A 56,311-nucleotide genomic window follows, 5' to 3' on the forward strand; every position below is an offset into this window, starting at 1 on the left:
CGGCCGAATCCCTCACATCCTGGGGGGTCAGACGTCGATGCGCTCGCGGTCGAAGCCCGGGGCGTTCACGATGAACTCCTTGCGCGGGGCGACCTCGTTGCCCATGAGCAGCTCGAAGACGCGCATGGCCTCGTCGGCGGACTCCGTGTCGCTGATCGTCACGCGGCGCAGCGTGCGCTTCGTGCGGTCCATCGTCGTCTCCGCGAGCTGGTCGACGTCCATCTCGCCGAGGCCCTTGTAGCGCTGCGGCTTGTCGAACGTGCGTCCCTGCTTCGCCAGTCGCGCCTGCAGCGCCGAGTTCTCGGCATCGGAGTACGTGTAGACGACCTCGCCGGGCTTGCGCCCCTGCGCCTTCACGACGGTGCGGTGCAGCGGCGGCACGGCGGCGTAGACACGGCCGCCCTCGATGAGCGGGCGGGCGTAGCGATGCAGCAGCGTCAGCAGCAGCGTGCGGATGTGCGCCCCGTCGACGTCGGCGTCGGACAGGATGATGATCTTGCCGTAGCGCGCCGCGTCGAGGTCGAACGTGCGACCCGACCCGGCCCCGATCACCTGCAGGATCGCCGCGCACTCCGCATTCGCGAGCATGTCGGCGACCGAGGCCTTCTGCACGTTGAGGATCTTGCCCCGGATGGGCAGGATCGCCTGGTACTCGCTGTCGCGCGCAGGCTTCGCGGTGCCGAGCGCCGAGTCGCCCTCGACGATGAACAGCTCGTTCTGCGTCGTGTCCGACGAGCGGCAGTCGGCGAGCTTCGGCGGCAGCGTCGAGGACTCGAGCGCCGACTTGCGGCGCTGCGTCTCCTTGAGCTGACGCGCAGACAGCCGCGCCTTCATCTCGCTCACGACCTTCTCGAGCACGAGGCCCGACTGGGTCTTGTCGTCGCGCTTCGTCGAGGTGAACCGCTCGAGGAGTCCCTGGGTGAGCACCTTCGACACGACCTGGCGCACGGCGGGCGTGCCGAGCACCTCCTTGGTCTGGCCCTCGAACTGCGGCTCGGGCAGGCGCACCGTGACGACGGCGGTGAGGCCCGCGACGATGTCGTCCTTCTCGAGCTTGTCGTTGCCCGCCTTGAGCCTGCGGGCGTTCTGCGCGACCTGGTCGCGCAGCACCTTCGTGAGCGCCTGGTCGAAGCCCGTCTGGTGCGTGCCGCCCTTCGGCGTCGCGATGATGTTGACGTACGACTGCACGACGGTCTCGTACCCGGTGCCCCACCGCATGGCGATGTCGACCTCGCACGTGCGCTGCACCTCGCGCGAGACCATGTGGCCCGTCTGCTCGTCCAGCACGGGCACGGTCTCGGCGAACCCGCCGGAGCCCGTGATGCGCCAGGTCTGGGTCAGCGCCGCGTCGGGCGCGAGGAAGTCGACGAACTCGCCGATGCCCCCGTCGTAGCGGAACGTCTGGACGCGGGGTGCGGCGTCGTCGCCCTCCGCCTCGGGGGTGCGGTCGTCGGCGATCTCGAGCTCGAGGCCCGGCACGAGGAACGCGGTCTGCCTCGCACGGCGCACGAGCGGCTCGAGCTGGAAGGCGGCGTCGCGCGTGAAGATCTGCGGGTCCGCCCAGTAGCGCACGCGCGTGCCGGTGGTGCCCTTCGCGACGCGGCGCACCTTGCGCAGCCGAGATCCGTCGACGAACGGCACGAACGTCGCGGTCGGCGACGGCCCGTCGGCGCCGTCGAGGAACTCGCCGGGCTCGCCGCGATGGAAGCTCATCGCCCACGTCGCCCCGTCGCGGTCGACCTCGACGTCGAGCCGCTCCGAGAGCGCGTTCACGACCGAGGCTCCGACGCCGTGGAGGCCGCCGGACGACGCGTACGCGCCGCCGCCGAACTTGCCGCCCGCGTGGAGCTTCGTGAAGATGACCTCGACGCCCGTGAGCCCCGTGCGTGGCTCGATGTCGGTCGGCAGGCCGCGGGCGGTGTCGCGCACCTCGACGCTGCCGTCGGCGTGCAGCTGCACCTCGATGCGCGTGCCGTAGCCGCCGAGCGCCTCGTCGACGGAGTTGTCGATGATCTCCCACAGGCAATGCATGAGGCCGCGCGAGTCGGTCGAGCCGATGTACATGCCCGGCCGCTTGCGCACCGCCTCGAGTCCCTCGAGGACCGACAGGTGCCTGGCGGTGTAGTCGTTCGACGCCACGATGCTCCTTCTGCTTCCGACATCCAGCCTACGGAGCGGCGACGAACCCCAGGTGCAGGCACGCGGCGTACGCCGCGCGCGAAACGACCCGAGATGTCACGCGGATGCAACACCCGGCGTGGCAGAGTTGGGGAACGTCAGGAGAAGGAGGCACGACGTGAACGACACCATCTCGACCATCGACGATGAGGCCACGGCACCGCTCACCGGGCTCGACCGCTGCGACAGCTGCGGCGCGCAGGCATACGTGCGAGCGACCATGGAGTCCGGCGTCCTCCTCTTCTGCGCCCACCACGCGACGAAGCACCGCGAGAAGCTCGCGCCGCTCGCCCTGGTGTGGCACGACGAGAGCCAGCGACTGCTGCAGGACTGACCTCCTCCCGCACGACGAAGGGCCCGCCGCGAGGCGGGCCCTTCGTCGTGCGTGCCGCATCGCGGCGCGGCGGGTCTAGCCGAGCGGGTCGGTGAGCCTGCGCAGGAAGCGCTGGAGCCGCTCGGAGCGCGGGTCGTCGAACAGCTGCTCTGGCGAGCCCTGCTCGACGACGACGCCGGCGTCGAAGAACGTGACGGTGTCGGCGACGGCTCGCGCGAACGCGAGCTCGTGCGTGACGATCGCCATCGTCCATCCGTCGTCGGCGAGCTCGCCCACGACGCGCAGCACCTCGCCGACGAGCTCGGGGTCGAGGGCGCTCGTGGGCTCGTCGAACAGCAGCATCTGCGGTCGCATGGCCAGTGCGCGCACGATGCCGACGCGCTGCTGCTGTCCCCCGGAGAGCTCCGAGGGGCGAGCGTCGGCCTTCTCGGCGAGCCCCACCCGCGCGAGCAGGGTCATGGCGCGCTCCGTCGCCTCGGCGCGCGAGACGCGCTGCACGACCGTCGGCCCGACGGTCACGTTCTCGAGCACCGACAGGTGCGGGAAGAGATGGTGCTGCTGGAAGACCATCGACGACAGCGCCGCGAGGCGCGTGCGGTCGCGCTTGCCGAGACCGGCGGCGAGGTCGATCGACCAGTCGGGCGTCGTGAGCGTGCCGGCCTCGGCGGTCTCGAGGCCGTTGAGCGAGCGCAGCACCGTCGTCTTGCCGGAGCCCGACGGACCGATGAGCGCGTGGACCTGCCCGGGGAACAGGTCGAGGTCGACGCCGTGCAGCACCGTGAGGTCGCCGAACGACTTCGTGAGGCCGCGCACGGCGAGCAGCGGCTCGGTGGCGACGGGGACGGGCTCAGACGGCATGGCGCTCGAGCCTCCTCTCGAGGACGTCCTGCCCGACGGCGAGGATGGTGCACAGCACCCAGTACACGACGGCGGCGACGCCGTAGATCACCAGGAACTCTCCCGACGGCGCCGCGATCTGCTGCGCCGTGCGGAAGAGCTCGGTGACGAGGATCGTCGAGCACAGCGAGGTGTCCTTGACGAGGGAGATGAAGGTGTTCGACAGCGGCGGCACCGACACGCGCGAGGCCTGCGGCAGGATGATGCGCACGAGCGCCTGCCCGCGCGTCATGCCGAGCATCGACGACGCCTCCCACTGGCCTCGCGGGATCGAGAGGATCGCCGCGCGCACCACCTCCGCCGCGTAGCCGGCGACGTTGAGCGAGAGCGCGATGATCGCGCTCGGCCACGGGTCGATCGTGAGCCCGATCGACGGCAGGCCGAAGAACACGATGAAGAGCTGCACGAGCAGCGGCGTGCCGCGGATCAGGGAGATGTAGATGCGGGCGATGCCCGAGAGCACCGCGACGCCCGAGATGCGCATGAGCGCGAGTCCCACGGCGAGCACGAGACCGATCGCGAACGACACGAGCGTCAGCGGGATCGTCGCGGTGAGCCCACCGAGCGCGATCGGCCCGATCGACTCGAGGACGAGGTCCCAGTCCATGGCGGAAGCCTACGGCTGGGAGGTCACGCCTCCGGGACGGAGACGTCCTCGCCGAAGTAGCGCTCGGAGATCTCGGCGAGCGTGCCGTCGGCCGTGAGCGTCGCGATGGCCTCGTCGACGGCGGCGACGAGGTCGTCGCTGCCCTGACGGAACGTGACGGCGCTCTCGGAGACCTCCTCGGTCTCGTCGACGATGTCGACGCCGATGTCGCCGCCGCCCTGGGCGGTCTGGTAGTCGAGGAAGGTGAGACGGTCGTTGATGGTCGCGTCGACCCGACCGGTGCGCAGCAGCTCGACGGCCTGGGCGAAGCCCTCGACGCCCTCGACCGTCGCGCCGTTCTCCTCTGCGACCTCAGCCCAGTTCGACGTCAGCGACTGCGCGCTCGTGGCGCCCTCGAGGTCACCGAAGGTCGCGATGTCGCTGTCGGTCGGCACGATGAGCACGCCGGGCGAGTACGTGTACGGCGTCGAGAAGGCGTAGCGCTCCTCGCGCTCGGGGTTGATCGAGACCTGGTTCGCGATGACGTCCCAGCGACCGGAGTCCAGGCCCGCGAAGATCGCGTCCCACTGGGTCTCCTCGAACTCGACGTCGACGCCGAGCTCGTCGGCGATGGCGGTGATGACCTCGACGTCGTACCCGGTGAGCTCGCCCGTGCCGCCGTCGGCGTGGAACGAGAACGGCGAGTACGTGCCCTCGGTGCCGACGACGAGCACGCCGGCCTCCTGCACGTCTGCGAGCGTCAGGCCGCCGGCCTCCTCGGACGCCTCGGGAGCGGAGTCGGACGAGCAGCCCGCGAGGGCGAGGGAGGCGACGGCGGCGGTGACGGCTGCGATGCGCAGCGACTTCGAGCGGAGCATGGGTATCGGCATTCCTTCTTGGGGGTAGAAGGAGATCATACGACGAAGGGGCGCCACCCGCTGACGGGTGACGCCCCACGACGTGCGCGTGCTCGCGGTCGGCCTACTCGAGGTAGTCGCGCAGCGCCTGCGATCGCGACGGGTGGCGCAGCTTCGCCATCGTCTTCGACTCGATCTGACGGATGCGCTCGCGCGTGACGCCGAACGTGTCGCCGATCTGGTCGAGCGTCTTCGGCATGCCGTCGCCGAGGCCGAAGCGCATCTTGATGACGCCCGCCTCGCGCTCCGAGAGGGAGTCGAGCAGCGACTCGAGCTGGCGCTGCAGCATCGTGAAGCCGACGGCGTCGGCGGGCACGACGGCCTCGGTGTCCTCGATGAGGTCGCCGAACTCGCTGTCGCCGTCCTCGCCGAGCGGCGTGTGCAGCGAGATGGGCTCACGCCCGTACTTCTGCACCTCGACGACCTTCTCCGGCGTCATGTCGAGCTCGCGTGCGAGCTCCTCTGGCGTGGGCTCGCGACCCAGGTCCTGCAGCATCTGCCGCTGCACGCGGGCGAGCTTGTTGATGACCTCGACCATGTGCACGGGGATGCGGATCGTGCGCGCCTGGTCGGCCATGGCACGCGTGATGGCCTGACGGATCCACCACGTCGCGTAGGTCGAGAACTTGAAGCCCTTCGTGTAGTCGAACTTCTCGACGGCACGGATGAGGCCCAGGTTGCCCTCCTGGATGAGGTCGAGGAACTGCATGCCTCGGCCCGTGTAGCGCTTCGCGAGCGACACGACCAGGCGCAGGTTCGCGCCCAGCAGGTGGCTCTTGGCGCGCTTGCCGTCGCGAGCGATCGACCGCAGCTCGCGCGTGAGCTTCGGGGCGAGCTTCTCCTCCGTCGCGAGGCGCTCCTCGGCGAACAGGCCCGCCTCGATGCGCATGGCGAGGTCGACCTCCTCGGCGGCGTTGAGGAGCGGCACCTTGCCGATCTGCTTCAGGTAGTCCTTGACGGGGTCGGCCGTCGCGCCCGTGATCGTCGTCGAGTAGACGGGGACCTCGTCCTCGTCGGCCGTCGACAGGATGAGGGCGCCCGTGGGGAGCTTCTCGTCGAAGTCCGACTTCTGGCCGGGCCGGCGGACCGCGCCTCCGTCGTCGTCATCGTCGTCGGCGGCAGCCGCGCTCTGCGCGTCCTCGGCCGCAGCCTCGGCGGCGACCTCGTCGACGGGGTTCACGGACTTCGCCCGCGGCTTGCCCTTGGTCTTCGGGGTCGCTGCGGCCGTGGCCGCCTTCGCCGCCGTCGCCTTCTTCGCCGCCGCGGTCTTCGCGGTCGTCGACGTCGTCTTCTTGGCGGCCGTCGTGGACTTCGTCGCCGTGGTCTTCGCGGCCGTCGTCTTGGCTGCGGTGGTCTTCGTCGTTGCGGCCGGCGTGGTCGCAGCGGTGTCGGTCGCGTCGGCGTCTGCCTTCGCTCGCGTGCTGGTTCGGGTCGCCATGGCGCCTCCTGGAGGTCGGCGGGCAAGGATGCGGCAGCCCGTCGGTCGCGCCGGGATCGATCTCGATCGACCCTGTTGCGCTCGACGGGCGGATGTGTACCATTATAGCGCCGCGGGGCGCTGCGGCATTCCCTCGCGTCGTCAGCGGCGCCGGATGGCCGCCAGCAGCGCCGACCAGAGCGGCGCGACCGTCACACCATCATCCTCCTGCATGCGCCTGCGCGTGCGGTGCCTGGCGTGCAGCAGCATGGCCGAGCCGAGGCCGAGCGCCACGAACTGGATCGACAGCGCGACGCGGAACGCCTCCCAGTCGTACAGGCCAGCCTGCTCCCCCGCGTCGAGCCGGACGTGGTGGATGACGTCGAGCACGATGCCGATGATCGCCATGAGGCAGAACGACGCCGTGAACCCGCCGACGTTGACGAAGCCGTTCGCGGATCCGAGCGAGCGCACGGGGTTGAAGGTGCGGGCGAAGTCGAAGCCGATGAGCGACCCCGGCCCGCCGATGCCGATCGCGACGAGCATCCACACGACGATGCCCGTTGGCGGGAGCCCGGGCCACAGCAGCACGACCGCCCACGCGATGGCCATGTGCGCGACGATCGCGAGCACGAGATTCGACCGGCGAGCGGGGAATCGTGCCGTCAGCAGGCCCAGCAGCGGCCCGCTGACGATGCCGGTGAGCACGATGACGACGACGAGCGCCGACGCCTCGCCGCGCGTGTAGCCGAGGCCGGAGACGAGGATGGGGAAGCCCCACAGCAGCGAGAAGACCGTGCCGGGCGACTGCGTGGTGAAGTGCGCCCAGAAGCCCAGCTGCGTGCCGGGCAGCGCGATCGCCGAGCGCAGCTTGCGCCACCACGACGCCGGCAGCTGGATGCTGTCGGTGCGGGGCGCCTCGACGCCGGGCGGCGCGCTGCGCACGACGACGAGCACGAGCACGGCGACGGCGGCTCCCACGGCGGCGATCGAGAGGAACGACGGCGTCCAGCCGAGGTGCTGCAGCATCCACACGAACGGCACGGCCGACAGCAGCTGCCCCAGCTGGCCGATGTTGCCCGTCCACTGCGACAGCTGCGGCAGCCTCGGCCCCGAGAACCACGACGGCAGCAGGCGCAGCACCGAGATGAACGTCGCGGCGTCGCCTGCGCCCACGAGGATGCGCGCGGCGATCGCGACCGGCACGAGGTCGGTCACCGCGAGCAGCGCCTGGCCGGATGCCATGAGCAGCCCGCCGATGGCGATGAGGGTGCGCGGGCCGAAGCGGTCGACGAGCACGCCGACGGGGATCTGCAGCGCCGCGTACACGACGAGCTGCACGACGGCGAGGCTCGACAGCTGCGCGGCCGTCGCGTCGAAGCGGGCGATCGCGTCGGGCGCGGCGGCCCCGAGCGACGAGCGGTGCAGCGTCGAGACGAGGTACGCCGCGAGGCACACCACCCACGTGATCCAGGCCATCCGTCCGTTCACGAACGCACGCCGATCACTGCTGCGGCGGGTCGGCGCGCCTCCGCGCCAAGTAGCGCTCGAGCTCGGCCGCGATCTCGTCGGCCGTCGGCAGCGACCCGTCCTCGTCGGTCAGCGGCGACCGCACCCCCGCGTTCTCCATGTACGCGTCGTAGCGGGCCTCGAGCGTCGACACGAGGCGCCGCAGCTCCTCGTTCGACTCCATCTGCTGGCTCACGAGCGACTGGAACTCCCGCTCGGTCGCACGCAGCTCCTCGGTGCGGAACACGAGCCCGGTCGCGTTCGTGACGCCGTCGAGGGCCGCGAGGGCCGGGCCTGCCGTGCCCGACTCGCCCACGTAGTGCGGCACGAGCACGACGAACGACGACACGGGCATCTCGGGAGCGAGGCGGTGCTCGAGCAGGTGCATGACGGAGGCGGGCACCGTCGAGGTGGGCTTCCAGACCGAGAAGGCCTCGACGAGGTCCTTGCGGTTGCCGGAGACCGTGACGCCCAGCGGCCGCGTGTGCGGCACGGGCATGGGGATCGACAGCACGATCGTGGTGCGCTGCACGCGCAGCCGTTCCGCGATCATGCGCACGGCGTCGGCGAAGCGCTCCCACATCCAGTCGGGCTCGGGACCCGACAGCAGCAGGAACGGCTTGCCTGCGTCGTCCTCGCACAGCGACACCGTGAGCGCGTGCGGCACGTACTCCGCGATGTGGTCCTCGTCGAACAGCACGTGGGGCCTGCGCGAGCGATGGTCGATGAGCAGGTCGGTGTCGAGCTCGACGACCGACTGGTGCGGCAGCGTGGACACGATCGTCGCGGCGGCGAGCTCGGCGGCGGCGCCCGCATCGGCGAAGCCGTGCATCGCGATGACGAGGTCGAGCCCCTCCGGCACGCCCTCCTCGTCGGAGAACGCGATGAGATCCTCGGGCCTGACCATGCCTCCAGCGTAGCCAGCACCGCAGCGACGCGACGTCGCCCGCGCGCTCTCACGGCGTCCTAGGCTCGAAGCCATGCCCATCCCTGCGCTCTCGCTCATCGCCGCACCGGCCGACGCCACCGCGGACGTCCTCGTGCACGGCGTCCTCGCCGCCGACTCCCCCGCCGTCGCGGGCATCGACCCCTCGCTGCTGGTCGACCTCGGCGTGACCGGGCGTGCGGAGCAGGTCGTGCGGGCCGTCGTCGACGGCCGCAAGGTCGCCTTCGTCGGCATCGGCGCCGCACCCACGACGCGGGCGCTGCGCGACGCGGCCGGCGCAGCGACGCGCGCGCTCGCGGGCACGCCGACCGTCGCGATCGCCTTCCCCGTCGCCGACGCCGACGACGTCGCCGCCGTGCTCGAGGGCGCCGCGCTCGGCGCGTACCGCTTCGACCGCTACAAGGCGGCGGACGACGCCGCCGCGCCGCCCGCCGAGGTCGCCGTCGTCGTCGGCGACGTGCACGTCACGGATGCGGTCGTGCGCTCGGCCCGCATCGTCGCGGAGGCCGTGCACCGCACCCGCGACCTGTCGAACACGCCCCCTCGAGACCTGAGCCCCGCGATCTTCGCCGACCTCGTGCGCGGCGAGGCCGAGGAGTCCGGCCTCGCCGTCACGGTGCGCGACGAGGTCGCGCTCGCGCAGGAGGGCTTCGGCGGGATCCTCGGCGTCGGCCAGGGATCCTCGCGGCCGCCGAGGCTCGTGACGGTCGAGTGGGCGCCGGCCGGCGCGGAGCGCCACGTCGCGCTCGTCGGCAAGGGCATCACCTTCGACACCGGCGGGCTCTCGCTCAAGCCTGCAGACGCCATGATCCACATGAAGTTCGACATGACGGGCGCCGCGACCGTCTACGCCGTCGTGGCCGCTGCGGCCGCGTTGCAGCTGCCCGTGCGCGTCACCGCCTACCTGTGCCTCGCCGAGAACATGCCCTCCGGCACCGCGATCCGGCCCGACGACGTGCTCACGATCCGCGGCGGTCGCACGGTCGAGGTCACGAACACCGACGCGGAGGGGCGTCTGGTCATGGCCGACGCCATCGCGCTCGCGAGCGAGACGCAGCCCGACGCCATCGTCGACGTCGCGACGCTCACGGGTGCGCAGGTCGTCGCCCTCGGCAACCGGTACTCGGGCCTCATGGGCAACGACGACGCGCTCGTCGAGGCGATCCGTGGCGCGTGCGGCGCCGTCGACGAGGACGTGTGGCCCATGCCGCTGCCCGAGGAGCTGCTCGAGGTGCTCGAGTCGCCCGTCGCCGACATCGCCAACGCGAAGGTCGGCAACCGCGCAGCAGGCATGCTCGTGGCCGGCGTCTTCCTGTCGACGTTCGTCGGCGAGCGCGACGGGCGCCCCATCCCGTGGGCGCACCTCGACATCGCGGGTCCGGCGACGAACACGGGTGGCGCGAAGGGCACGGTGCCGACGGGCGCGACGGGCGTCGCGGTGCGCGGACTGCTCCGATCGCTCACAGCGCTCTCCGGAGCGACGCGCCAGGGGGACGTCAGCAGGTAGGGTTGGGAGACGGCGGCGGCGACGCGCCGACGCCCGCTGACGAGACATCCAGGGAGTGCGTGACGTGGCCGAGAAGTTCGACATCGTCGTGCTGGGAGGTGGCAGCGCCGGCTACGCCGTCGCGCTGCGCGCCATCCAGCTCGGAAAGACCGCCGCGATCATCGAGAAGGACAAGCTCGGTGGCACGTGCCTGCACCGTGGCTGCATCCCGACGAAGGCGATGCTCCACTCGTCCGAGGTGGCCGACGTCGTGCGCGACGCAGGGCACGCCGGCGTGCAGGCGGAGCTCAAGGGCATCGACATCGAGGCCGTGAAGGGCTTCCGCGAGGAGATCGTCGCGAAGAAGTTCAAGGGGCTCCAGGGACTCATCAAGTCCAAGGGCGTCACCGTCTTCGAGGGTGCCGGCCGTCTCACGTCGCCCACGACCGTGCAGGTCGGCGACCAGACGATCGAGGCCGGCAACGTCGTGCTCGCGACCGGCTCGTTCTCGAAGTCGCTCCCGGGTCTCGCGATCGAGGGCCGCGTCATCACGAGCGAGCAGGCGCTGCAGCTCGACTGGATCCCCCGCCACGTCATCGTGCTCGGCGGCGGCGTCATCGGCGTCGAGTTCGCGAGCGTCTGGCGCGGCTTCGGCTCAGAGGTCACGATCATCGAGGGCCTCCCCCACCTCGTGCCCAACGAGGAGGAGTCGATCTCGAAGCAGCTCGAGCGGCAGTACAAGAAGCGCGGCATCCAGTTCAAGCTGGGCGCGCGCTTCTCGGGCGTCACGCAGGACGACTCGGGCGTGCACGTCTCGCTCGAGTCCGGCGAGACGATCGACGCCGACCTCATGCTCGTCGCCGTCGGCCGCGGTCCCGTCACGCAGGACATCGGACTCGAGGAGGTCGGCGTCGCGACCGACCGCGGCTTCGTGACCGTCGACGACCGCCTCCAGACCTCCGTGCCCGGCGTCTACGCCATCGGCGACATCACGCCCGGCCTGCAGCTCGCGCACCGCAGCTACCAGCACGGGATCTTCGTCGCCGAGGAGATCGCGGGCCTCGAGCCGCGCGTCGTCGAGGACGTCAACATCCCGAAGGTCACCTACAGCGACCCCGAGATCTCCTCCGTCGGCTACACCGAGGCGAAGGCCAAGGAGAAGTTCGGCGACGACCAGATCGAGACCTACGAGTACTCGCTGGGCGGCAACGCCAAGAGCGAGATCGTCGGCACGAGCGGCTCCGTGAAGGCGGTGCGCGTCAAGGACGGCGCCGTCGTGGGCATGCACATGATCGGCCGCCGCGTGAGCGAGCTCGTCGGCGAGGCCCAGCTCATCGTGAACTGGGAGGCATACCCCGAGGACGTCGCATCGCTGCTGCACGCCCACCCGACCCAGGGCGAGTCGCTCGGCGAGACGATGCTGAAGCTCGCCGGCAAGCCGCTCCACGCCATCTAGGAGACTGACGCATGGCTGACATCACCCTGCCCGCGCTCGGCGAGAGCGTCACCGAAGGCACGATCACGCGCTGGCTCAAGCAGGTCGGCGACACGATCGAGGTCGACGAGCCGCTCGTCGAGATCTCGACCGACAAGGTCGACACCGAGGTGCCCTCGCCCGTCGCGGGCACGATCTCGGAGCTGCTGGCGAACGAGGACGACACCGTCGACGTCGGCGCGGTCATCGCGCGCGTCGGTGGCTCGGCAGGCGGCTCGGCTCCCGCCGAGGCACCTGCAGACGAGGCACCTGCGGAGGAGCCGAAGCAGGAGGAGCCGAAGCAGGAGGCGAAGCCCGCAGAGGCACCCGCCCCCGTGCAGGAGGCTCCCCCGGCGCCGTCGGCGCCCTCGGCACCGTCTGCGCCCACGCAGGAGGAGCCCAAGCAGGAGGAGCCCAAGCAGGAGCAGCCCAAGCAGGAGCAGCCGAAGCAGCAGGAGTCCGCTCCCGCCGCGCCGGCGACCTCGAGCGCCTCGGTCTACGTGACGCCCATCGTGCGCAAGCTCGCGAACGAGAAGGGCGTCGACCTCGGCTCGGTGCAGGGCACCGGCGTCGGTGGCCGCATCCGCAAGGAGGACGTGCTGTCCGCTGCCTCGGCAGCGTCCGCATCGCCCGCATCGTCGGCCCCGGCCGCCGCTGCAGCGCCCGCGCCGATCGAGGACTCGCCGCTGCGCGGCACGACCGCGAAGATGTCGCGCCTGCGCAAGGTGGTCGCGAAGCGTGCGGTCGAGTCGATGCAGACGACGGCGCAGCTCACCACGGTCGTCGAGGTCGACGTCACGAAGGTCGCGCAGCTGCGCGACCGCGTGAAGGGTCGCTTCCAGTCGACGACCGGGCAGAAGCTGTCGTTCCTGCCGTTCTTCTCCCTCGCGGCGGTCGAGGCGCTCCGTGCGCACCCGATCATCAACGCGTCGGACGACGGCGAGGAGATCACCTACCCCGACGTCGAGAACCTCTCGATGGCGGTCGACACCGAGCGCGGCCTGCTGACCCCGGTCATCAAGGACGCCGGCAGCCTCGACCTGCGCGGCTTCGCCGAGCAGATCGCCGACCTCGCGTCGCGCACGCGCGACAACAAGCTCGGCCCCGACGAGCTCGCGGGCGGCACGTTCACGCTCACGAACACGGGCTCGCGCGGCGCGCTGTTCGACACCCCCGTGGTGTTCCAGCCGCAGCGTGCGATCCTCGGCGTCGGCACGGTCGTGAAGCGCCCCGTGGTGATCTCGGTCGACGGTCAGGACTCGATCGCGGTGCGCTCGATGGTGTACCTGGCCCTGTCGTACGACCACCGCATCATCGACGGCGCCGACGCGGCCCGCTACCTCACCCAGGTGAAGCAGCGGCTCGAGGCTGGCGACTTCGAGGGTCAGCTGGGCATCTAGCCGATCCCGGGCCGCTCACGCGGCCCACGCGTCACGCAGCATCCAGCCGGCGTCGGTCCTCACCACGAGGATCGACGCCGGCTCGCTGCTGCTGGCGACGTCGACGAGCACGGCGTCGCCGAGCACGGCGACCTCGGTGAGCGTGGCGTCCTGCGGCAGGCGCCACGTCGACGTCGCGGCGCCGCCGCCCGAGGGGTCGAGGATGCCGGCGAGGCACGCGTCGTCGGCGCGCTCGAGGCACGCCTCGCGTGCGGCGAGCAGCTGCGCTGCAGCCTCCACGGGGGCCACGTCGGATGCCGGCGCGTCCGCAGGCGTGGGCGCGAGCGCCTGTGCGCTCTCCGGCTCCTCCTGCTGCGCGCTCGAGGCGCCCGCACCGCCGAGCGCGAGCGCGACGACGAGCGCTGCGGCGCCCGCACCCGCCGCGATCCAGACGGGTCGGCGCACGCTGCCGAGCTGCGCGAGCGCTGCCTGCGTCCACCGCGCCGGGACCGACGTCGGCGCCGCGGGGCGCTGGCGTGCTCGTCTGCGCAGCGGCGCGCTCGCGGGCTCGACGCGGCCGTGCTCGACGGGCGTCGCCGGCCACGCGGCGAGCATGGCGGCACCTGCCGCCGCGGCGTCGCTGGCGTCGAGGGCGTCGCGCACCGTCTCCGGCAGCTGCTCGCCACCGGCCGCGAGCAGCTCTGCCACGAATGCCTCGAGCCCGGCGCAGTCGCGCGCCACGGCAGGGTCGGACTCCCGCCACGCCGCCGTCGGGCGGTCGGTGAGGACGCGCGCGCCCGCGCCGACGAGCGTCGGCGTGCCGTCGGCGTCGAGCACGACCGCATGCAGGTCGATGCGCCCTGCGCTCGCGCCTGCCGCGTGCAGCGCGCCGACCGCGTCGAGCACGGGAGCGGCGACCGTGACGATCTCGCCTGGGCGCGGCGACTCCCGAGCGAGCAGCCATGCGGCGGCCGTGGTCGCGGGCATGGGTCGCACGAGCACGACCTCGCCGTCGACGGTCGCCGCGTCGAGCACGGGCGCGAGGTGCGGATGCGGCGCGGCGAGCAGGACGGCGGCCTCTGCGGCGAGCTCGGCAGCCGCTGCACCGGCTCCGACGTGCAGCTCGACGGCCTGGTCGCCGAAGCCCGCGAGCACGCGTCGCTCGCCGTCGTCGCGCACGATCCGCACCACTCGGTACCCAGCGATCTCCTCCATGCCGCCACCGTGCACGAGCACGGCGGCGGGCCGCGCGGTCGTCGCGCGGGGTGTGGAGGGTCCGCGCTGTTCGGGAGCGTCATCCGAAGGCCCCCGTGGGCGATATCGTGGAGCACATGGCGCAGCCGAAGGACGCAAGGGAGCCGGGTCGCATCCGGACGATGTGGCGCATCTTCCAGATGACGCGCAAGCAGGACCGGCTCATGCTGCCGCTCATGATCGGCGCCGCGGTGGTGCCGATCGCGCTGGGCATCGTGCTGGCGATCGTCGTCGCCCGCGGCGAGCTGCTCTTCTCGATCCTCTGGATCGTCATGGGCGTGCTCGTCGGCTTCACGCTGCTGCTGTCGACGCTGACGTGGCGCGCGGAGAAGCTCGCGTTCTCGCAGATCGAGGGCAAGCCGGGCGCCGTGGGCGCGGTGCTCTCGAGCGGCCTGCGCGGCTCGTGGCAGACGAGCGAGATGCCCGTCGCGGTGAACACGAAGACGCAGGACGCCGTCTACCGTGCCATCGGCCGGCCAGGCATCGTGCTCATCGCCGAGGGGCCGCAGAGCCGCACGCAGCGCCTCGTGCAGGACGAGCAGCGCAAGATCAAGCGCATCGTGCCGAACGTCGCCATCAGCGTGCTGCACATCGGCCCCGACTCCGAGCTGCCGCTGCGCAAGATGACGCGCCGCATGCGTCGCCTCAAGAACGCGCTCACGCGCGCTGAGGTCATCGCCGTCGGCAACCGTCTCTCGAGCCTCGGCGGCATGCAGATGCCGATTCCCAAGGGCATCGACCCGCGCCGCATGCGCGCCGGTCGCCCTCGCTGACGTCCCCGTGACGCGCCCGCCGGGTGCGCGCGCAGTGCCCCGCTGTCGGCTCGGCCGCGCCATGTAACGTGCCGGAAACAATCGCGTCACGTCCGGGCAATGGCTCGGCCATAGCGTCGTGATCACGGCGCGTTCGCGCCCACCCCCAAGGAACAAGGAGCGACATGTTCAAGGATTCGTCCGAGGTTCTCGCGTTCATCAAGGAGGAGGACGTCAAGTTCCTCGACATCCGGTTCACGGATCTCCCGGGTGTGCAGCAGCACTTCAACATCCCGGCCTCCACGGTCGACGAGGACTTCTTCACGGTCGGCCAGCTGTTCGACGGCTCGTCGATCCGCGGCTTCCAGGGCATCGCGGAGTCCGACCTCCAGCTGATCCCGGACGTCACGACGTCGTACCTCGACCCGTTCCGCGAGTCGAAGACGCTCATCATGATCTTCGACATCTACAACCCGCGCACCGGTGAGATCTACCACCGCGACCCCCGCCAGGTCGCGCACAAGGCGGAGCAGTACCTCGCCTCCACCGGCATCGCCGACACCGCGTTCTTCGCACCCGAGGCGGAGTTCTACGTCTTCGACGACGTGCGCTACGAGGTCAAGCAGAACACCTCGTTCTACTCGGTCGACTCCGAGGAGGGCGCCTGGAACTCGGGTCGCGTCGAGGAGGGCGGCAACCTCGCCAACAAGACGCCCTACAAGGGCGGCTACTTCCCCGTCTCCCCCGTCGACAAGCAGGCAGACCTGCGTGACGACATGTCGCTGAAGCTCATCGACGCCGGCCTCGAGCTCGAGCGCGCCCACCACGAGGTCGGCACGGGTGGCCAGGCCGAGATCAACTACAAGTTCTCGACGCTCGTGCGCTCCGCGGACGACATCCTCAAGTTCAAGTACATCATCAAGAACACCGCAGAGCAGTGGGGCAAGACGGCGACGTTCATGCCGAAGCCGCTGTTCGGCGACAACGGCTCGGGCATGCACACCCACCAGTCGCTGTGGAAGGGCGGCGAGCCGCTGTTCTACGACGGCAACGGCTACGGCGGCCTCTCCGACGTCGCACGCTGGTACATCGGCGGCATCCTCGCCCACGCGCCTGCGCTGCTCGCGTTCACGAACCCCACGCTGAACTCGTACCGTCGTCTCGTGAAGGGCTTCGAGGCTCCCGTGAACCTCGTCTACTCGGCTGGCAACCGCTCGGCGGCCATCCGCATCCCGATCACGGGCACAAACCCGAAGGCGAAGCGCATCGAGTTCCGCGCCCCCGACGCCTCCGGCAACCCGTACCTCGCCTTCGCGGCGCAGCTCATGGCAGGTCTCGACGGCATCAAGAACCGCATCGAGCCGCACGAGCCCGTCGACAAGGACCTCTACGAGCTGCCGCCCGAGGAGGCGAAGAACATCCCCCAGGTGCCCGGCACGCTGGAGGAGGCGCTCGCCGCGCTCGAGGCCGACCACGCCTTCCTGCTCGAGGGCAACGTCTTCACCGAGGACCTCATCCAGACCTGGGTGGAGTACAAGCGCGAGTCCGAGATCCTTCCGGCAGCGCTGCGTCCGCACCCCTTCGAGTACGAGCTGTACTTCGGGGTCTGATCGACTCTTCGTCGATCCCTTGAGACTGGGGCCGGGTTCCTTGGGGGGACCCGGCCCCTTCCCGTGTCGCCGCGACGCCCGGGTGGACCCGTCCACCCGGGCGTCGTCGTGCGCGCACCCGCGTGCGAACCCGGCCGGGCCGTCGATGCGCGGCGCGCTCGATCGTCATGCGGGTGGAGGCGAGCATCTCGTCGCGTCGGTGTGCGCGACCCGTGCGCCGCTCAGGCCCAGAAGCGCTCGTCGAACACCTTGCGCGCGAGCCGCGTCGCACGCAGGTACTCCTCCTCGATCGCCGTCGCGCTCCCCTGCGGCCTGCCCATGAGGCGTGCGACGGTCTCGAGCTGGCCGCGATCGGTGGGCAGCAGGTCGATCGTGCGGGCCTGCGCGAGGGCGAGCGCATTGCGCAGCCGCGAGGCGAGCAGCCACGCGCGTCGCAGGATCGCGGCGTCACGCGCGCTGATGGCCTCGGCCTCGACGAGTCCCGCCAACGCCGTGAGCGTCGTGGCGTGGCGCGCGCGAGGATCGTCGGCCGGCTGCTGCAGCTGCAGCAGCTGCACGAGCCACTCGACGTCGCTCAGCGAGCCGCGCCCGAGCTTGAGGTGCCGCGTGCGGTCGGCGTTCTGCGGCAGGCGCTCGGCCTCGACGCGCGCCTTGATGCGGCGGATCTCGCGCGCCTCCGCCTGCGAGAGCCCCCGCCGGTCGCGCTCGGCGGCGACGACGGTCAGCAGCGCGTCGCCGAGGCCCGCGTCGCCAGCGAACGGCGCGGCGCGCAGCAGGGCCTGACGCTCCCACACCTCGCCCCAGCGCGCGTAGTAGGCGGCGTACGACCCGACGGTGCGCACGAGCGGGCCCTGCCTGCCCTCCGGGCGCAGACCCGCGTCGAGCTCGAGCTTCACGTACGGGTCCTGCACGACGTCGGTGGCCTGCCGCACCGTGCGCATCGCCGCGTCGAGGTCGGCATCGTCGCCGCACACCCACAGCACGTCGACGTCGGAGCCGAAGCCGATCTCGCGCCCGCCCGTGCGCCCCATGCTCACGACGCCGATCGGCACGCCGACGCCCACGAGGTCGAGCGCCGCGTCGATCGCGACGCCCGCGATCTGCGTGAGCCGCTCGCCGGTGGTGAGCACGTCGTCGACGCCGAGCGCCGAGGCGAGCGCCGACCGCAGCAGCTCGCGCCTGCGGAGGGTGCGCAGCGCCGTCTGCGCCGCATCCCGGTCGTCGCGGTGCCGCTCGACGAGCGAGCGCGCCTCGTCGGCGAGCGTCGACTGCGGCAGTGCCTGCAGACGCGCCTCGTCGGCGAGCCAGTGGGCGGCCTCGGGGATGCGCTCGAGGAGCGTCGCGATGAGCCGCGACGACGACAGCACCGTCATGAGGCGCTGGGCGGCGAGCTCCGAGTCGCGCAGCATGCGCAGGTACCAGGGCGACTCGCCCAGCGCCTCCGACAGCCTGCGGAACGCGAGCAGCCCCATGTCAGGGTCCGGCCCCTCCGACAGCCACGCCAGCAGCACCGGCAGCAGCACCTTCTGGATCTGCGACCGTCTCGTGACGCCCGTCGTGAGCGCGGCGATCTGGTCGAGCGCGCCCTTCGGGTCGCGGAAGCCGCTGGCCTCGAGCCTGCGCCGCGCCGCCTCCGACGTCAGCTGCGTCGAGCCGTCCGGCAGCGCGGCGACGGCGGCGAGCAGCGGACGGTAGAACAGGCGCTCGTGCAGCCTGCGCACCTCGCGCTTCGTCGCATGCCACTGCTCGAGCATCGACTCGGCATCCGGGAACCCCGCGGCACGCGCGAGGGAGCGCTGGGCGTCGGGGTCGGCCGGCATGAGGTGCGTGCGGCTGAGGCGCGCGAGCTGCGCACGGTGCTCGAGCACCCGCAGCAGCCGGTAGTCGTCGGCGAACTCCCCCGCCTCGAGCCTGCCGATCATGCCGGCGTCGGCGAGCGCCTCGATCGCCTCGAGCGTGCCGCGGTCTCGCACCTGCTCGTCCTCCGCGCCGTGCACGAGCTGCAGCAGCTGGATGGTGAACTCGACGTCGCGCAGGCCACCGGGGCCGAGCTTCAGCTGCCAGTCGACCTCGTCGGCGGGGATGTTGTCGGTGACGCGCTCGCGCATGCGCTGCACCGACTCGACGAAGCCCTCGCGCGACGACGACTGCCACACGCGCGACCGGATGGCGTCGTCGTACGCTGCGCCGAGCTCGACGTCGCCCGCGATGGGGCGCGCCTTCAGCAGCGCCTGGAACTCCCACGATCGCGCCCAGCGGTCGTAGTAGGCCACGTGGCTGTCGAGCGTGCGGGTGAGCGCGCCGTCCTTGCCCTCGGGGCGCAGGTTCGCGTCGACCTCCCACAGCATCGGCTCGCGCGCCGCCTCGACGCAGCCGGCGGTCGTCTCGCGTGCGAGCGCCTGCGCGATCTGCGCAGCACGCTCCTCGGAGATCGCGTCGTCGAACCCGTGCACCCAGATGACGTCGACGTCGCTGAGCACGTTGAGCTCGCGTGCACCCGTCTTGCCCATCCCGATGATCGCGAGCCGCACCGCGGCGACGTCGTCGGCGCCGAAGCGCGTCGTGACGGTGCGTCGCGCGATCGTGAGGCTCGCGTCGAGGCTCGCGGATGCGGCGTCGGCGAGCGCCGCGCTCACCGCCTGCACGTGCGCGGCGGCATCGGCCTGGGCGAGGTCGAACGCGACGATCTCGGTCAGGTGCCACCGGTATCGGCGACGCAGCGCGACGATCGCGTCGCCGCGAGGCACGTCGGGGTCCGCGACGGCCTCCTGCATGCTGGCGCGCAGCGCCTCCGCGGTCGGCAATGCCTGCGGCACGAGCGCGTCGAGCAGCTCGGGGGCGCGCTCGATGCACGTCGCGAGCCCGGTGGAGGCGCCCAGCACCCGCAGCAGCGACGCGCCGGACGCCGCATCGGCGAGGGTCGCCGCGAGCGGCACCTGCGAGCGGTGGAGCCGCACGACGGCCTGCAGCGCACGGTCGGGGTCGGCAGCGAGCCGCAGATCGTCGACGCGCTCGCCGAGCACGTCCTCGACCTCGGCGAGCATCGGCGCCGCCTCGCTGGGCGCGCGGAATCCGAGCCGCGCGAGGCGCGACGTCGTCGTCTCGGCACGCACGGCGCTCAGCCCGCCAGGGAGATGCGCCGCATCACAGCAGCGTGAGGTTGGCCTCGAGCTCGTACTGCGTCACCTGCGCGCGGTACCGCGTCCAGTCCGCGCGCTTCGACTGCAGGAAGAACTCGAACACCTGCTCGCCGAGCGTCTCCGCCACGAGCTCGGAGTCCTCCATGAGCCCGAGGGCGCGGTCGAGGCTCGACGGCAGCGACTCGTACCCGAGGGCGCGACGCTCCTTGTCGGTGAGGCTCCACACGTCGCTCGTCGCCTCCTCCGGCAGCTCGTAGCCCTCCTCGATGCCCTTGAGCCCTGCGGCGAGCATGACGGAGAACGCGAGGTACGGGTTCGCGGCGGAGTCGATGCCGCGGTACTCGACGCGTGCCGACTGCGGCTTGTTCGACAGCGGCACGCGCACGAGCGCCGAGCGGTTGTTGTGCCCCCACGAGATGTGGCTCGGCGCCTCGTCGCCCGCCCACAGACGCTTGTAGGAGTTCACGAACTGGTTCGTGACCGCCGTGAACTCGGGCGCGTGCTTGAGGAGACCTGCGACGAACTGCTTGCCGGTCTTCGACAGCCGGTACTGGCCTGCCGGGTCGAAGAAGGCATTCTGCTCTCCCTCGAAGAGCGACATGTGGGTGTGCATGCCGCTGCCAGGCTTCGACTGCAGCGGCTTCGGCATGAACGTCGCGTGCACGCCCTGCGCGATCGCGACCTCCTTGACGACCGTGCGGAAGGTCTGGATGTTGTCGGCGGTCGAGAGCGCATCCGCGTAGCGCAGGTCGATCTCGTTCTGGCCGGGGCCGGCCTCGTGATGGCTGAACTCGACCGAGATGCCCAGGTCCTCGAGCATGCGCACGCTCGCACGGCGGAAGTCGTTCGCCGTGCCGCCTGGCACGTTGTCGAAGTAGCCTGCCTGGTCGACGGGCTGCGGGTTCGTCGGGTCGGCGTCGCGCAGCAGGTAGAACTCGCACTCGGGGTGCGTGTAGAACGAGAAGCCGCGCTCGGCCGCCTTCGCCAGCGCACGCTTGAGCACGTTGCGCGGGTCGGCGGCGGCGGCCTCGCCGTCTGGCGTGTGGATGTCGCAGAACATGCGCGCGGTCGGGTCGACCTCGCCGCGCCACGGCAGCACCTGGAACGTCGCCGGGTCGGGACGGGCGATGACGTCGGCCTCGGAGGCCGTCGTGAGGCCTTCGATCGAGGAGCCGTCGATGCCGAGGCCCTCCGCGAACGCGCTCTCGACCTCGGCGGGGGCGATGGCGACCGACTTGAGCGTGCCGAGCACGTCGGTGAACCACAGTCGCACGAACTTGACGCCGCGCTCCTCGATCGTGCGGAGCACGAAGTCACGCTGCTTGTCCATCGGATCCCTTCCCTACGTCGACCCAGGCTATCGGGGCGCGGCCGCGCCACCCGACTGCGGCAGCGCCGCATCGAGCTCGGCGAGCCATGCCGCCGCGGACGCATCCGACGGCATGCGCCAGTCGCCCCGGGGCGACAGCGAGCCGCCCGCGACGACCTTCGGACCGTTCGGCAGCGCCGAGCGCTTGAACTGGTGCTGGAAGAAGCGCGTGAGGAACACCTCGAGCCAGTGCCGGATGGCGTCGATGTCGTAGGCGACGCGCTTGTCGACGGGGTACCCGGCGGGCCACGCTCCCGTCGCGACGTCGCCCCACGCGTGCATGGCGAGGAACGCGATCTTCGACGGGCGGTAGCCGCGGCGCAGCACGTGAAAGAGCGTGAAGTCCTGCAGCGGGTACGGACCGATGGCATCCTCCGTCGACTGGAGGGTGCCCTCCGCCGTCTGCGGCACGAGCTCGGGGCTGATCTCCTGCCCGACGATCGCGGTGAGCACGTCGCCGACGTCGTCGCCGAACTGCCGCGTGTCGACGACCCAGCGGATGAGGTGCTGGATGAGCGTCTTCGGGATGCCGCCGTTCACGCCGTAGTGCGACATGTGGTCGCCGACCCCGTAGGTGCACCAGCCGAGCGCGAGCTCCGAGAGGTCGCCCGTGCCGAGCACGATGCCGCCGCGCTGGTTCGCGATGCGGAACAGCAGGTCGGTGCGCAGGCCAGCCTGCACGTTCTCGAACGTCACGTCGTAGACGGGCTCGCCGGCGCCTGCCGGATGCCCGATCGCCTGCAGCAGGCTCGTCGCGACGGGGCGGATGTCGAGCTCCTCCCACGTGACGCCCAGCGACTCCATGAGGGCGATCGCGTTCGACCGCGTGCCCGCGCTCGTGGCGAAGCCGGGCATCGTGAAGGCGAGGATGTCGGTGACGGGGCGGCCGAGACGCTCGAGGGCCTTCGCGGCGACGATGAGCGCGTGCGTCGAGTCGAGGCCGCCGGAGACACCGATGACGATGCGCGGCGCGTACGCGTCGGTCGTGAGCGCGCGCAGTCGCTGCGCGAGGCCCGAGACCTGGATGTTGTACGCCTCGTAGCAGTCCAGCGCGAGCCTGGCGGGGTCGTCGGGCACGAACGGGAAGCGGTCGACCGTGCGGCGCAGCCCGATGTCGGCGGTCGTGGGCTCGAGGTCGACGTGGATCTCGCGCACGCCAGGCACGCCGATCATCGCGCCGTTCTGGTCGAACGAGCCCTGTCGCATCCGCTCCTGCCTGAGGCGGTCGAGGTCGACGTCGACGATCGTCTCCGCGGGGCCGGACGGGAAGCGCTCGGACTCGCCCAGCAGGTCGCCCATCTCGTAGACCATCGTCATGCCGTCCCATGAGAGGTCGGTCGACGACTCCCCCTCGCTGGCCGCGGCGTAGGCGTAGACGGCGTTGCCGCGCGCCGACGCCGAACGGGCGAGCAGGTGGCGGTCCTCGGCGCGCCCGACCGTGATGGGCGAGGCCGACAGGTTGAGCAGCACCGTGGCGCCGGCGAGGGCCGCGAGCGACGACGGCGGCACGGGCACCCACATGTCCTCGCAGACCTCCGCGTGCACGGCGAGGCCGGGCACGTCGTCTGCGACGACGACGAGGTCGGGACCGCATGGCAGCTCGCCGTCGTCGTCGGCGCCCGGCCAGTGCGGCCGCTGGATCGACGCGGGCGCGCGCGAGCCCTCCGCGAACCACCGCAGCTCGTAGAACTCGCGGTAGTTGGGGATCGACATCTTCGGCACGACGCCCAGCACGACGCCGCGGTGCAGCAGCACGGCGCAGTTGAACACGCGCGTGCCGATGCGCAGCGGGGCACCGACCGCGACGATGGGCGCGCAGTCGGCCGTCGCCTCCGCGAGGTCGACGACCGCGCGATCGACGGCATCGAGGAGGACGTCCTGCAGGTGCAGGTCGTCGAGCGCGTAGCCGGAGAGCGACAGCTCGGGGAACACGGCGACCGCGACGCCCTGCGCGTCGAGCGCGCGCACGCGCTCGGCGATCCGCTCGGCGTTGACGGCGGGCTGCGCGAGCGCGACGGGCAGCGTGCACGCGGCGACGCGCGCGAATCCGTGGGCGTAGGCGCTGCGGAACGCATCCATGGGTCGATCCTCGCAGACGGCGGGCCCGATCCGGGCGGACGGCGCACGGCGTAGGCTCGTTCGCATGGCAGAGGAGTCGAGTCCCTACGGGGGCGCCCCGCAGTCCGCGCCGACGCCGACCCGCAAGCGGGTTCGCACGAGGCACTTCCGGCAGGCCAAGGCCGACGGGGTGAAGATCACCGGCCTCACGAGCTACGACACCCTCACGGCGCAGATCTTCGACCGCGCAGGCATCGACTTCCTGCTCGTGGGCGACTCGGCAGGCAACACCGTGCTCGGCTACGACACGACCCTGCCTGTGACGGTCGACGAGCTCATCCCGCTCACGCGCGCCGTCGCGAGGTCGTGCCAGCGGGCGCTCGTCGTGGCCGACATGCCGTTCGGCTCGTACGAGGTCGACGCGTCGGAGGCGCTCCACACCGCGATCCGCTTCATGAAGGAGACGGGTGCGCACGCCGTGAAGCTCGAGGGCGGCGAGCGCTCTGCCGACAAGATCCGCCGCATCGTCGAGGCCGGCATCCCCGTCATGGGGCACGTCGGGTTCACGCCGCAGTCCGAGCACGGGCTCGGCGGGCACGTCATCCAGGGCCGCGGCGACGACGGCGCCGACCAGCTGCTGCGCGACGCGCTCGCGGTCGAGGCGGCAGGCGCGTTCGCAGTCGTGCTCGAGATGGTGCCGTCGGAGTCGGCGGCGAAGGTCACGGCGGCGCTCGAGATCCCGACGATCTCGGTCGGCGCTGGGCCGCACTGCGACGGGCAGCTGCTCGTGTGGACCGACTGGGCGGGACTCACCACCGGTCGCACGCCCCGCTTCGTGAAGCAGTACGCGCAGCTCGCGCAGACGCTGACCGATGCCGCCATCGCGTTCCGCACCGACGTCGAGTCGGGTGCGTACCCGTCGGCAGAGCACGAGTACGAGTAGCCACGCGATGGCACGCGTCGTCCTGCTGCTGCGCGGCGTGAACGTCGGCGGCGTGACGGTGCGCTCGGCCGACCTGCGAACGCTGCTCGCGGACGCGGGCCTCGGCGAGGTGCGCACGGTGCTCGCGAGCGGCAACGCGATCGTCGACGCCGACGACCCCGGCGACGCGGCACGGATCGCAGAGGCCGCGCTCGAGCAGCGCTACGGCAGGCGCATCCGCGTGCTCGGCCTCGACCTCGAGACGGTCGCGGGCATCGTGGAGGCGTACCCGTTCGTCGAGGACGACGAGCACACCCCGTACGTGGTCCTCGCGCTCGACGACGGCGTGCTCGAACGGCTCGCCGAGACGCAGACGCGCGAGGAGATCGCGCTCGCGCAGGGCGTGCTGCACTGGTCGAACCCCAGGGGCCACACGCTCGACTCGCCGTTCGGCACGGCGCTCGCGCGCGTCGGCAAGGACGCCACGACGACCCGCAACCTGCGGACGCTGCGCCGCGTCGTCGCCGCGGGCTGACCGGTCGCTCGGGCTGGGAGACGCTCGCATCGGAAGTCGATGCGGGACCCCTGGCCAGCAGGATCACCCCAACGATCTGCCACGTCGAGCGCACCGGGAGGCAGCCCCGGCGTCTCGAACGTCGGCCCGGTCGGTGGTGGCCTGTCGACGTACGTGCGTCCGAGTGGCGATCGCCACCGCAGCTCGCCCGGACGAGGTCGACCGACCGTCCGTGCGGTGGCGTGCTGCAGCATGTGGTGCCGTCGGCACAGGTGGGCGAGGTTGCCGAGCGACGTCGCGCCGCCGTCCTGCCACGCGATCGTGTGGTCGGCGTCGTCGTCGCGAGCCTTGGCGCCGCAGCCGGGGAAGCGGCAATGCTGGTCGCGCGCGATGAGCAGGGCGGCGCTGCGCCGCGCTCGGGCTGCACGTGTCGACCTCCACGACCGTGCCACGGATCGGGTCGGTGAGCAGCCGCTCCCAGGTCGCTGCGGCACCGGCGAGGATGCGAGCCGTCTCCGCGTCGACGGGCTGCACGCCGTCGAGGCATCCCGGTGCCTCCGAGATGCACCGGTGAGCGTCGCGACGGGCACGGTGACCTGCACGACCGGCGCGATCGTGGCGAGGAGCCCGGCATGCTCGATGTCGATGTCACCAGCCGTGCGCACGACGGATGGCGCGCCGACGCCGGCGAGGAGCAGCTCGCAGCAGGCGTCGGCCCGCCACTGGTCGATGGTGCGCGGGTCGTCCTTCGACGCGGCCCTCGCCCCGGCCGGCCCGCTGCTCGGGCGAGACGTCGGAGCTCGCGAGCACGCCGCCCGTCTGGGTGATCGCGCGACCACCGACACGCAGTCGACGCCCGGTCGTCGGGCTCAGGCGGTGGAGATCACCGCCTGAGTCAGCGCTCCGCGTCGTCCTCGGCAGCCCACTGTTGGGCGCGCTGCTTGATGATCTCGGGCGCTCGCGCGGCCTCCTCGGCGGAGGTGAACGGGCCGGCGCGATCGTACCCGGGAGAGACCATGCCCTCCTCGACGGCACCCGTCTCGAGGTTGTACCAGTACTCGGTCATCACGTCCCCTTCCCTATGCTGGAGCCTATGCCCAAGGACGCGAGCGGTCACCTGGTGCCCGGCGTCGTCGGGCGGGCTCCGAGCGTGCCCGCGAGCATCGCCAGGCCCGAGTACGTGGGCCGCCTGGCACCCGCGACGCACACGGGCGGCGACGTCTACGACGCCGAGGCGATCGCGCGCATCCGCGCTGCCGGACGCATCGCCGCCGACGCGCTCGTCGCCGTCGGCGAGGCGGTGCGCCCGGGCATCACGACCGACGAGCTCGACCGCATCGGCCACGCCTTCCTCGTCGCGCACGGCGCGTATCCCTCGACCCTCGGCTACCGCGGCTACCCGCGCTCGACGTGCACGAGCGTCAACGAGGTGATCTGCCACGGCATCCCCGACGACACCGTGCTCGACGAGGGCGACATCGTGAACGTCGACATCACGGCGTTCGTCGACGGCGTGCACGGCGACACGAACCGCACGTTCCGCGTCGGTGCCGTCTCGCAGGAGGTCGACGACCTCGTCGAGCGCACCCAGGAGGCCCTGCGCCGCGCCATCCGCGTCGTCGCGCCAGGGCGGCGCGTCAACGTGATCGGCCGCGCGATCGAGGCGTACGCCGGCCGCTTCGGCTACGGCGTCGTGCGCGACTTCACCGGCCACGGCGTGGGCACCTCGTTCCACTCGGGGCTCGTGATCCCGCACCACGACTCCGAGGCGCATGCGACCGAGATCGTGCCTGGCATGGTCTTCACGATCGAGCCCATGCTGACCCTCGGCGGTGCACCCGACCACGACATGTGGGCCGACGGCTGGACTGCCGTGACGAGCGACCGCAGCCGCACCGCCCAGTTCGAGCACACGATCGTCGTCACCGACGACGGTGCCGAGATCCTCACCCTCCCGACGACGCAGGAATGAGCACGCGCCCATGAGCAAGGACAAGAAGTCGAAGAAGTCCGACTCGACGCCGAAGCAGGCGATCGGCGTCGACATCGGCGGCACGGGCATCAAGGCGGCGCTCGTCGACGTGCGCTCTGGCGAGCTGCTCAGCGACCGCATCAAGCTGCCGACGCCCACCGGTGGCGAGCCCGAGGCCATCGCGCAGGTCGTCGTCGAGCTCGTCGCGCAGCTCGACGAGTCGAAGTCGACGCCCATCGGCGTCACGTTCCCCGCGATCGTGAAGCGCGGACGCACCTTGAGCGCCGCGAACGTCTCCGACAAGTGGATCGGCTTCGAGGCCGAGAAGTTCTTCGAGCAGCACCTCGGCCGACCCATCCACTTCGTGAACGACGCGGACGCCGCCGGCATCGCCGAGGACCACTGGGGGGCCGCGAAGGACGTCGACGGCCTCGTGATCCTCACGACGCTCGGCACCGGCATCGGCGGCGCGCTCATCTACAAGGGCGTGCTCGTGCCGAACGCCGAGCTCGGCCACCTCGAGCTCGACGGGCACGACGCGGAGTCGCGCGCGTCGAACAAGGCGCGCGAGCGCGAAGAGCTCACCTACGAGCAGTGGGCGGAGCGTCTGCAGCGCTACTACGCGCACCTCGAGTTCATCTTCTCCCCCGATCTCTTCGTCGTCGGCGGCGGCGTGTCGAAGTCGGCCGACAAGTTCCTGCCGCTGCTCGACCTCGAGACCCGCATCGTGCCTGCGACGCTGCGCAACAACGCGGGCATCATGGGCGCCGCGGCGCTCGCCGTGGGCATCTAGCAGCAGACGCGTCAACGAGGGGTCGCCGCACGACGGCGGCCCCTCTCTGCGTCGCCCCCACCTGCGCACGTCTGTGCTTTCCTTTGTCTTTCTGTGTTTCTGCGCTATCGTCGTGACACGACCGAGGAGGCTCGATGCTGGCAGTGCAGCGGCGCGACGCGATCGCCGAGCGCATCCGCGCAGAGGGGCGCGTGCTCGTCACCCGCCTCGCGAGCGACCTCGGCATCACGCAGGAGACCGTGCGCCGCGACCTCGACGCCCTCGAGGTCGCCGGCATCGCACGCCGCGTGCACGGCGGCGCCGTGAGCGCCGAGCGCGTGAGCCTCGTCGAGTCCGCCGTCGACGAGCGCGTCGGCCGCAACGCCGCCGGCAAGCGGCGCATCGCCGACCTCGCAGCCCGACGCCTCGTCGCCCTCGGAGCCACGAGCCTGCTCGTCGACGCCGGCACGACGACCGCAGCATTCGCGGAGGCCCTCGTGCAGCAGTGGCCGCAGCGCTTCGCCGCCCGCCTCGTCGTCGCGACGCACGCCCCCGCAGTCGCCGCGATCCTCTCGCGGCACCCCGCGATCGAGGTGCACGTCATCGGCGGACGCCTGCGACAGCTCACGGGCGCCGCGGTCGGCGCGCAGACCCTGCTCGCGATCCAGGCACTCAGCCCCGACGTCGTCGTGCTCGGCACGAACGGGCTCGACGACGCGGGGCTCACGACGCCCGACCCCGAGGAGGCAGCAGTGAAGGCGGCGATCGTCGCCTCCGGGCGCCGCGTGGCCTGCCTCGTCGACGGCTCGAAGGTGGGCGCCTCCACCCTGTGCCGCTTCGCCGCGCTCGGCGAGGTCGACGTCGTCGTCACCGACGAGCAGCCGGGCGCCGAGCTCGCCGCAGCCCTCGACGCCGCAGGCACGGAGGTGCACGTCGCATGATCCTCACCATCACGCTCCACCCCTCGATCGACCGCACCGTCGAGCTCGACGCCGCCCTCGAGATCGGCGGCGTCGCTCGCGCGCACGGGCGCACGACGGAGGAGCCGGCAGGCAAGGGCGTCAACGTCGCCCGCACCCTGCTCGCCGCCGGCACCGCGTCGACCGCGATCGTCGTCGCCGACGCCCACGACAGGCTCGTCACGAGCCTCGAGTCGCTCGCCGTGCCCGTGCGGGCGATCGCTGCCGGCGCACCCGTGCGGCAGAACACGGCCATCGTCGACCCCGACGGCACCACGACCAAGGTCAACGAGTCGGGCGCACCCGTGACGGGTGCCGTGCTCGACCGACTGCTCGCCGCCGTCGCCGAGCTCGCAGGCGACGCGCGGTGGGTCGTCGTCGCAGGCAGCCTGCCGCCGTCGACGAGCGTCGACGTCGTGCACGCCATCGTCGCCGCCGTGCGCGCGGCGGGCGCCGCACGCATCGCCGTCGACACCTCCGGCGCAGCCCTCGCCGCCGCCGTCGACGCGGGCGTCGACCTCGTGAAGCCCAACGAGACCGAGCTGGCAGAGCTGCTCGGCCTCGACGCCCACGCGCTCGACGCACCCGACACCGCGATCGCCGCCGCCCGCGGCCTCGCCGGCCGCGTCGCCACGGTGCTGCTCACCCTCGGCGCCGACGGCGCAGCCCTCGTCACCTCCGACGGCGCATGGCGTGCGGCTCCCCCGCCCACCGTCGTGCGCTCCACCGTGGGCGCAGGCGATGCCACGCTCGCCGGCTACCTGCACGCCGAGCGCCTCGGCGCCGGCGCCCCCGGGCGCCTCGCCCAGGCGATCGCCCACGGCTCCGCCGCCGCCGCGCTGCCAGGCACCGGCATCCCCACCCCCGACCTCGCCGACGCGTCGCGCGTCGTCGTCCACGACCTCCGCCACTAGGCGCTCGCGCCGCATCCCTTCCATGTCAGGAGCACCGTTGCCCGTCATCACCCCCCAGCTCGTCTCGCTGGACCGCCCCCTGGGCGCCACGAAGGACGATGTCATCCGCACGATCGCAGGCATGGTCGCCGCGACCGGTCGAGCCTCGAGCGCCGAGGCGCTCGCCACCGACGTGCTCGCCCGCGAGGCGCTCACCGCCACCGGCATGGGCGGCGGCATCGCCATCCCCCACGCCAAGACCGCCGCGGTGTCGGAGCCTGCGCTGTTCTTCGCACGCCTGCAGCCGCACGTCGACTTCGGCGCGTCCGACGGCCCCGCCGACATCCTGTTCATGATCCTCGCGCCAGAAGGCGCGGCGGACACGCACCTGCAGGTGCTCTCCCGCCTCGCCGGCTCGCTCGTCGACGAGGAGTTCACCGCCGCGCTGCGTGCCGCGACCACGCCCGACGAGATCGTCGCGCTCGTGGATGCGGCCGTCGCCGATCGCGAGGAGAGCGCGGCGCCCGTCGCCGCAGGCTCTCGCTCGCTCGTCGCCGTCACGGCATGCCCCACCGGCATCGCCCACACGTACATGGCCGCCGATGCGCTCAAGGCCGCCGGCGAGCGCGCCGGCGTGCGCGTCACGGTCGAGACGCAGGGCTCCGCAGGCGCGAAGCCGCTCGACCCCGCCATCATCGCCGCCGCCGACGCGGTCATCTTCGCCGTCGACGTCGACGTGCGCGACAAGGGCCGCTTCGCAGGCAAGCCCGTCGTGCAGGTGCCCGTCAAGCGCGGCATCGACGAGGCCGACGGGCTCGTCGCCCGTGCGCTCGCCGCCGCCGACGACCCGTCCGCGCCACGCGTGGCGGGCGGCTCGGCCACGTCGTCGTCGGCCTCGGCGCCCTCGAACGAGTCGGTCGGGGCGCTGCTGAAGCGCGTGCTGCTCACCGGCGTGAGCTACATGATCCCGTTCGTCGCAGGCGGCGGCCTGCTGCTCGCGCTCGGATTCCTCTTCGGCGGCTACGAGATCGCGTTCGACGCGCAGGACGTCGCGCTGACGAACCAGCTCTGGAACCTGCCGCCCGAGGGCCTCCTGCACTACCTCGGCGCGGTGTTCTTCGTCATCGGTGGCGCGTCGATGGGCTTCCTCGTGCCCGCGCTCGCCGGCTACATCGCCTACGGCCTCGCCGACCGCCCCGGCATCGCACCCGGCTTCGTCGCCGGTGCCGTCGCGGGCGTCATGGGTGCCGGCTTCCTCGGCGGCATCGTCGGCGGCCTGCTCGCCGGCCTCGTCGCCCGCTGGATGGGCACGTGGAACGTGCCGCGCTGGCTCGCGGGCCTCATGCCCGTCGTGCTCATCCCGCTGCTGGCCTCCATCGTCGCCTCCGGCCTCATGGTGCTCGTGCTCGGCGGGCCGATCGCAGCGCTCTCGACGGGTCTGAACGACTTCCTCACCTCGCTGTCGGGCACGGGCGTCGTGCTGCTCGGCCTCATCCTCGGCACGATGATGGCCATCGACCTCGGCGGCCCCGTGAACAAGGTCGCCTACTCGTTCGCGGTCGCGAACCTCGCGACGGGCTCGCCAGACAACCCGACGCCGTGGATGATCATGGGCGCCGTGATGGCCGCCGGCATGGTGCCGCCGCTGGCGATGGCGCTCGCGACCGTCGTCGACCGTCGCCTGTTCTCCGCTGCGGAGCGCGAGAACGGCAAGGCCGCCTGGCTGCTCGGTGCCGCATTCATCTCGGAGGGTGCGATCCCGTTCGCCGCCGCCGACCCGCTGCGCGTCATCGGCGCCTCCATCCTGGGCGCCGCGACGACCGGCGCGATCGCCATGGGTGCGGGCGTCGTGAGCCAGGCACCGCACGGCGGCGTGTTCGTGCTGTTCGCGATGGACGGCACGTGGCCGATGTTCCTCGTCGCGATCGTCGCGGGCGTCATCGTGTCGGCGCTCGCCGTCATCGTGCTGAAGCGCTTCGTGCGCCGCACCCCTCTCGCCGTCGAGGAGCGCCAGCTCGCCACGGTCTGACGACCGTCGCAGCGAGGCACGGGCGGGTCGCTACTGCGGCCCGCCCGTTCGTCGTTCGCGTCGCAGCCGCGTGCGGTGCTGGAACCACGCTCGCGCGCTCCTCGTGCGCAGCCGCTCGCGCGTGAACATCCAGTAGCCCCCGAGCACGAACACGTCGAACGGCGACTCCTCCTTCGGCCCTGCCAGGAATGCGCGGGTGCGCTCCGAGCCGCGGCGCAGCTGGATCGCGATCACGGCGCACGCCGCACCGATCGCGAGCACGACGGGCGTCATGATCCAGGCGACCACGACGGGGAAGCGATCGGTGGTGGCGGCGAGCAGCCACGGCACGCCACCGGCCACCAGGACGCCGATCGCCGACGCCCAGAGCTGATGGATGATCATGCGCACCTCGCGCGGCGGCTGATCGGATGCCGCGAGGCTCGCCGCGTCCATCGCCTTCGCGCCGCGGAACCACCGCAGCTCGGGGTCGTCGCCGTGACCGCTCGCACCGTGGCGCGCATCGTTCGTCATGGCGTCACGATAGGTCGGCGCGCTGGGCGCCGGCTGCGATGATGCGGGACTGGCCGGCCGATACGCCGGGTTCTGTCGTGGACGGCCATCTCTCTACGACGTACGTTGCCGCACGCCTCCAGCGACCTACCCGAAGGCGGGACGAGCAGCCCCATCGCCTTCTGTCTGGTCTTGCTCCAGGTGAGGCTTGCCTAGCCGCCGTGCTCGCACACGACGCTGGTGGTCTCTTGCACCACCGTTTCACTCCTGACCGGCCGAAGCCGGCGGACCTGCTCTCTGTTGCGCTTGCTCGCGGGTCACCCCGGGTGGACGTTATCCACCACCTTGCTCTGCGGAGCCCGGACGTTCCTCGGCACCCGAAGGTGACGCGGCCGCCTGGCCGACCAGTCCCACACCGATCGTAGCGGGCCCGCCGTGCACGACGCTCGCGTCAGTGGCGGCGCTCGAAGGAGGCGCCCGCATCCATGGCCTCGTTGGCGACGCGGTCGGCGCGGGCGTTCTGCGCTCTCGGCACCCACGTGAAGCGCACCGGCACGCCTGCGAGCAGCTGCCTCGCCTCCTGCGCGAGGTCGGCCATCGACGGATGCTTGATCTTCCACCTGCCGGACATCTGCTCGACGACGAGCTTCGAGTCCATGCGCACGTCGAGGGACGCGTCGGCATCGATGGCGATCGCGGTGCGACAGCCCTCGATCATGCCTCGGTACTCGGCGAGGTTGTTCGTCGCGATGCCGACGAACGTGCCGACCTCCGCGAGGATCTCGCCCGTGGCAGCGTCGATGACGACGGCACCCGAGCCCGCGCGTCCTGGATTGCCGCGAGAACCGCCGTCGGCCTCGACGATGAGCGTGCGAGCGCTCACAGGCCGGAGTCCTCGGTGCGCACGAGGATCGCCGACGACGACGGGCACAGCAGCACGGCGTCGGGCGCAGCCTGACGCACCTCGTGCAGCTCGGCGGAGGTCAGCTGCACGCCGCTCGCCGTCGAGATGCCGCGCGTGAGGTGGCTCGCGCCGAGGCCGTAGCGGGCCCGCTGCCGCTCGTACAGCGCGAGGAGGTCGGCGGGGATCGTCGCCTCGACCGTGGCACGGTCGGTGCGGGCGGCCTCGAGCTCGTCGCGCACGCCGGCGAGGCCCTGGTCGCGGGCGGTCGCGAGCCTGCCGCGGCGGGCGCGCTCGTCGTCGGCGGCCGACCGTGCGGCTGCGAGCTCGCGCTCCGCCGTCTCGAGCCGCTCCATGACCTCGAGCTCGATGTCCTCGAGGTCGCTGCGGCGCTTGTCGAGCGACGCGATCTCGTGCTCCATCGCCGACGCGGTCTTCGCATCCGACGTCTGCTGCATGCGCTCGCGGTTGCGCACCGCACGAGCCTCGACCGTCTGCACGTCGGCCTCGATGCGGCGCACCTCGGCCTGCAGGTCGTCGACGGCACCGAGACGCTCGAGCACCGCACGGTCGAACGCGACGAGCGCGTCGTCGGAGGCGGCGATCTCGGGGTCGTCCTGCAGCACGCGCTCCTTGTGCTCGAACTGGCGGATGCGGGTGTCGACGTCCTGCAGGTCGAGCAGCCTGCGCTGATCGGCGGGGCTCGCGGTCAGTGCCATGCGTCCTCCTTCGCGCGACGGATCGTCGCGGTGCGTGCGTGCGTGATGGTGCCGATCACTGCGGCACCTGGAAGTCCCAGGGATCGGTGCGGAGGTCGCTCACCGCGACCTCGACGCCCGGCAGCTCCTCGCGCAGCTGCTCCGCTGCCGCGTCGAGCCACAGCCACTCGCTGGCCCAGTGCGACACGTCGACGAGCGCGGGACCGGCGCCGAGCGCGTGGCGCTCGCGGGCGTCGGAGGCGGGGTGGTGGCGCAGGTCGCTCGTGACGTACACGTCGGCGCCGACGACCGCGGGCTCACCCAGCAGCGAATCCCCCGCGCCGCCGCACACGGCGACGCGCTGCACGGGGCGGTCGAAGCTGCCAGCGACGCGGATGCCGCTCGCCGTCGACGGCAGGGCGTGCGCGAGCGCCTCCGCGAGGCGTCCGAGGGTCGTCGGTGCAGGCAGGTCGCCGACGCGGCCGAGACCGTCGCCGCCGCCCGTCGCGGCAGGCACGATGGGCTGCTGGTCGACGAGGCCGAGGATGCGGGCGAGCTCGCCCGACGTGCCGCGTTCGACGACGTCGGCGTTCGTGTGGGCTGCCAGCAGCGCGCACCGCGCCCGCAGGAGGCTCGTGACGATGCGCCCCTTCGCGGTGTCGGCGGCGACGGACGTGACGCCGCGCAGCAGCAGCGGATGGTGCACGAGCAGCAGATCGGCGTCTGCGGCGATCGCCTCGGAGGCGGTGTCGAGCACGGCGTCGACGGCGAGCAGGATGCGGTGCACCTCGTCGGCCGGATCGCCCGCGACGAGGCCGACGGCGTCCCAGTCCTCCGCGCCCGCACGGGGCCAGAGCCGCTCGACGGCGTGCTGCACGTCGGCGACGGTCGTCATGCCCTCAGTCTAGGCGCGGTGCATGGGCGCCGAGACTCGGCTCGACTCGTCGACGCGGTCGGCGTCGGAGCCCGGCAGCACGACGTCGCGCAGCAGCTCGAACGGCTCGCACGCTCGACCGGTGCCGAAGCGGGACCAGTACGTCGCCGTCGCGCGGACGAGATCGACGGTGGACGCATCCTGGCTCCATGCGGCCAGCGCTGCGACCTTGTGCTCCATGACCTCGTCGACGTCGACGAAGAGCGTGGGCGCGAACTCGATCGACGACGCTGCGGACTGGAAGCAGGAGATCCTCGAGGCATCGGGCGCCGCCTCCGTCACGGCCTGGAGCACGCGGCGCTGCGTCGACGCCTCGTCGGCGCCAGCGTGCGTGTAGACGACGGCGGGACGGTGCGTCGCGACGATCGGGGCGAGCTCGGACAGGATCGCCTCCTGGGATCCACCGTCGCAGGCGAGGGGCACGATCTCCGCACCGAGCTGCTCGGCGACCGCCGCCGCTGCGTCGCGGCGCGTCGCGTCGTCGAGCTCGTCGAGCGTCGCGACGATCACGCGGTCGCCGACGTCCGCATGCATCCGGATGACGCCGCCGGCACCCAGCAGCACGGCATCGAGGGTCGCCCCGACCACGAGCACGCTCCGACCGGCGCTCCCTTCGCGACGCTGGCGCACGGACGCGGCCACGTCCTCGACCGCCGTCCGCAGCCGCGCGTCGGACACGGGGCCGGGGAAGAGCTCGTCGACGCGTGCGCGCAACGCCAGCACCGCGTCGGCGAGCGACGGCTGCTCGGTGACGATCACGAAGCCGACGGCGACGCCTGCTGCTCGCACCCGCTCGACCTTGCGCGCACCGTCGGCGACGAGCGAGGCATCCCCCACGACGACCATCGCGTCGTGCATGCGCACGGCGGCGACGAGGTCGTCGCCGTCTGCCAGCACGACGACGTGCGCGCCCGGGATCGGCTGGAGGGCCATCGCGAGCCTGAGCCCCTCGGCGTCGTCCTCCGTGGCGATCACGACCGGAACCAGAGGATTCGTCATGATCGCACTGTACCCCGACGACAGCGCGACGTCATGCAGCGGCTCGGCGCGTACCCCACCTCTCAGTGCAACGCGGGCAGCCAGATCTCGAACGTCGTCCCCTCGCCCTCGACGCTCGAGGCGTCGATGCGCCCGGCATGCGCCTCGACGATCGCGCGGGTGATGTTCAGCCCGAGGCCCACGCCCTGCACCGCCTGCCGCGTCGACGTCGTGGAGCGGAAGAAGCGCGTGAAGAGCCGCTGCATCTCGTCCTGCGGGATGCCGAGCCCCGTGTCCGAGACGGCGATGCGCAGCTCGTCGCCGACGCGCGCGAGACCCAGGGTCACGGCCCCGCCGTGCGGCGTGAACTTGACCGCGTTCGACACGAGGTTGTCGACGGCCTGCCCCAAGCGCGTCGCGTCGCCGCGCACCTCGACGGCGTGCTCGGGCACCTCGACGGCGATCGCCACTCCCCCTCGTGCCGCCGAGGGCATGGCGGACTCGGCAGAGGCGCGCACGATGGAGCGCACGTCGAGGCGCGACAGCTCGAGGGGGAAGCGACCGGCATCGACCTGCGCGACGAAGAGCAGGTCGCCCACGAGTGCGAGCAGCCGCCGCGCGTTGCGCTCGGCGACCTCGACGTACCGGGTCTGCGTCTCGCTGAGACCGGCCTCGTCGTCGCGAGCGAGCTCCAGGTAGCCGAGCACCGAGCTCAACGGCGTGCGCAGCTCGTGCGAGATCGTGCCGACGAACTCGTCCTTGAGCCGGGCGGCCTCGCGAGCCTGACGCATGTCGTGGGCCACGAGGATGTAGCCGACCACCTGCCGGTCCTCGTCGAGCCGTGGGCTGTAGGTGACGTCGACCGGCACCGTCGCCCCCGAGCCCGTGCGCACCTCGAAGCCGTCTGCCACCGCATCCTGCTCCGCGAGCCCCAGCAGCGTCTCGAACGCGAGCCCGCGAGCACGCTCGGAGTCCGCCGGCTGCAGGAAGTCGGTCGCCATCCTGCCGACCGCGTCGCCGCGGGGCATCTCGAGCAGCCGCTCCGCACCTGGGCCCCACTCGACGATGCGACCGACGACGTCGGTGATGACCACCGCCTGGTGGCGGATCGCCTCCCAGACGCTCAGGTTGAAGGCCTCGACCCTGCGCAGCTCGTCGTTCGCCCGCGCACCCTCCTCGGCGATCGCCGTGAGCTCGTCGACCTGCCTGCGGCCGTGCGCTGCGAGCTCGTTGACGACGGCGGCGACGGTCGCGAACACGATGGGGGTCACGAGCACGCGCAGGCCCTGCGTCGCCACCCACGTCTGCGTCTGCAGGATGTAGGGCATCGCCATCGCGAGACCGGTGCCGACCGCGGCGATCAGGATGACGACGCGGCCGCGCTCGGCCGCGATCCAGATGACGGGCAGCAGCAGCAGCGACGCGAACACGGACTGCGTGCCGCCCGTGGCGGCACGCAGCAGCCCGAACGCGAGCAGCGAGACGATCGGGATGACGAGCACCCAACGCTCTGGCAGCCGCTCCCAGGGCACGACGATCGCGGCACCCTGCGCGACGACGAGCACCGCCGCAGCGATGGCCAGCAGTGGCAGGTCGACGGGGATGCCGGGGATCGCGACGAGCCCGAGGAGCGCGAGCAGGAGGCCGAGGACGGAGGCGAGCTGCCGCACGGCGGGGCGCGCGGTGTCGAGGAACGCCAGCGACAGCCGCGACCTCACGAGGCGGGCCGATCCGTCAGCAGCATCGCCAGCTCCTGCACCGAGAAGGGCTTCGTCACGTGCGCGTCGGCGCCGACCTGGGCAGCCGTCGACTCGAGCAGGTCGACGCTCGCCGACATGAGCACCGCGAACGGGCGCCGGTCGGTGCGCTGCGCCCGGACGGCGCGCACGACGTCGCCGCCGGTCATGCCCGGCATCGCGTGGTCGAGCACGAGCACGTCGGGATCGAGCTCGAGCGCGTCGGCGAGCACACGACCGCCCTCGGCGTGCGAGGCGACGATCGTGAGGCCGGCGCGTCGGACGGCGACCTCGATGAGCATGCGCACGTCGTCATCGTCGTCGGCGACGATCGCGGTGCCGCTCATCGCCTGCCGGTCTCGAGCCTGGCGACGAGCGCGCGGACGTCGGATCCGCTGAAGGGCTTCGGCAGCGTGTGGTCGGAGGCCGGGTAGTCGGCAGCGTCGAGGACGGAGGCGATGACGAGCGCCATCTCCGGGTGGTCGCGCCGCAGGCTCGCGAGCACGGACCAGCCGTCGGAGGTCGGCATGAGGAGGTCGACGATCGCGGCGTCGGGCACGCACTGCGCGACGGCGTGCTCGAGGCTGCTCGTGTCGCTGATGGCGTGCACCCGGCATCCCGCCCGCTCAAGGTGCGTCCGCAGCAGCTCGCGCTGGTCCTCGACGTCGTCGACGACGAGCACGCTGAGCTGCGCGGTCATCGCAGGATCCATTCCCGCAGCACCACGAGGGCGGCGACGACGACGAGCGCGAGGAGCGCCTGCCAGACGAGGCGACGCTCCGATCGTCGATCCTGGTCGATCTCGGCGAGCTCCGCTCGCTCCTGCGCATCGCTCATCCGGCCACGCGTCCCGTCTTCTCGGTCTTGTCCCAGCGCTGCTCGAGGCGGCGAGCCTCGGCCACGTACGCGGCGAAGGTGACGGCGCACAGCACCGGTCCGAAGCCGACGAGGTAGAGCAGCGGCACCGTGAGCCACCGCGCGCGCGTGCGATCGACGTGGCGCACGCCCCACGCTGCCAGCATGCACAGGCTGATCCACGCGTACGAGGCGAGGTCGAACGTGGTGCGCAGCGCAGGCGTCATCTCGACGCCGAGCACGTCGGCGAGGAGTCCGTCGACGAGGCCGGGGAAGAACGCGGCGATCATCACCACGAGCGAGATGATGCCGGGGAACAAGGCGATCTCTCGCCAGGCGATGCGGCCGATCTCCCCGTCGAGCTGCGCGGCGAAGAGCATGCTGAAGGCGTACGTGCAGCCGACGACGATCCACAGGGCGCGGAACACGACCGACGCCAGGTCGGAGTCGAGCAGCGAGAGGCCGATGAGCCCCACCGAGGCGCCGATCATGAAGGCGGGGAGCAGGAACACCGAGAACCACGACAGGCCGAAGGCGAGCGATCCGAGACCGTGGGTCCGCGAGGGGCGGAACCAGACGCGCCGGCTGCGGAGGGTCAGCTGCACGTTGCCTCGGCCCCACCGCAGCCGCTGCTTCCACAGCGCATCGAGGCTGCCGGGCTCCTCGGCGAGGACGACGGCGTGCGGGTCGAAGACGACCTTGCGTCCGCGCAGCTGCGTCTCGAACGTCGTGACGGTGTCCTCCGCGAGCGTCGAGGTGTCGACGGCCCCGCCGAGCGCCTCGATGTTCTCGCGCGAATGCAGCTGGGCTCCGCCCGCGAGGCACGCCACGGCGCCGACCACGTTCTGCGCTCGCCGGCTCGCGATCTGCGCGAGCACGTACTCGAAGGCGATGAACCGCGTGACGGCGTTCTTGCGAGCGCTGCCCTCGCGCACGTAGCCCGTCACCGCTCCGACCTCGGGGTCGGCCAGGTGCCGCGTCATCTTGCGCAGCGCGTCGTGCCGGTAGATGACGTCGGCGTCCATGATGAGGAGCGCCTCCATCCAGTCGTCCTCGAGGAGCAGGCGGATGCCGTGGTTCAGCGTGTGCGCCTTGCCCTCGCCGCCCTGCTCCCTGCGCATGTGGACGACGACGCCCGGGTTCCTGGCAGCGCGATCGCGCACGATGTCGGGCGTCTCGTCGGTCGAGGCGTCGTCGACGACGCAGATGCGCAGGCGATCCTTGGGGTAGTCGATCTCGAGCAGGCGGTCGATCGTCGCACCGATGACGAGACCCTCGTTCCAGGCCGGGATCACGATGGCGACGCGCGGCGCGTAGGGTCGCGCCTTGCCGTAGTGGTTGATCCACGCGTGGAACGGGATCGCGAGGAAGTGGAAGCCGGCGACGAGGGCCGGGACCGCGCCGAGCGCGACGAGCGTCACGAAGACGATCGAGAGGGCGGCGACGACGACGTCGAGGATGCTCATGCGCGTCCGCCCTCCAGCATGCCGATCACGCGATCGTAGCGGCCGACGTCGCTCGCGACGTGGCTGTCGGTCGACGCGACGAGGCGGACGCCTGCGGCGGCCAGGGCGTGCAGGGTGCGCGCGCCTGGGCACGCCCACTTCTCGTTGACCTCGACGAGCGTCTCGGTGCTCGCGAGCTCGTTCGCCCACCATGCGAGGCGCTCGTCGTCGACGTCGTCGTCGCCAAGACCGATCTTGGGCAGGATGGAGAAGGGATGCGCGATCTGCGCGCGCCCCGGGATCGTGCGCGCTGCCCGCACCGTGCCCTCGAGGATCCAGTCGACCACCTCGGCGGCCGGCAGCCCGTCGGCGAGCGCCTCGGTCGTGCGCCGCGGCGACCATGGGCCGTGCGGTGTGGGCACCTGGTGGTCGGCGAGCAGGACCGCGTCGACGCCCCCGGCTCCGAGCACGAGATCCGATGGCACGTCGATGGCGCCCGCCGTGTCGAGGATCTTCGCCTCGACGCCCGTGTGCAGCCGAAGCCCGGCAGGCACCGTCAGTGCGCGGACCGCCGTCACGAACTCGGGCACCCAGGTCGTCGACGCCCGCACGTGGTCGACGCACCGCAGATCCCGCAGGCCTGCGGCTGCGGCGGCTGCGACGTTCTCCTCGAGCGTCGAGACGGCGTCGTCGGAGAACGTCGAGTGGACGTGCCAGTCGCCCAGCAGCAGGTCATCCACGGTCGAGCCCGAGGATCTCCTCGCGGTCGACGAACACGTCTTCCAGGTAGCGCACGTTCGCGATCTCGCGGAACGGCACCGATGCGGGCGTCGGCCGGCCGAGGGCGAGGTCGAGCGCGATCGAGGGCATGTCGACGCCAGCTGCGATCGTCAGCGGCATCGCACCCGAGAATCGCGGGTTGATCTCGAGCAGCGCCGCCGTGCCGTGGTCGTCGCGGCGCAGCTGCACGTTCGCCACGCCCACGATGCCCGCGGATCGCGCGCATGCGATCGCCGTCGCCTCCAGCTCGTCGTCGTGCACGGTCAGACCGGCGACGGCGACGCCCGAGTCGACGCGGGCGCGAAGCCTCGGGACCGCGGCGATCGCGACGCCGCCCTCCCCCATGAGCACGTCGACGGAGTACTCGTCGCCTGGCAGGTACTCCTGCACGATGATGCCGTCGTCGAGGTCGAGCGACTCGAGCGCCGCGCGGTCGTCGATGCGCGCGACGCCGCGCGAGCCGGCGCCGCGACGGGGCTTGACGATCACGGGGAACGCCCAGTCCTCGGCGACGCCGGCAGCGTCGAGGATCCTCGTGCGAGGCACGGGGGCGGCCGAGGCGCACGCCTGCACGAGCGCCCACTTGTCGAGGCTCGTCTCGAGCGCGGCATCGCTGGCCGCGACGATCGCGGCGGCGACGCGGTGCCGTTCGCCTGCGAGCGCGAGCAGCTCGACGTCGACCGTCGGGACGACCGCGTCGATCGCGTCCTCCGCCACGATGGCGGCGAGGCGCTCGACGAAGTCGTCGGCGAGTCCGGGCGGCACGATGCGGCGAGCGGAGGCGGGCACGAGGTAGAGGCCGCTCGCCCACCCGTCCATGTCGGCCGCGAGGACCTCGACGTCGGGCCGGCGCAGCAGCGAGCGGATCACCGCGACGCCTGCAGGCCCTCCCGCTCCGGTGACGAGCACGCGAACGGTCATGCTGGCTCCTGCCTGGCTCGGGTGATGGTGCGGGCCCTGCGGCCCGCCGCCGGTGCGACGCCGCCGGCGTCGCGGACGATCTCGAGCGGCTCGCAGCTGCGGCCGGTGCCGAACCGGGACCAGTAGCGTGCGGTGGCCACGACGAAGTCGGGCTCGAGGTAGCTGCGGATGCCGGCCTGCGACGTGAAGCACTCGAGGAGCGCGAGCTTCGCGTCGACATGCTCGTCGATCGTCACGAAGCGCGACGGCCGGAAGTCGATCGTCGACGACGGGCTCTGGTAGCAGGCGACCTCGGCGATGCCGCGGGTCGCGATGAGCGTCGCCTCGTGCACGGCGCGGTGATCCTGATGGCGCTCGTGCCCGGTGTGGGTGTAGACCACGTCGGGCTGCACCTCGGCGACGATGCGCTCGATGATGCCCACCGTGGGGTCGGTCGCGGGGATGTGGGTGTCGACGAGATCCTCGAGGAAGAGGCGGGCGGACAGCAGCTCGGCGCTGGCGAGGGCCTCGTGCTGGCGGTCGTCGGCGACGCCTCCGCGAGCGCCTCGAGACAGGGTGAGCAGCGTGATGGCGTCGCCGGCGGCCGCATGCGCGGCGAGGGCGCCGCCCACGCCGATCTCGATGTCGTCGGGATGCGCGCCGATCGCGAGGATGGAGCGTCGGCTGGAGGCCAGCTGCAGCGCGCGCTCGGTCGCGAGTCGCTGCACGACCGCGACGAGCGCCGCGGAGTCGAGCGGCTTCTGCAGGAACTCCGACACGCCGTCGCGCAGGGCGCGCACCGCGTAGTCGACGGATGCGTGGGCGGTCATCACGACGATCGGCAGGTCGGGGTGCATCTCGCGCACCGCCTGCACGAGCTCGAGCCCGTGCACGCCCGGCAGCTCGAGGTCGGTCACGATCACGTGCGGCGACAGGCTGCGGACGTCGTCGACGATGGTGCGGCCGTCGTGACGCACCTCGACCTCGAGCCCTCCGGATCGCTGCAGCACCACGCGGACGTACTCCGCGACGTCGACGTCGTCCTCGATCACGAGGATTCGGCGGGGCTCAGGAGGCATCAGGGCTGAGCGTATCCATTCCTTGTCCCCCACGCGCATCGCCGTGCCGAGACGTCTCCCGTCTGGCTCGTCCCCCGAGCGCCGAGGGATGCGTCCAGGGAGGTCGGTCAGGATCATGCGGTGACGACCGACGCTCCCGCCACCTCCCCCTCCGACGCCACGAGCGACGCCGCGTTCCCGCGGCCGGACGCCGATCCCTCGCACCGGGTGCCGCCGTGGCGCGCGCGGCTCGTCGCGCTCGTCGAGCATCGCTGGTTCCAGCGCACGATCATCACCCTCATCGTGCTGAACGCGATCCTCATCGGCCTCGAGACGTACCCGGGCTTCCACGACGCCGGCGGCGGCCTCCTCCTCGCCGTCGACGCCGCGATCCTCGCCGTCTTCACCATCGAGGTCGTGCTGCGCATCTCGGCATACGGATGGCGGTTCTTCCGCAACGGCTGGAACCTCTTCGACCTGTTCGTCGTCGCCGTCTCCTACGTGCCCTCCGGCGGTGCGCTGCAGGTCCTGCGCGTGCTCCGAGTCCTGCGCGTGCTGCGGCTGCTGTCGCAGGTCCCGTCGCTGCGTCGCGTCGTCGGCGCGCTCGGCTCGGCGATCCCCGGCATCTCCGCCATCGGAGGGCTGCTCGTCATCATCATGTACGTCTACGTCGTCGCGTGCACCATGCTCTTCGGCGACATCGCGCCGCCGCTGTTCGGCGACCTGGGAGCGTCGACCGTGTCGCTCTTCCGCCTGCTGAACGGCGACGGCTGGGGCGAGATCGTGCCACCGCTGCAGGCCGAGCTGCCGTGGGCGTGGGCGTTCATGATGGGCTACGGCCTCATCTCGACCTTCGTGATCCTCAACCTCTTCATCGCCGTGACGTGCGAGGCGCTCGAGAGCCAGAAGGAGGAGGAGACCGAGCTGACGTTCAAGGAGCGCCAACTCATGGACGAGGTGCAGGAGCTGAAGGCGATGGTGCGCGCGATCGCCGACGACCGACGCTCCGCGGCCGACTGACGATCACGCCTCGACGCGTCGCCGACGGAGGGCTCGGCGGTGCATCACGGCTGCGTGCGCTGCGTGCGACGGGCTACCCTCCCGACATGCCCGTCGCACTCGTCACCGGCGCCGCGCGCGCGAGCTCGATCGCCGCGGGCATCGTGCCCCGGCTCGCCGCCGACGGCTGGCAGGTCGTCACCTCCGACCTCGCCGCGGGCGACGTGCCGTGCGACCTGTCGAGCGCCGACGGCCCCGGCGTCCTCATCGAGCACGTCGTGCGCGAGCACGGCCCCATCGGAGCGCTCGTGCTGAGCCACGCGCACGGCGTCGAGTCGGGCATCCTCGACACCACCGCCGAGAGCCTCGACCTCCACCATGCCGTGAACACCCGTGCGAGCCTGCTGCTCATCGCCGCGTTCGCACGCCAGGTGCCGCGCGACGGCGGGGCCATCGTGGCGCTCACGAGCGACCACACGACCGGCAACCTGCCGTACGGGGCGTCGAAGGGTGCGCTCGACCGCATCGTCATCTCGGCGGCACGCGAGCTCGGGCCGATGGGCATCTCGGCGAACGCCATGAATCCCGGCCCGATCGACACCGGATGGATGGATGCCGAGCTGCGCGGGCAGCTCGCCGACCACCATCCGCTCGGCAGGCTGGGCACTCCGAGCGACATCGCGGACGTCGTCGCGTTCCTCGTCTCCCCCGCTGGCCGTTGGATCTCCGGCCAGCTGCTGCAGGCCGACGGCGGCTTCTCGGCCCGCTACTGACCGCTGACCGGTCACGGTCGCACCGAGATGGCGACCGGTCAGGTGCGTTTGCGACCAGTCGGCACCCGAGCGTCGTGCGTCGCGTCCGCTCACGGCGCAGCGACATACAGGACCGAGTCCAGGAACGCTTCTAGGATCGGATGGTGACCAGCGCCCCCGCCGCAGCATCAGGCTCCCCCGCTCCCGCATCCGACCTTCCCGAGGGCGGCCCGACCATCCGTCAACGGCGTCGCTCGATGCTCGCGTCGGCCGTCGGCAACGGCCTGGAGTGGTTCGACTGGAACATCGCCGTCGTCTTCTCCGGCGCACTGAGCGCGGCCCTCTTCGATCCGGCCGACCCCACGAGCGCGCTGCTGTCGCTCTTCGCGGTGCTGGGCGTCGGCTTCCTCTTCCGCCCCCTCGGCGGCATCCTCTCCGGGTGGCTCGCCGACCGCTTCGGGCGCCGCACCGTCATGGTCGCGACGATGCTCACCATGAGCGCGGCCTCGCTCGGCATCGCGCTGCTGCCGACCTTCGAGCAGGCAGGCGTGCTCGCGTCGGTGCTGCTGCTGATCGCCCGCCTCATGCAGGGCCTCGCGCACGGGGCGGAGTCGACCGCCGGCTACGCGTACATCGCCGAGATCGCGCCGCGGAAGCGGCGCGGGCTGTGGTCGTCGACGCTCGCGATGGGCGTGCTCGTGGGTTCGATCCTCGCGTCGGCGATGGGCTTCGGCCTCAATGCGACGCTCGGGGTGGAGGCCGTCGCCGAGTGGGCGTGGCGCATCCCGTTCGCGATCGGTGCGGCGCTCGCGATCGTCGCGCTCGTGCTGCGCATCGCGATGATCGAGTCCGACGTGCTGCGCACGGCGCAGGCGGAGGGCGAGGTCGGTCGCGCCGCCGACGCGCCCGCCTCCGCCGACGAGCGTCGCGACGCGGTGCGCTCGGGCGTGAAGGTGTTCTTCTTCGTCGCGCTCATCTCCATCGCCTTCTACACGTGGTTGACGTCGGCGTCGTCGCTCGCGACCGCGCAGCACGGCATGGATCCGACGGCGGCGTTCGCGTCGAGCCTCGTCGCGCAGCTCGTGTGCGTCGCGGTCATGCCGTTCGCCGGCATCCTCTCGGATCGCATCGGGCGTCGTCCGATCGCGTTGACGTTCACGATCGGCTTCGCCGTGCTCACGGCGCCGCTCACGCTGCTCATCTCCGACCAGGCGTGGACGCTGCTCGTGGCCCAGACGGTGGCGCTCGTACTCGTCGCCGGCGGCAACGGCATCTACTCGGCGCTGCTGTCGGAGCAGTTCCGCACGCGCCACCGCGCACGCGGCATCGGCATCGCGAACTCGCTGTCGGTCGCGATCTTCGGCGGCACGGCGCTGTACGTGAACCTGTGGCTGTCGTCGATCGGCGCCTCGTGGCTCTTCATCGTCTACGTGTCGCTCGTCGCCGTCGCCGCGTCGATCGCGGTGTGGCGCATGCGCGAGACGAGGGGCGTCGACCTGACGGCGTGACTTCCCAGCGAGAACCGTCATCATCCACAGATGCGCAGCGCTCGATCACCGGCAGATATCGGCAAGGCACTGCTGTCCGGCTGGTCGGGTCCGCATCTCGCGGTCTTGCTCATCTGCGTTGCCGTCGTCGCGACGACGACCTGGTCGCTCGGCGCATGGTCGGCGTGCGGTGCTGGCTGCAGCTTCGACGTCGCTCTGTTCGATGCGATCGGCACCTGGATCGGCGGCGTCGCACTCGTTGCGGTCGGGGCAGGAGCGGGACTCATCTCGCGATCGCGAAGCGACGCCCAGCGCCTCGAGCACGCACTGGCACGGGCACGACTGTGCACCCTTCGCTACCGCGCCATCAGCAAGGGCAGCAACCCGTTCGATCGTGTGAACCTGCGATTCAGCAATCCGCTGGACGAGCCTGTGCTCCACCCATCGGTCTACCTCACCGACGGAACGCACATCGCCAGCGACCACGTGGTGGCCGCTGATCCGACGAAGATCTGGGGTCCGACGCTGGCCTTCGCATCGCTGAGCATCCCGACGACGCACGACGAGATCGAGGCGAACAGGATCGTGAACGCGCAGGTTGCTCCGCGCATGCTCTTCGCGTTCACGGTGGCGAACGAGCGGTTCGTGCGCCTCGCCACCACCGTCTACCACCAGGCGAAGGTTCCCGATGAGTATCGGTTCGCACTGGAGGTGCGAGCACGCCAGTGAGCCCGGGCGGGATCGAACCGCCGACCCCCGCGGTGTAATCACGGTGCTCTGACCGACTGAGCTACGGGCCCGCGTCGACGATACGCGACGCCGAGCCGGCGCCCGCGCCCCGCCACGCGAGCGCCGCGACCGGGGCCGAGAGCGCCAGCACCACCGCCAGCGCGACGACGCAGCCGAGCCACCCGAACGACAGATAGACCGGGCCGAGCGCGACCGCCGCCGCGGCCCCGCCCAGGTAGTACGCCATGAGATAGAGGCCGACCGCCGACGACCGCGCGACCACCACGTGGCGGGCGACGAAGCCCGTCGCGCACGACTGGCCCGCGAACACCGCGACGCACGTGAGCGCGAGGCCCGCGACGATCATCCACGTCTCCCCCGCGGCGCCGAGGGCCGCGAGCCCCAGCCCGACGAGCCCGACGACGACGGAGGCGACGAACGTCGCGACGAGCCCGACGCGGCCCACGACGGCGCCCACGCGCGGCGTCACGACGATCGCCAGCAGGAACACGACGAACACGAGCGACACCTGCCACTCCGCGAGCCCGTGCGGCGGCGCGACGAGCGCGAGCGAGCCGTACGTGAACGAGCCCACCTGCAGCGCGAGCAGCGCAGCGCCGACGAGGCACGTGGCGAGGATGCGGCCGTCGCGCAGATGCCGACCGAAGCCGCGCACGCCCGCGCCCACCGACGGCGACGCGGCGAAGCCGCGATCGCGAGGCAGCCACGCGACCACGGCGAGCGTCGCGACGCCCACGACCAGCGCGACCGCCACGAACGACCACCGCCACCCCAGCGGCGCCGCGAGGCCCGACGAGAACCGGCCGAGGAAGCCGCCGAGCGCCGTGCCCGCGACCTGCAACGCGCCCAGGCGCACCGACAACGGGCCCGGCCACGCCTCCGGGATCATCGCGATCGACGTCGAGAACACGAACGGCACGAGCATGCCCTGCACGATGCGCATGGCGACGAGACCCCACAGCGTCGGCATGACGGCGCACAGCAGCGTCGTGACCATGACGCCCACGAGCGCCCAGACGATCACCGCACGGCGGCCGAGCCGGTCGGACACGGCACCCGCGACGGGTGCCGAGAGGGCGACGCCGAGCGTCGAGCCCGCGATCGTCCATGCCGCCGCCGACTCGGAGGCTCCGAGGTCGCGCGCGAGGGCGTCGAGGATCGGCTGGGTCGCGTAGAGCACCGACAGGCCGCCGACGCCGGATGCGACGACCGCGAGCCGTTCGCGGAGGGTCGCGTGCGACCCTCCTGGCAGCGCGTCAGTCAAGCGTCGCGAGGGCCTCGCGGTACGCGGCGATGGGGCGCGCCTCGCCCGGCTCCGTGCGGAACGACGCCGCGATGAGGCCCTTGGCGTCGATGAGGAACGTCGCCCGCGTCGCGATGCCGCGCTGCGGCAGGAACGCGTCGTATCGGTTCGCGACCTCGCCGTGCGGCCAGAAGTCCGACAGCAGCCGGAAGGTGTAGCCCTCGACCTCCGCGAACCGTGCGAGCGTCGCCTTCGAGTCGACCGAGATCGCGAGCAGCTCGACGCCCGCGTCGTCGAACAGCTCGATCGAGTCGCGCAGCTCGCACAGCTCGCCCGTGCACGTCCCCGTGAACGCGAGCGGGAAGAACACGAGCGCCACCGGCGTGCCGCGCAGCTGCGAGAGCGTGACCTCCTCGCCGCGGTGATCGATGAGCGTGAAGTCGGGCGCGATGTCGCCCACGATCGGTGCCATGCGCCCATCCTGCCACCGGCGCGCCAGCGCCCGACGCGGCACGGAGCTGCTCCACGAGCCATCCGTTGCGAGGTGCGCGTCTCCAATAGAGGTGCGCTGCGAGCCGCACCTCTATTGGAGAAGCGCACCTCGCAGCGGGCAAGCGCACCTCGCAACGCACGATTCCGCCACCGGCGCAGCACCCCGCAGGCGGCATCCGGGCGACGACTAGAGTGGTCGGGTCTGCGGTTCCGGCGAACCCGGTCGCACGACGACGCAGTCCACGAGCGATGCAGGAGTCAGCAGTGCCGGTGAACGACCAGGATCCCTACTCGGTGCACACGATGGACCGGGATCCCGAGGAGACCGCGGAGTGGCAGGAGTCGCTCACCCAGCTCGTCGAGGCCCACGGCCACGAGCGCGCGCGAGAGATCATGCTCAGCCTCCTGAAGAAGTCGAAGGACCTGCACCTCGGCGTGCCGATGGTGCCGACGACCGACTACATCAACACGATCGCGGCCGACGACGAGCCGGAGTTCCCCGGCGACGAGGCCGTCGAGCGGCGCTACCGCCGCTGGATCCGCTGGAACGCCGCCATGACGGTGCACCGTGCGCAGCGCCCCGGCATCGCCGTCGGCGGCCACATCTCGACGTACGCCTCGAGCGCGTCGCTGTACGAGGTCGGCCACAACCACTTCTTCCGCGGCCAGGACCACGAGTCCGGCGGCGACCAGATCTTCTACCAGGGCCACGCCTCCCCCGGCATGTACGCCCGCGCCTACCTCGAGGGTCGGCTCACGACCGACCAGCTCGACGGGTTCCGTCAGGAGAAGTCGCACGCGGGCGGCGGCCTCTCGTCATACCCGCACCCGCGCCTCATGCCGGAGTTCTGGCAGTTCCCGACCGTCTCGATGGGTCTCGGCCCCATCAACGCGATCTACCAGGCGCAGGCCAACAAGTACCTCACGAACCGCGGCATCCTCGACCGCTCCGACAGCCGCGTGTGGGCGTTCCTCGGCGACGGCGAGATGGACGAGGTCGAGTCGCGCGGCGCGCTGCAGCTCGCCGCCAACGACGGCCTCGACAACCTCACGTTCGTCGTCAACTGCAACCTGCAGCGCCTCGACGGCCCCGTGCGCGGCAACGGCAAGGTCATCCAGGAGCTCGAGTCGTTCTTCCGCGGCGCCGGCTGGAACGTCATCAAGGTCGTGTGGGGTCGCGAGTGGGACGACCTGCTCGACCGCGACGACGACGGCGCGCTGCGCGACCTCATGAACGTCACGCCCGACGGCGACTACCAGACGTACAAGACCGAGGACGGCGCCTTCGTGCGCGAGCACTTCTTCGGGCGCAGCCCCCAGGCGCTCGAGCTCGTGAAGGACATGTCCGACGACGACATCTGGAACCTCAAGCGCGGCGGCCACGACTACCGCAAGGTCTACGCCGCCTACAAGGCAGCCGTCGAGCACACGGGCCAGCCGACCGTCATCCTCGCGAAGACGATCAAGGGCTACCAGCTCGGCAAGACCTTCGAGGGCCGCAACGCGACCCACCAGATGAAGAAGATGACGCTCGAGGACCTCAAGGGCTTCCGCGACCAGCTGCAGCTGCCGATCTCCGACAAGCAGCTCGAGGACGACCCGTACCTGCCGCCGTACTTCCACCCCGGCGAGGACTCCGACGAGATCCAGTACATGCACGAGCGCCGCAAGGCCCTCGGCGGGTACCTGCCCGAGCGTCGCACGACCGCGACGACGATCCCGCTGCCCAGCGACGACACCTACCGGCTGCCGAAGAAGGGCTCCGGCAAGCAGGAGGTCGCCACGACGATGGCGTTCGTCCGCCTGCTGAAGGACCTGCTGCGCGTCGACGGCTTCGGCAACCGCATCGTGCCGATCATCCCCGACGAGGCGCGCACGTTCGGCATCGACGCGTTCTTCCCGTCTGCGAAGATCTACAACCCGCACGGTCAGAACTACACGTCGGTCGACCGCGACCTGCTGCTGAAGTACCGCGAGGCGCCCGACGGGCAGATCGTGCACGTCGGCATCAACGAGGCCGGCGCGATGGCGGCGTTCACCGCCGCGGGCACGTCGTACTCGACGCACGGCGAGCCGCTCATCCCGATCTACGTCTTCTACTCGATGTTCGGGTTCCAGCGCACGGGCGACGCCCTGTGGGCTGCGGGCGACCAGATGGCGCGCGGCTTCATCATCGGTGCCACCGCGGGCCGCACGACGCTGACGGGCGAGGGCCTGCAGCACGCCGACGGCCACTCGCACCTGCTCGCGTCGACGAACCCGGCGATGGTCTCGTACGACCCGGCGTACGGCTACGAGATCGCGCACATCGTGCAGTCGGGCATCGAGCGCATGTACGGCTCGAGCCCCGAGAACGTCATGTACTACCTCACGGTGTACAACGAGCCGTACGTGCAGCCGGCCGAGCCCGAGGGCGTCGACGTCGAGGGCATCGTGCGTGGCATCCACAAGGTGTCGACCGGCGGCGACCAGGAGCTGCGCGTGCAGCTGCTCGCATCGGGCGTGGGCCTGCCGTGGGTCGTCGAGGCGCAGCAGCTGCTCGCCGACGATTGGGGCGTGGGCGCCGACGTGTGGTCGGTGACGTCGTGGACCGAGCTGCGTCGCGATGCGCTCGCCGCCGACGAGCACAACTTCCTGCACCCGCAGGAGGATGCGCGCGTGCCGTTCGTCACGGCGCGACTGTCTGAGGCCGAGGGTCCGTTCATCGCGACGAGCGACCACATGCACGCCGTCTCCGACCAGATCCGCCAGTGGGTGCCCGGCGACTACCTGACGCTCGGCGCCGACGACTTCGGCTTCTCGGACACGCGCGCGGCCGCACGCCGCTACTTCCACATCGACAGCCACTCCGTCGTGGTGCGCGCCCTCGAGGCGCTCGCACGGCAGGGCAAGGTGCCGCTGGGCACCGTGCAGCAGGCGATCGACAAGTACGCGCTGCACGACGTGAACGCCGGCACGTCCGGCACGGCCGGCGGCGAGTCGTAGCCCGCGTTGGATCGCACGAAGGCGCAGCAGCTCGCCTGGCTGCGCCGCATCGCGGGAGATCTGTCGTCGCAGGTCCTCAAGGAGCTCGACGACACCCTCCCGTGGTACAGCACGATGCCGCCGTCGCGGCGCAGCGCGGTCGGCTCCGTCGCGCAGTCGGGCATCACGTCGTTCATCGAGTGGTACGAGGATCCTGACGCGCAGCCGTGGATCGCGGCCGACGTGTTCGGTGCGGCGCCGCGCGAGCTGCTGCGCTCGGTGAGCCTGCAGCAGACGCTGCAGCTCATCCGCGTCGTCGTGTCGGTGTACGAGCGCCGCATCGCCGGCGAGGACGTCACGATGCGCGAGCCGATCCTGCTGTACTCCCGTGACATCGCATTCGCAGCGGCCGACGTGTACGCGCGAGCCGCGGAGTCGCGGGGGCTGTGGGATGCGCGACTCGAGGCGCTCGTCGTCGACTCGATCCTCACGGGCGAGTACGACGAGGAGCTGCCGTCGCGCTCGGCAGCCCTCGGCTGGGCCGGGCATGGCGACTGCGCCGTGCTCGTGGGCGTCGCGCCACCGCAGGTCGACGTCGACGTCATCAGACGCGTCGCGAGGCATCACGACGCCGACGTGCTCGTGGGCGTGCAGGGCGCGAGGCTCGTCGTGGTCATCGGCCGCGTCCTCACCGACGACGAGTCGACGCACGCGTTCCTCGACATCGCCGCCGCGCTCGAGCCCTCGTTCGGCGCAGGCCACCTCGTGCTGGGCGATCCGGTCGCGAGCGTCGTCGAGGCGTCGCGCTCGGCGAAGACGGCCCTCGCCGGCTTCGCCGTCGCGAAGGCGTGGCGCAACGCGCCGCGGCCGGCGCGCGCAGAGGACCTGCTGCCGGAGCGTGCCCTCGCCGGCGACCCCATCGCCAGGCAGCAGCTCGTGCGCACCATCCACCGGCCGCTCCAGGACCACTCGAGCGACCTGCTCACGACGCTGTGGGCGTACCTCGACAACGGGCGCTCGCTCGAGGCGACGGCGCGCGAGCTGTTCGTGCACCCCAACACCGTCCGCTACCGCCTCAAGCGCATCTCCGAGCTCATCGGCTGGGATGCGACGGGCGCGCGCGAGTCGTTCATGCTGCACGCCGCGCTCATCCTCGGCGCCATCCAGGGCGGCGAGCCGCGTCGATGACCGGCATCCCTCCCGCTGCGCGCATGCCCCGCGGCATGCCTGCGGCATCACGCCCACTGTGCAAGGGTTGACTCCGTGATCGTCGTCGTGGCTCCAGGACAAGGCTCACAGGCCCCCGGCTTCCTCTCCCCGTGGATCGAGGAACCCGCCGCCCGTACCCGGCTCGAGCAGCTGGGTGCCGCGGCAGGCGTCGACCTCGTGCTGCACGGCACCGAGTCGGATGCCGAGACCATCAAGGACACGCAGGTCGCGCAGCCGCTCATCGTCGCCGCGGGCATCCTCACCCTCGATGCGCTGCTCGGCGAGGTCGGGCGCCGCGAGGCGGTCGGCGGCATCGCGGGCCACTCCGTCGGCGAGATCACCGCCGCGGTCGGCGCAGGCGTGCTCACGCCGCTCGATGCGATGGCGCTCGTCGGCGAGCGCGGCCGTGCGATGGCGGAGGCTGCCGCGGAGGTCGCGACCGGCATGGCCGCGGTGCTCGGCGGCGACGCCGATGCGCTGGCGGCGAGGCTGGCCGAGACGGGGCTCTCCCCCGCCAACTACAACGGCGGCGGCCAGGTCGTCGTCGCGGGGCCCCTGGAGGGCATCGAGGCGCTCAAGGCCGATCCGCCCGCCGGCGCGCGCATCATGCCCCTCAAGACTGCGGGCGCGTTCCACACGTCGTACATGGCCCCCGCCGTGGAGCGCCTGCGCGCCAAGGCAGCCGACACGGCAGCGGCCGTGCCGAGCCTGCGGCTGTGGACGAACGCCGACGGCACCGAGGTCGTCGGCGGCCGTCACTACCTCGACCTCATCGTCGGGCAGGTCGCGAACCCGGTGCGCTGGGATGCGTGCATGGACGCCTTCCTCGCCGCCGGCGTCACGGGCATCATCGAGCTCGCGCCCGCCGGGGCGCTCGTCGGCCTCGCCAAGCGCGGCCTCAAGGGCGTGCCCGCGGTGGCCGTGAAGACGCCCGCCGACCTTCCCGCCGCCATCGAACTGCTGGAGACCGCATGACCACCCTCCGCATCCCCGAGATCCGCGCCGGATCCCGCATCCTCTCGATCGGGGCCGCGCGCGGCGACCTCGACGTCGTGAACGACGACCTCGTGGGGCCCATCGACTCGTCCGACGAGTGGATCCGCCAGCGCACCGGCATCATCTCGCGCAAGCGCGCCTCGCCCGACGTGACGCTGCTGGACCTCGCGCAGGCCGCCGCCGAGGAGGCCATCGGCAAGTCCGGCCTCGACGCATCGCAGATCGGTGCCGTCATCATCTCGACCGTCTCGCACCACGTCGCGACCCCGTCGCTCGCATCGCTGCTCGCCGAGCGCATCGGCGCGACGCCTGCAGCGGCGTACGACATCTCCGCCGCGTGCGCCGGCTACGCCTACGGCATCGCGCAGGCCGACGCGCTCGTGCGGTCCGGCACGACCGAGCACGTGCTCGTCATCGGCGCCGAGCGCATGAGCGATCTCATCGACCCCACCGACCGCTCGATCTCGTTCCTGCTGGGCGACGGCGCTGGCGCCGTCGTCATCGGCCCGAGCGACACGCCCGGGATCTCGAAGAGCGTCTGGGGATCCGACGGCTCGAAGTGGGACACGATCCGCATGACCTCGTCGTACGACGAGGCCATCGCGTCCGGCGTGCGACCCACGCTGCGACAGGACGGCCAGTCGGTCTTCCGCTGGGCCGTCTGGGAGATGGCGAAGGTCGCCAAGCGCGCCCTCGACGAGGCTGGCGTGACGCCTGCCGACCTCGCCGCGTTCATCCCGCATCAGGCGAACATGCGCATCGTCGACGAGTTCGCGAAGCAGCTGCAGCTGCCGGACACCGTGGCGATCGCGCGCGACATCGAGACGATGGGCAACACGTCCGCCGCCTCCATCCCGCTCGCCACCCACCGACTGCTCGAGGAGCACCCCGAGCTCTCCGGCGGCCTCGCCCTCCAGATCGGCTTCGGAGCCGGCCTGGTCTACGGGGCGCAGGTCGTCGTCCTGCCATAGGCTCATAGCCGCTACCGAACTGAAGGAGAGAACGATGGCACTGACCAACGATGAGGTCCTCGCCGGGCTCGCAGAGCTCGTGAACGACGAGACCGGCATCTCGGTCGAGAACGTCCAGCTCGAGAAGTCGTTCACGGACGACCTGGACATCGACTCCATCTCGATGATGACGATCGTCGTCAACGCCGAGGAGAAGTTCGACGTGAAGATCCCCGACGACGAGGTCAAGAACCTCAAGACGGTCGGCGACGCGGTCACGTTCATCACGAACGCCCAGTCCTGAGCATCGCGTGGGGCGGCCGCGAGGCCGCCCCACAGCCATGCAGGGCGCGATGACGCGCCCCACGAACGAGAGAGCCCCTGCATGACGAAGAAGATCGTCGTCACCGGCATCGGCGCAACGACGCCGCTCGCCGGGACCGCCCCCGAGACCTGGCAGCAGCTGCTGGCCGGCGCGTCCGGAGCCCGATCCCTCGAGCACCCCTGGGTCGCCGAGCTCGAGCTGCCCGTGACGTTCGCCGCCGAGGCGGCCGTGCGCCCCGACACCGTGCTCGAGCGACCCGTCGCGAAGCGCCTCGACCCCTCGAGCCAGCTCGCGCTCGTCGCCGCCAAGGAGGCCTGGGAGGACGCAGGCAGCCCCGACGTCGCACCCGAGCGCCTCGGGGTCGACTGGGCCACGGGCATCGGCGGCGTGTGGACGCTGCTGGACGCGTGGGACACGCTGCGCGAGAAGGGCCCGCGCCGGGTCCTGCCCATGACCGTCCCGATGCTGATGCCCAACGCGCCCTCCGCCGCCGTGTCGATGCACTTCGACGCGCGTGCGTTCGCACGCACCGTCGCCTCCGCGTGCGCGTCGAGCACCGAGTCGATCGCGATGGCGTACGAGCACCTGCAGGCGGGCCACGCCGACGTCGTCATCGCAGGCGGCTCGGAGTCGGCCATCCACCCCATCACCATCGCGTCGTTCGCGTCGATGCAGGCGCTGTCGCGCCGCAACGACGACCCTGCCCACGCCTCGCGCCCCTACGACGTGTCGCGCGACGGCTTCGTCATGGGCGAGGGTGGCGCGGCGCTCGTGCTCGAGACCGAGGAGCATGCGCTCGCGCGCGGCGCCCGCATCTACGCGGAGCTCGCGGGCGCGGGCGTCACCGCCGACTCGTACCACATCACCGCTCCCGAGCCGGAGGGGCTCGGCGCCAGCCGTGCCGTGCACGCCGCGCTCGCGCAGGCGGGTGCGACGGTCGACGAGGTCACGCACATCAACGCCCACGCCACGTCGACGCCCGTCGGAGACGTCGCCGAGGTGCGCGCCCTGCAGCGCGTGTTCGGCGAGCGGGCGCTCGAGATCCCCGTGTCGGCCACGAAGGGCGCGCACGGGCACCTGCTCGGCGGCACCGGTGCCCTCGAGGCCGCATTCACGGTGTACGCGCTGCACCACCGCCTCGCTCCCCCGACGATCAACGTCGTCGAGCAGGACCCGGAGGCGCCGCTGTCGATCTCGTCGCAGGCGGTGCCGCTGGGCGACGGACCGCAGCTGGCGATCTCGAACTCGTTCGGGTTCGGCGGCCACAACGCCGTCGCCGCGTTCCGCAGCGTCTGAGCCACGCGCGAAGGCCCCGCCGTATTCGGCGGGGCCTTCGGTGACTCTGCGAACCATGGTCGTCGGCGGAGCCCTCGACGGACGCTGCTCGAGCCGTGCGTCGGTCATGAGCAGCGGGCCATGGCCGCGGCGCGTCAGCCGGCCTTGTGCAGCCAGATGACCGGGCTCGCGTCGCTCGCGTGGCGGAACGCCTCGAGCTCGTCGTCCCAGTCGGTGCCGAGCGCGCAGCGCAGCTCTCGGTGCAGCGCCTCGAGGTCGCGGCCGGCGAGCTCCATCGCCGCACGCACGCGGTGCTCGGAGACGAGCACGGTGCCGAGCGCGTCGACCGTCGTGCGGGTCATGCCGAGGCTCGGCGTGTGCATCCAGCGCGACCCCTCGACGCCGCCCTCCTCGGTGACCTCGAAGCGCACGTCGGGCCAGCCGCGCAGGGCGCTGGCGATCGCGGCGCCCGAGCCCTCTCGGCCCTCCCACGGCACCTCGGCGCGACGCGCGCCTGGCAGCACGGGCTGGTCCTCCCACCGGATGGGCGCGGGGTCGCCGAGGGCGCGCCCGATCGCCCACTCGATGTGGGGGCACAGCGCCTTCGGCGCAGCATGGATGAACACCATGCCACGGGCAGCGTCTGCAAGCAGCGCATTCATCTGTCGACCTCCGTTCGATGCGGCTTCCCCTCCGACCGAACGTGTCGAGTGTCAGTATGCGCC

General features: G+C 71.7%; 51 protein-coding genes, 1 tRNA gene, 1 other RNA gene and 1 pseudogene. 23 read left to right on the plus strand and 31 right to left on the minus strand.

Annotated features, from left to right (window positions below):
* Window positions 1-27: 27 nt before the first annotated feature.
* Window positions 28-2,139 carry a DNA gyrase/topoisomerase IV subunit B gene (locus ACZ6H8_RS12420; protein ID WP_464147153.1) on the minus strand — a complete coding sequence of 704 codons (2,112 nt, stop codon included), beginning with the start codon at window positions 2,137-2,139 and terminating at the stop codon, window positions 28-30.
* Between the two features lie 157 nt (window positions 2,140-2,296).
* Here ACZ6H8_RS12420 and ACZ6H8_RS12425 point away from each other — a divergent pair, with 157 nt between their 5' ends.
* Entirely contained in the window at window positions 2,297-2,512 is a 216-nt protein-coding gene (locus ACZ6H8_RS12425) for a DUF7455 domain-containing protein (RefSeq protein WP_464147154.1), read from the plus strand.
* 75 nt (window positions 2,513-2,587) lie between these two features.
* Here the strand turns inward: ACZ6H8_RS12425 and ACZ6H8_RS12430 are convergent, their stop codons facing one another.
* From ACZ6H8_RS12430 to ACZ6H8_RS12455, 6 genes are all read right to left on the minus strand, one after another.
* The gene (locus ACZ6H8_RS12430) at window positions 2,588-3,370 is read right to left on the minus strand and encodes an amino acid ABC transporter ATP-binding protein (protein ID WP_464147155.1); all 783 of its coding nucleotides are present in this window, start codon (window positions 3,368-3,370) and stop codon (window positions 2,588-2,590) included.
* Window positions 3,360-4,016, minus strand: coding sequence for an amino acid ABC transporter permease (locus ACZ6H8_RS12435; RefSeq protein WP_464147156.1), 657 nt, complete (start codon window positions 4,014-4,016; stop codon window positions 3,360-3,362). The genes ACZ6H8_RS12430 and ACZ6H8_RS12435 overlap by 11 nt, the downstream gene beginning before the upstream one ends.
* Before the next feature lie 23 nt (window positions 4,017-4,039).
* Window positions 4,040-4,873, minus strand: coding sequence for an amino acid ABC transporter substrate-binding protein (locus tag ACZ6H8_RS12440; protein WP_464147157.1), 834 nt, complete (start codon window positions 4,871-4,873; stop codon window positions 4,040-4,042).
* Window positions 4,874-4,976: 103 nt separating this feature from the next.
* The gene (locus ACZ6H8_RS12445) at window positions 4,977-6,350 is read right to left on the minus strand and encodes an RNA polymerase sigma factor (RefSeq protein WP_464147158.1); all 1,374 of its coding nucleotides are present in this window, start codon (window positions 6,348-6,350) and stop codon (window positions 4,977-4,979) included.
* A 141-nt stretch (window positions 6,351-6,491) separates the two neighbouring features.
* Window positions 6,492-7,808, minus strand: coding sequence for an MFS transporter (locus ACZ6H8_RS12450; protein ID WP_464147159.1), 1,317 nt, complete (start codon window positions 7,806-7,808; stop codon window positions 6,492-6,494).
* 25 nt (window positions 7,809-7,833) lie between these two features.
* The gene (locus tag ACZ6H8_RS12455; protein WP_464147160.1) at window positions 7,834-8,745 is read right to left on the minus strand and encodes a PAC2 family protein; all 912 of its coding nucleotides are present in this window, start codon (window positions 8,743-8,745) and stop codon (window positions 7,834-7,836) included.
* 73 nt (window positions 8,746-8,818) lie between these two features.
* Between ACZ6H8_RS12455 and ACZ6H8_RS12460 the strand changes: the two genes are divergently transcribed.
* The 3 genes from ACZ6H8_RS12460 (at window position 8,819) to sucB (ending at window position 13,144) form a co-directional block, all read left to right on the plus strand.
* Window positions 8,819-10,291, plus strand: coding sequence for a leucyl aminopeptidase (locus tag ACZ6H8_RS12460; RefSeq protein ID WP_464147161.1), 1,473 nt, complete (start codon window positions 8,819-8,821; stop codon window positions 10,289-10,291).
* A 64-nt stretch (window positions 10,292-10,355) separates the two neighbouring features.
* Window positions 10,356-11,726 (plus strand): dihydrolipoyl dehydrogenase, encoded by a 1,371-nt coding sequence (lpdA, locus tag ACZ6H8_RS12465; protein ID WP_464147162.1) that lies wholly within the window; start codon window positions 10,356-10,358, stop codon window positions 11,724-11,726.
* A gap of 11 nt (window positions 11,727-11,737) precedes the next feature.
* Window positions 11,738-13,144: a 2-oxoglutarate dehydrogenase, E2 component, dihydrolipoamide succinyltransferase gene (sucB, locus tag ACZ6H8_RS12470; RefSeq protein ID WP_464147163.1), complete on the plus strand. Its 1,407-nt coding sequence runs from the start codon at window positions 11,738-11,740 to the stop codon at window positions 13,142-13,144.
* 15 nt (window positions 13,145-13,159) lie between these two features.
* Here sucB and ACZ6H8_RS12475 read toward each other — a convergent pair whose 3' ends face one another.
* Window positions 13,160-14,338, minus strand: coding sequence for a hypothetical protein (locus ACZ6H8_RS12475; RefSeq protein WP_464147164.1), 1,179 nt, complete (start codon window positions 14,336-14,338; stop codon window positions 13,160-13,162).
* A 116-nt stretch (window positions 14,339-14,454) separates the two neighbouring features.
* Here ACZ6H8_RS12475 and ACZ6H8_RS12480 point away from each other — a divergent pair, with 116 nt between their 5' ends.
* Together ACZ6H8_RS12480 and glnA (ACZ6H8_RS12485) are read left to right on the plus strand one after the other, a co-directional pair.
* Window positions 14,455-15,150, plus strand: a complete 696-nt coding sequence (locus ACZ6H8_RS12480) for a DUF4191 domain-containing protein (protein ID WP_464147165.1) — start codon at window positions 14,455-14,457, stop codon at window positions 15,148-15,150.
* A gap of 164 nt (window positions 15,151-15,314) precedes the next feature.
* On the plus strand, window positions 15,315-16,739 hold the full coding sequence (gene glnA / locus ACZ6H8_RS12485; RefSeq protein WP_464147166.1) for a type I glutamate--ammonia ligase: 1,425 nt from the start codon (window positions 15,315-15,317) through the stop codon (window positions 16,737-16,739).
* 221 nt (window positions 16,740-16,960) lie between these two features.
* Here glnA (ACZ6H8_RS12485) and ACZ6H8_RS12490 read toward each other — a convergent pair whose 3' ends face one another.
* The 3 genes from ACZ6H8_RS12490 to ACZ6H8_RS12500 are packed head-to-tail and all read right to left on the minus strand — an operon-like array spanning window position 16,961 to window position 23,327.
* Window positions 16,961-19,852, minus strand: a complete 2,892-nt coding sequence (locus ACZ6H8_RS12490; protein WP_464147167.1) for a bifunctional [glutamine synthetase] adenylyltransferase/[glutamine synthetase]-adenylyl-L-tyrosine phosphorylase — start codon at window positions 19,850-19,852, stop codon at window positions 16,961-16,963.
* 31 nt (window positions 19,853-19,883) lie between these two features.
* Complete coding sequence (gene glnA, locus ACZ6H8_RS12495; RefSeq protein WP_464147168.1) at window positions 19,884-21,209, minus strand: type I glutamate--ammonia ligase; 1,326 nt, start codon at window positions 21,207-21,209, stop codon at window positions 19,884-19,886.
* 27 nt (window positions 21,210-21,236) lie between these two features.
* The gene (locus ACZ6H8_RS12500; protein WP_464147169.1) at window positions 21,237-23,327 is read right to left on the minus strand and encodes an NAD(+) synthase; all 2,091 of its coding nucleotides are present in this window, start codon (window positions 23,325-23,327) and stop codon (window positions 21,237-21,239) included.
* 64 nt (window positions 23,328-23,391) lie between these two features.
* Between ACZ6H8_RS12500 and panB the strand changes: the two genes are divergently transcribed.
* Window positions 23,392-24,249, plus strand: coding sequence for a 3-methyl-2-oxobutanoate hydroxymethyltransferase (gene panB, locus ACZ6H8_RS12505; protein ID WP_464147170.1), 858 nt, complete (start codon window positions 23,392-23,394; stop codon window positions 24,247-24,249).
* Between the two features lie 7 nt (window positions 24,250-24,256).
* The gene (locus ACZ6H8_RS12510; RefSeq protein ID WP_464147171.1) at window positions 24,257-24,763 is read left to right on the plus strand and encodes a DUF1697 domain-containing protein; all 507 of its coding nucleotides are present in this window, start codon (window positions 24,257-24,259) and stop codon (window positions 24,761-24,763) included.
* A 242-nt stretch (window positions 24,764-25,005) separates the two neighbouring features.
* Here the strand turns inward: ACZ6H8_RS12510 and ACZ6H8_RS12515 are convergent.
* Both ACZ6H8_RS12515 and ACZ6H8_RS12520 read right to left on the minus strand, forming a co-directional pair.
* Window positions 25,006-25,587 (minus strand): annotated as a pseudogene (locus ACZ6H8_RS12515) (HNH endonuclease signature motif containing protein); the annotation flags it as partial.
* Window positions 25,588-25,637: 50 nt separating this feature from the next.
* Window positions 25,638-25,808 (minus strand): SPOR domain-containing protein, encoded by a 171-nt coding sequence (locus ACZ6H8_RS12520; protein ID WP_464147173.1) that lies wholly within the window; start codon window positions 25,806-25,808, stop codon window positions 25,638-25,640.
* Between the two features lie 27 nt (window positions 25,809-25,835).
* Between ACZ6H8_RS12520 and map the strand changes: the two genes are divergently transcribed.
* From map to ACZ6H8_RS12545, 5 genes are all read left to right on the plus strand, one after another.
* Complete coding sequence (gene map / locus ACZ6H8_RS12525; protein WP_464147174.1) at window positions 25,836-26,714, plus strand: type I methionyl aminopeptidase; 879 nt, start codon at window positions 25,836-25,838, stop codon at window positions 26,712-26,714.
* Between the two features lie 10 nt (window positions 26,715-26,724).
* Window positions 26,725-27,507, plus strand: coding sequence for a polyphosphate--glucose phosphotransferase (gene ppgK / locus ACZ6H8_RS12530; RefSeq protein ID WP_464147175.1), 783 nt, complete (start codon window positions 26,725-26,727; stop codon window positions 27,505-27,507).
* 134 nt (window positions 27,508-27,641) lie between these two features.
* Complete coding sequence (locus tag ACZ6H8_RS12535; RefSeq protein WP_464147176.1) at window positions 27,642-28,427, plus strand: DeoR/GlpR family DNA-binding transcription regulator; 786 nt, start codon at window positions 27,642-27,644, stop codon at window positions 28,425-28,427.
* The gene (locus ACZ6H8_RS12540) at window positions 28,424-29,359 is read left to right on the plus strand and encodes a 1-phosphofructokinase family hexose kinase (protein ID WP_464147178.1); all 936 of its coding nucleotides are present in this window, start codon (window positions 28,424-28,426) and stop codon (window positions 29,357-29,359) included. The genes ACZ6H8_RS12535 and ACZ6H8_RS12540 overlap by 4 nt, the downstream gene beginning before the upstream one ends.
* A 22-nt stretch (window positions 29,360-29,381) precedes the next feature.
* On the plus strand, window positions 29,382-31,367 hold the full coding sequence (locus ACZ6H8_RS12545) for a PTS fructose transporter subunit IIABC (RefSeq protein WP_464147179.1): 1,986 nt from the start codon (window positions 29,382-29,384) through the stop codon (window positions 31,365-31,367).
* A 30-nt stretch (window positions 31,368-31,397) separates the two neighbouring features.
* Here the strand turns inward: ACZ6H8_RS12545 and ACZ6H8_RS12550 are convergent, their stop codons facing one another.
* From ACZ6H8_RS12550 to ACZ6H8_RS12615, 14 genes are all read right to left on the minus strand, one after another.
* Complete coding sequence (locus tag ACZ6H8_RS12550; RefSeq protein WP_464147181.1) at window positions 31,398-31,880, minus strand: hypothetical protein; 483 nt, start codon at window positions 31,878-31,880, stop codon at window positions 31,398-31,400.
* A 45-nt stretch (window positions 31,881-31,925) separates the two neighbouring features.
* Window positions 31,926-32,267, minus strand: an RNA gene (gene rnpB, locus ACZ6H8_RS12555) — RNase P RNA component class A.
* A 43-nt stretch (window positions 32,268-32,310) separates the two neighbouring features.
* Window positions 32,311-32,742, minus strand: coding sequence for a reverse transcriptase-like protein (locus ACZ6H8_RS12560; protein WP_464147182.1), 432 nt, complete (start codon window positions 32,740-32,742; stop codon window positions 32,311-32,313).
* Window positions 32,739-33,479 (minus strand): zinc ribbon domain-containing protein, encoded by a 741-nt coding sequence (locus ACZ6H8_RS12565; RefSeq protein ID WP_464147183.1) that lies wholly within the window; start codon window positions 33,477-33,479, stop codon window positions 32,739-32,741. Before ACZ6H8_RS12565 ends, ACZ6H8_RS12560 begins: the two co-directional genes overlap by 4 nt.
* A gap of 55 nt (window positions 33,480-33,534) precedes the next feature.
* A complete protein-coding gene (locus ACZ6H8_RS12570) occupies window positions 33,535-34,353 on the minus strand; it encodes a Nif3-like dinuclear metal center hexameric protein (RefSeq protein ID WP_464147184.1) in 819 nt (272 codons plus the stop codon).
* Between the two features lie 9 nt (window positions 34,354-34,362).
* Window positions 34,363-35,391, minus strand: a complete 1,029-nt coding sequence (locus ACZ6H8_RS12575; protein WP_464147185.1) for a PIG-L deacetylase family protein — start codon at window positions 35,389-35,391, stop codon at window positions 34,363-34,365.
* A 62-nt stretch (window positions 35,392-35,453) separates the two neighbouring features.
* Window positions 35,454-37,088 carry a sensor histidine kinase gene (locus tag ACZ6H8_RS12580; RefSeq protein WP_464147186.1) on the minus strand — a complete coding sequence of 545 codons (1,635 nt, stop codon included), beginning with the start codon at window positions 37,086-37,088 and terminating at the stop codon, window positions 35,454-35,456.
* Complete coding sequence (locus ACZ6H8_RS12585) at window positions 37,085-37,453, minus strand: response regulator (protein ID WP_464147187.1); 369 nt, start codon at window positions 37,451-37,453, stop codon at window positions 37,085-37,087. The genes ACZ6H8_RS12580 and ACZ6H8_RS12585 overlap by 4 nt, the downstream gene beginning before the upstream one ends.
* On the minus strand, window positions 37,450-37,806 hold the full coding sequence (locus ACZ6H8_RS12590; RefSeq protein ID WP_464147188.1) for a response regulator: 357 nt from the start codon (window positions 37,804-37,806) through the stop codon (window positions 37,450-37,452). The genes ACZ6H8_RS12585 and ACZ6H8_RS12590 overlap by 4 nt, the downstream gene beginning before the upstream one ends.
* Window positions 37,803-37,943, minus strand: coding sequence for a hypothetical protein (locus ACZ6H8_RS12595; protein WP_464147189.1), 141 nt, complete (start codon window positions 37,941-37,943; stop codon window positions 37,803-37,805). Before ACZ6H8_RS12595 ends, ACZ6H8_RS12590 begins: the two co-directional genes overlap by 4 nt.
* Window positions 37,940-39,427, minus strand: a complete 1,488-nt coding sequence (locus ACZ6H8_RS12600; protein WP_464147190.1) for a glycosyltransferase family 2 protein — start codon at window positions 39,425-39,427, stop codon at window positions 37,940-37,942. The genes ACZ6H8_RS12595 and ACZ6H8_RS12600 overlap by 4 nt, the downstream gene beginning before the upstream one ends.
* Entirely contained in the window at window positions 39,424-40,146 is a 723-nt protein-coding gene (locus ACZ6H8_RS12605) for a PHP domain-containing protein (RefSeq protein ID WP_464147191.1), read from the minus strand. The genes ACZ6H8_RS12600 and ACZ6H8_RS12605 overlap by 4 nt, the downstream gene beginning before the upstream one ends.
* On the minus strand, window positions 40,139-41,107 hold the full coding sequence (locus ACZ6H8_RS12610) for an ATP-grasp domain-containing protein (RefSeq protein ID WP_464147192.1): 969 nt from the start codon (window positions 41,105-41,107) through the stop codon (window positions 40,139-40,141). Before ACZ6H8_RS12610 ends, ACZ6H8_RS12605 begins: the two co-directional genes overlap by 8 nt.
* Window positions 41,104-42,165, minus strand: a complete 1,062-nt coding sequence (locus tag ACZ6H8_RS12615) for a PIG-L deacetylase family protein (RefSeq protein ID WP_464147194.1) — start codon at window positions 42,163-42,165, stop codon at window positions 41,104-41,106. The genes ACZ6H8_RS12610 and ACZ6H8_RS12615 overlap by 4 nt, the downstream gene beginning before the upstream one ends.
* A 120-nt stretch (window positions 42,166-42,285) precedes the next feature.
* Between ACZ6H8_RS12615 and ACZ6H8_RS12620 the strand changes: the two genes are divergently transcribed.
* The 4 genes from ACZ6H8_RS12620 to ACZ6H8_RS12635 all read left to right on the plus strand — a co-directional run bounded on the left by ACZ6H8_RS12620 (window position 42,286) and on the right by ACZ6H8_RS12635 (window position 46,111).
* Window positions 42,286-43,164 (plus strand): ion transporter, encoded by an 879-nt coding sequence (locus tag ACZ6H8_RS12620; RefSeq protein ID WP_464147196.1) that lies wholly within the window; start codon window positions 42,286-42,288, stop codon window positions 43,162-43,164.
* Between the two features lie 86 nt (window positions 43,165-43,250).
* Entirely contained in the window at window positions 43,251-43,916 is a 666-nt protein-coding gene (locus ACZ6H8_RS12625; RefSeq protein ID WP_464147197.1) for an SDR family oxidoreductase, read from the plus strand.
* A 143-nt stretch (window positions 43,917-44,059) separates the two neighbouring features.
* Window positions 44,060-45,403: an MFS transporter gene (locus ACZ6H8_RS12630; RefSeq protein WP_464147198.1), complete on the plus strand. Its 1,344-nt coding sequence runs from the start codon at window positions 44,060-44,062 to the stop codon at window positions 45,401-45,403.
* A gap of 30 nt (window positions 45,404-45,433) precedes the next feature.
* A complete protein-coding gene (locus ACZ6H8_RS12635; RefSeq protein ID WP_464147199.1) occupies window positions 45,434-46,111 on the plus strand; it encodes a hypothetical protein in 678 nt (225 codons plus the stop codon).
* On the opposite strand, the gene ACZ6H8_RS12640 is transcribed toward ACZ6H8_RS12635, so the two are convergent.
* The 3 genes from ACZ6H8_RS12640 to ACZ6H8_RS12650 form a co-directional block, all read right to left on the minus strand.
* Window positions 46,109-46,182 (minus strand) — tRNA-Val (locus tag ACZ6H8_RS12640). The two genes, ACZ6H8_RS12635 and ACZ6H8_RS12640, sit on opposite strands and share 3 nt — an antisense overlap.
* The gene (locus tag ACZ6H8_RS12645) at window positions 46,173-47,396 is read right to left on the minus strand and encodes an MFS transporter (protein ID WP_464147200.1); all 1,224 of its coding nucleotides are present in this window, start codon (window positions 47,394-47,396) and stop codon (window positions 46,173-46,175) included. Before ACZ6H8_RS12645 ends, ACZ6H8_RS12640 begins: the two co-directional genes overlap by 10 nt.
* Complete coding sequence (locus tag ACZ6H8_RS12650) at window positions 47,389-47,847, minus strand: peroxiredoxin (RefSeq protein WP_464147202.1); 459 nt, start codon at window positions 47,845-47,847, stop codon at window positions 47,389-47,391. Before ACZ6H8_RS12650 ends, ACZ6H8_RS12645 begins: the two co-directional genes overlap by 8 nt.
* A 284-nt stretch (window positions 47,848-48,131) precedes the next feature.
* Between ACZ6H8_RS12650 and aceE the strand changes: the two genes are divergently transcribed.
* The 6 genes from aceE (at window position 48,132) to ACZ6H8_RS12680 (ending at window position 55,607) form a co-directional block, all read left to right on the plus strand.
* Window positions 48,132-50,852 (plus strand): pyruvate dehydrogenase (acetyl-transferring), homodimeric type, encoded by a 2,721-nt coding sequence (aceE, locus tag ACZ6H8_RS12655; RefSeq protein WP_464147203.1) that lies wholly within the window; start codon window positions 48,132-48,134, stop codon window positions 50,850-50,852.
* A 6-nt stretch (window positions 50,853-50,858) separates the two neighbouring features.
* Complete coding sequence (locus ACZ6H8_RS12660) at window positions 50,859-52,019, plus strand: PucR family transcriptional regulator (RefSeq protein ID WP_464147204.1); 1,161 nt, start codon at window positions 50,859-50,861, stop codon at window positions 52,017-52,019.
* A gap of 75 nt (window positions 52,020-52,094) precedes the next feature.
* Window positions 52,095-53,015, plus strand: coding sequence for an ACP S-malonyltransferase (locus ACZ6H8_RS12665; RefSeq protein ID WP_464147206.1), 921 nt, complete (start codon window positions 52,095-52,097; stop codon window positions 53,013-53,015).
* Window positions 53,012-54,007 carry a beta-ketoacyl-ACP synthase III gene (locus ACZ6H8_RS12670; protein ID WP_464147207.1) on the plus strand — a complete coding sequence of 332 codons (996 nt, stop codon included), beginning with the start codon at window positions 53,012-53,014 and terminating at the stop codon, window positions 54,005-54,007. The genes ACZ6H8_RS12665 and ACZ6H8_RS12670 overlap by 4 nt, the downstream gene beginning before the upstream one ends.
* A gap of 34 nt (window positions 54,008-54,041) precedes the next feature.
* On the plus strand, window positions 54,042-54,290 hold the full coding sequence (locus ACZ6H8_RS12675) for an acyl carrier protein (protein WP_092501620.1): 249 nt from the start codon (window positions 54,042-54,044) through the stop codon (window positions 54,288-54,290).
* Between the two features lie 81 nt (window positions 54,291-54,371).
* Window positions 54,372-55,607 (plus strand): beta-ketoacyl-[acyl-carrier-protein] synthase family protein, encoded by a 1,236-nt coding sequence (locus ACZ6H8_RS12680; RefSeq protein WP_464147209.1) that lies wholly within the window; start codon window positions 54,372-54,374, stop codon window positions 55,605-55,607.
* Window positions 55,608-55,741: 134 nt separating this feature from the next.
* Here ACZ6H8_RS12680 and ACZ6H8_RS12685 read toward each other — a convergent pair whose 3' ends face one another.
* On the minus strand, window positions 55,742-56,215 hold the full coding sequence (locus ACZ6H8_RS12685) for a DUF3145 domain-containing protein (protein WP_464147210.1): 474 nt from the start codon (window positions 56,213-56,215) through the stop codon (window positions 55,742-55,744).
* Window positions 56,216-56,311 lie beyond the last annotated feature (96 nt).

Source organism: Agrococcus sp. AC640b, assembly GCF_979255995.1.

Bases quoted from the DNA above. Each gene is read 5' to 3' on its own strand.
- ACZ6H8_RS12430 (WP_464147155.1), bottom strand. From the start codon at position 3,370: ATGCCGTCTGAGCCCGTCCCCGTCGCCACCGAGCCGCTGCTCGCCGTG.
- ACZ6H8_RS12435 (WP_464147156.1), bottom strand. From the start codon at position 4,016: ATGGACTGGGACCTCGTCCTCGAGTCGATCGGGCCGATCGCGCTCGGT.
- ACZ6H8_RS12440 (WP_464147157.1), bottom strand. From the start codon at position 4,873: ATGCTCCGCTCGAAGTCGCTGCGCATCGCAGCCGTCACCGCCGCCGTC.
- ACZ6H8_RS12445 (WP_464147158.1), bottom strand. From the start codon at position 6,350: ATGGCGACCCGAACCAGCACGCGAGCGAAGGCAGACGCCGACGCGACC.
- ACZ6H8_RS12450 (WP_464147159.1), bottom strand. From the start codon at position 7,808: ATGGCCTGGATCACGTGGGTGGTGTGCCTCGCGGCGTACCTCGTCTCG.
- ACZ6H8_RS12455 (WP_464147160.1), bottom strand. From the start codon at position 8,745: ATGGTCAGGCCCGAGGATCTCATCGCGTTCTCCGACGAGGAGGGCGTG.
- ACZ6H8_RS12460 (WP_464147161.1), top strand. From the start codon at position 8,819: ATGCCCATCCCTGCGCTCTCGCTCATCGCCGCACCGGCCGACGCCACC.
- sucB (WP_464147163.1), top strand. From the start codon at position 11,738: ATGGCTGACATCACCCTGCCCGCGCTCGGCGAGAGCGTCACCGAAGGC.
- ACZ6H8_RS12475 (WP_464147164.1), bottom strand. From the start codon at position 14,338: ATGGAGGAGATCGCTGGGTACCGAGTGGTGCGGATCGTGCGCGACGAC.
- ACZ6H8_RS12480 (WP_464147165.1), top strand. From the start codon at position 14,455: ATGGCGCAGCCGAAGGACGCAAGGGAGCCGGGTCGCATCCGGACGATG.
- glnA (WP_464147166.1), top strand. From the start codon at position 15,315: ATGTTCAAGGATTCGTCCGAGGTTCTCGCGTTCATCAAGGAGGAGGAC.
- glnA (WP_464147168.1), bottom strand. From the start codon at position 21,209: ATGGACAAGCAGCGTGACTTCGTGCTCCGCACGATCGAGGAGCGCGGC.
- ACZ6H8_RS12500 (WP_464147169.1), bottom strand. From the start codon at position 23,327: ATGGATGCGTTCCGCAGCGCCTACGCCCACGGATTCGCGCGCGTCGCC.
- panB (WP_464147170.1), top strand. From the start codon at position 23,392: ATGGCAGAGGAGTCGAGTCCCTACGGGGGCGCCCCGCAGTCCGCGCCG.
- ACZ6H8_RS12510 (WP_464147171.1), top strand. From the start codon at position 24,257: ATGGCACGCGTCGTCCTGCTGCTGCGCGGCGTGAACGTCGGCGGCGTG.
- ACZ6H8_RS12520 (WP_464147173.1), bottom strand. From the start codon at position 25,808: ATGACCGAGTACTGGTACAACCTCGAGACGGGTGCCGTCGAGGAGGGC.
- map (WP_464147174.1), top strand. From the start codon at position 25,836: ATGCCCAAGGACGCGAGCGGTCACCTGGTGCCCGGCGTCGTCGGGCGG.
- ppgK (WP_464147175.1), top strand. From the start codon at position 26,725: ATGAGCAAGGACAAGAAGTCGAAGAAGTCCGACTCGACGCCGAAGCAG.
- ACZ6H8_RS12535 (WP_464147176.1), top strand. From the start codon at position 27,642: ATGCTGGCAGTGCAGCGGCGCGACGCGATCGCCGAGCGCATCCGCGCA.
- ACZ6H8_RS12540 (WP_464147178.1), top strand. From the start codon at position 28,424: ATGATCCTCACCATCACGCTCCACCCCTCGATCGACCGCACCGTCGAG.
- ACZ6H8_RS12545 (WP_464147179.1), top strand. From the start codon at position 29,382: ATGTCAGGAGCACCGTTGCCCGTCATCACCCCCCAGCTCGTCTCGCTG.
- ACZ6H8_RS12550 (WP_464147181.1), bottom strand. From the start codon at position 31,880: ATGACGAACGATGCGCGCCACGGTGCGAGCGGTCACGGCGACGACCCC.
- ACZ6H8_RS12565 (WP_464147183.1), bottom strand. From the start codon at position 33,479: ATGGCACTGACCGCGAGCCCCGCCGATCAGCGCAGGCTGCTCGACCTG.
- ACZ6H8_RS12570 (WP_464147184.1), bottom strand. From the start codon at position 34,353: ATGACGACCGTCGCCGACGTGCAGCACGCCGTCGAGCGGCTCTGGCCC.
- ACZ6H8_RS12575 (WP_464147185.1), bottom strand. From the start codon at position 35,391: ATGACGAATCCTCTGGTTCCGGTCGTGATCGCCACGGAGGACGACGCC.
- ACZ6H8_RS12585 (WP_464147187.1), bottom strand. From the start codon at position 37,453: ATGAGCGGCACCGCGATCGTCGCCGACGACGATGACGACGTGCGCATG.
- ACZ6H8_RS12590 (WP_464147188.1), bottom strand. From the start codon at position 37,806: ATGACCGCGCAGCTCAGCGTGCTCGTCGTCGACGACGTCGAGGACCAG.
- ACZ6H8_RS12595 (WP_464147189.1), bottom strand. From the start codon at position 37,943: ATGAGCGATGCGCAGGAGCGAGCGGAGCTCGCCGAGATCGACCAGGAT.
- ACZ6H8_RS12600 (WP_464147190.1), bottom strand. From the start codon at position 39,427: ATGAGCATCCTCGACGTCGTCGTCGCCGCCCTCTCGATCGTCTTCGTG.
- ACZ6H8_RS12610 (WP_464147192.1), bottom strand. From the start codon at position 41,107: ATGACCGTTCGCGTGCTCGTCACCGGAGCGGGAGGGCCTGCAGGCGTC.
- ACZ6H8_RS12615 (WP_464147194.1), bottom strand. From the start codon at position 42,165: ATGCCTCCTGAGCCCCGCCGAATCCTCGTGATCGAGGACGACGTCGAC.
- ACZ6H8_RS12625 (WP_464147197.1), top strand. From the start codon at position 43,251: ATGCCCGTCGCACTCGTCACCGGCGCCGCGCGCGCGAGCTCGATCGCC.
- ACZ6H8_RS12635 (WP_464147199.1), top strand. From the start codon at position 45,434: ATGCGCAGCGCTCGATCACCGGCAGATATCGGCAAGGCACTGCTGTCC.
- ACZ6H8_RS12650 (WP_464147202.1), bottom strand. From the start codon at position 47,847: ATGGCACCGATCGTGGGCGACATCGCGCCCGACTTCACGCTCATCGAT.
- ACZ6H8_RS12670 (WP_464147207.1), top strand. From the start codon at position 53,012: ATGACCACCCTCCGCATCCCCGAGATCCGCGCCGGATCCCGCATCCTC.
- ACZ6H8_RS12675 (WP_092501620.1), top strand. From the start codon at position 54,042: ATGGCACTGACCAACGATGAGGTCCTCGCCGGGCTCGCAGAGCTCGTG.
- ACZ6H8_RS12680 (WP_464147209.1), top strand. From the start codon at position 54,372: ATGACGAAGAAGATCGTCGTCACCGGCATCGGCGCAACGACGCCGCTC.
- ACZ6H8_RS12685 (WP_464147210.1), bottom strand. From the start codon at position 56,215: ATGGTGTTCATCCATGCTGCGCCGAAGGCGCTGTGCCCCCACATCGAG.